The 57,498-nt window shown below is 60.5% G+C and carries 49 protein-coding genes and 1 pseudogene (1 of these 50 only partly in view); 24 read left to right on the plus strand and 26 right to left on the minus strand.

Translation table 11 applies throughout. From position 1 onward, the window contains the following. Positions 1 to 56 precede the first annotated feature (56 nt). Both V8J63_RS11445 and V8J63_RS11450 read left to right on the plus strand, forming a co-directional pair. Positions 57 to 305 (plus strand): helix-turn-helix domain-containing protein, encoded by a 249-nt coding sequence (locus tag V8J63_RS11445; protein ID WP_016772238.1) that lies wholly within the window; start codon positions 57 to 59, stop codon positions 303 to 305. Then, on the plus strand, positions 298 to 1,521 hold the full coding sequence (locus V8J63_RS11450; protein ID WP_016772237.1) for a type II toxin-antitoxin system HipA family toxin: 1,224 nt from the start codon (positions 298 to 300) through the stop codon (positions 1,519 to 1,521). The genes V8J63_RS11445 and V8J63_RS11450 overlap by 8 nt, the downstream gene beginning before the upstream one ends. Before the next feature lie 3 nt (positions 1,522 to 1,524). Here the strand turns inward: V8J63_RS11450 and V8J63_RS11455 are convergent, their stop codons facing one another. Further along, positions 1,525 to 2,529 (minus strand): AraC family transcriptional regulator, encoded by a 1,005-nt coding sequence (locus tag V8J63_RS11455; protein WP_125918259.1) that lies wholly within the window; start codon positions 2,527 to 2,529, stop codon positions 1,525 to 1,527. Positions 2,530 to 2,629: 100 nt separating this feature from the next. Between V8J63_RS11455 and V8J63_RS11460 the strand changes: the two genes are divergently transcribed. Then, positions 2,630 to 3,700, plus strand: coding sequence for a fatty acid desaturase (locus tag V8J63_RS11460; RefSeq protein WP_336464062.1), 1,071 nt, complete (start codon positions 2,630 to 2,632; stop codon positions 3,698 to 3,700). Between the two features lie 177 nt (positions 3,701 to 3,877). Here V8J63_RS11460 and V8J63_RS11465 read toward each other — a convergent pair whose 3' ends face one another. From V8J63_RS11465 to V8J63_RS11475, 3 genes are read right to left on the minus strand one after another with little or no spacing between them, the layout of a single operon-like run. Continuing rightward, positions 3,878 to 5,488 (minus strand): arylsulfatase, encoded by a 1,611-nt coding sequence (locus V8J63_RS11465; protein WP_243241544.1) that lies wholly within the window; start codon positions 5,486 to 5,488, stop codon positions 3,878 to 3,880. Positions 5,489 to 5,502: 14 nt separating this feature from the next. Continuing rightward, the gene (locus V8J63_RS11470) at positions 5,503 to 6,318 is read right to left on the minus strand and encodes an ABC transporter ATP-binding protein (protein ID WP_336464063.1); all 816 of its coding nucleotides are present in this window, start codon (positions 6,316 to 6,318) and stop codon (positions 5,503 to 5,505) included. Continuing rightward, positions 6,315 to 7,913 carry an ABC transporter permease gene (locus V8J63_RS11475; RefSeq protein ID WP_336464064.1) on the minus strand — a complete coding sequence of 533 codons (1,599 nt, stop codon included), beginning with the start codon at positions 7,911 to 7,913 and terminating at the stop codon, positions 6,315 to 6,317. Before V8J63_RS11475 ends, V8J63_RS11470 begins: the two co-directional genes overlap by 4 nt. Positions 7,914 to 8,308: 395 nt before the next feature. Between V8J63_RS11475 and V8J63_RS11480 the strand changes: the two genes are divergently transcribed. Next, entirely contained in the window at positions 8,309 to 9,322 is a 1,014-nt protein-coding gene (locus tag V8J63_RS11480; RefSeq protein WP_336464065.1) for an ABC transporter substrate-binding protein, read from the plus strand. A gap of 143 nt (positions 9,323 to 9,465) precedes the next feature. Here V8J63_RS11480 and V8J63_RS11485 read toward each other — a convergent pair whose 3' ends face one another. Beyond that, on the minus strand, positions 9,466 to 10,386 hold the full coding sequence (locus tag V8J63_RS11485) for a LysR family transcriptional regulator (RefSeq protein ID WP_336464066.1): 921 nt from the start codon (positions 10,384 to 10,386) through the stop codon (positions 9,466 to 9,468). Between the two features lie 182 nt (positions 10,387 to 10,568). Between V8J63_RS11485 and V8J63_RS11490 the strand changes: the two genes are divergently transcribed. Further along, the gene (locus tag V8J63_RS11490; protein ID WP_336464067.1) at positions 10,569 to 11,489 is read left to right on the plus strand and encodes a TauD/TfdA dioxygenase family protein; all 921 of its coding nucleotides are present in this window, start codon (positions 10,569 to 10,571) and stop codon (positions 11,487 to 11,489) included. 153 nt (positions 11,490 to 11,642) lie between these two features. Here the strand turns inward: V8J63_RS11490 and V8J63_RS11495 are convergent, their stop codons facing one another. Beyond that, complete coding sequence (locus V8J63_RS11495; protein WP_442963519.1) at positions 11,643 to 13,898, minus strand: sulfatase-like hydrolase/transferase; 2,256 nt, start codon at positions 13,896 to 13,898, stop codon at positions 11,643 to 11,645. 165 nt (positions 13,899 to 14,063) lie between these two features. Here V8J63_RS11495 and V8J63_RS11505 point away from each other — a divergent pair, with 165 nt between their 5' ends. From V8J63_RS11505 to V8J63_RS11555, 11 genes are all read left to right on the plus strand, one after another. Further along, positions 14,064 to 16,424 carry a TonB-dependent receptor gene (locus V8J63_RS11505; protein WP_122698838.1) on the plus strand — a complete coding sequence of 787 codons (2,361 nt, stop codon included), beginning with the start codon at positions 14,064 to 14,066 and terminating at the stop codon, positions 16,422 to 16,424. 409 nt (positions 16,425 to 16,833) lie between these two features. Further along, entirely contained in the window at positions 16,834 to 17,643 is an 810-nt protein-coding gene (locus tag V8J63_RS11510) for an energy transducer TonB (protein ID WP_016772225.1), read from the plus strand. Positions 17,644 to 17,688: 45 nt separating this feature from the next. Next, a complete protein-coding gene (locus V8J63_RS11515) occupies positions 17,689 to 18,414 on the plus strand; it encodes a MotA/TolQ/ExbB proton channel family protein (protein WP_336464068.1) in 726 nt (241 codons plus the stop codon). A 1-nt stretch (position 18,415) separates the two neighbouring features. After that, positions 18,416 to 18,817 (plus strand): ExbD/TolR family protein, encoded by a 402-nt coding sequence (locus tag V8J63_RS11520; protein WP_024011153.1) that lies wholly within the window; start codon positions 18,416 to 18,418, stop codon positions 18,815 to 18,817. A gap of 365 nt (positions 18,818 to 19,182) precedes the next feature. After that, on the plus strand, positions 19,183 to 19,764 hold the full coding sequence (locus V8J63_RS11525) for an alpha/beta hydrolase (RefSeq protein ID WP_336464069.1): 582 nt from the start codon (positions 19,183 to 19,185) through the stop codon (positions 19,762 to 19,764). Positions 19,765 to 19,815: 51 nt separating this feature from the next. Then, entirely contained in the window at positions 19,816 to 20,748 is a 933-nt protein-coding gene (locus V8J63_RS11530; protein WP_336464070.1) for a sigma 54-interacting transcriptional regulator, read from the plus strand. A 167-nt stretch (positions 20,749 to 20,915) separates the two neighbouring features. Further along, complete coding sequence (locus V8J63_RS11535; RefSeq protein ID WP_016772222.1) at positions 20,916 to 21,713, plus strand: MetQ/NlpA family ABC transporter substrate-binding protein; 798 nt, start codon at positions 20,916 to 20,918, stop codon at positions 21,711 to 21,713. A 664-nt stretch (positions 21,714 to 22,377) separates the two neighbouring features. After that, positions 22,378 to 23,043, plus strand: coding sequence for an amino acid ABC transporter permease (locus tag V8J63_RS11540; RefSeq protein ID WP_016772220.1), 666 nt, complete (start codon positions 22,378 to 22,380; stop codon positions 23,041 to 23,043). Further along, on the plus strand, positions 23,024 to 23,683 hold the full coding sequence (locus V8J63_RS11545) for an amino acid ABC transporter permease (RefSeq protein WP_336464071.1): 660 nt from the start codon (positions 23,024 to 23,026) through the stop codon (positions 23,681 to 23,683). The genes V8J63_RS11540 and V8J63_RS11545 overlap by 20 nt, the downstream gene beginning before the upstream one ends. Further along, on the plus strand, positions 23,680 to 24,462 hold the full coding sequence (locus V8J63_RS11550; protein WP_264364350.1) for an amino acid ABC transporter ATP-binding protein: 783 nt from the start codon (positions 23,680 to 23,682) through the stop codon (positions 24,460 to 24,462). Before V8J63_RS11545 ends, V8J63_RS11550 begins: the two co-directional genes overlap by 4 nt. Continuing rightward, complete coding sequence (locus tag V8J63_RS11555; RefSeq protein ID WP_123444096.1) at positions 24,459 to 25,331, plus strand: transporter substrate-binding domain-containing protein; 873 nt, start codon at positions 24,459 to 24,461, stop codon at positions 25,329 to 25,331. Before V8J63_RS11550 ends, V8J63_RS11555 begins: the two co-directional genes overlap by 4 nt. A 47-nt stretch (positions 25,332 to 25,378) precedes the next feature. Here V8J63_RS11555 and V8J63_RS11560 read toward each other — a convergent pair whose 3' ends face one another. Continuing rightward, positions 25,379 to 26,539 carry an AAA family ATPase gene (locus V8J63_RS11560; RefSeq protein ID WP_336464072.1) on the minus strand — a complete coding sequence of 387 codons (1,161 nt, stop codon included), beginning with the start codon at positions 26,537 to 26,539 and terminating at the stop codon, positions 25,379 to 25,381. A 146-nt stretch (positions 26,540 to 26,685) separates the two neighbouring features. Here V8J63_RS11560 and V8J63_RS11565 point away from each other — a divergent pair, with 146 nt between their 5' ends. From V8J63_RS11565 to V8J63_RS11580, 4 genes are all read left to right on the plus strand, one after another. Beyond that, the gene (locus tag V8J63_RS11565) at positions 26,686 to 27,789 is read left to right on the plus strand and encodes an efflux RND transporter periplasmic adaptor subunit (protein ID WP_024011162.1); all 1,104 of its coding nucleotides are present in this window, start codon (positions 26,686 to 26,688) and stop codon (positions 27,787 to 27,789) included. Further along, positions 27,786 to 28,850 carry an efflux RND transporter periplasmic adaptor subunit gene (locus V8J63_RS11570; RefSeq protein ID WP_336464073.1) on the plus strand — a complete coding sequence of 355 codons (1,065 nt, stop codon included), beginning with the start codon at positions 27,786 to 27,788 and terminating at the stop codon, positions 28,848 to 28,850. Before V8J63_RS11565 ends, V8J63_RS11570 begins: the two co-directional genes overlap by 4 nt. Then, positions 28,847 to 31,909, plus strand: coding sequence for an efflux RND transporter permease subunit (locus V8J63_RS11575; RefSeq protein WP_016772213.1), 3,063 nt, complete (start codon positions 28,847 to 28,849; stop codon positions 31,907 to 31,909). Before V8J63_RS11570 ends, V8J63_RS11575 begins: the two co-directional genes overlap by 4 nt. Positions 31,910 to 31,998: 89 nt before the next feature. Beyond that, positions 31,999 to 34,251, plus strand: coding sequence for a glycoside hydrolase (locus V8J63_RS11580; RefSeq protein ID WP_336464074.1), 2,253 nt, complete (start codon positions 31,999 to 32,001; stop codon positions 34,249 to 34,251). Between the two features lies 1 nt (position 34,252). Here V8J63_RS11580 and V8J63_RS11585 read toward each other — a convergent pair whose 3' ends face one another. The 13 genes from V8J63_RS11585 to V8J63_RS11645 all read right to left on the minus strand — a co-directional run bounded on the left by V8J63_RS11585 (position 34,253) and on the right by V8J63_RS11645 (position 47,216). After that, positions 34,253 to 34,879, minus strand: a complete 627-nt coding sequence (locus V8J63_RS11585) for a class I SAM-dependent methyltransferase (RefSeq protein WP_110602223.1) — start codon at positions 34,877 to 34,879, stop codon at positions 34,253 to 34,255. A 105-nt stretch (positions 34,880 to 34,984) separates the two neighbouring features. Next, positions 34,985 to 35,341: a DUF6124 family protein gene (locus V8J63_RS11590; RefSeq protein ID WP_016772210.1), complete on the minus strand. Its 357-nt coding sequence runs from the start codon at positions 35,339 to 35,341 to the stop codon at positions 34,985 to 34,987. A gap of 313 nt (positions 35,342 to 35,654) precedes the next feature. Beyond that, positions 35,655 to 36,299: a methionine ABC transporter permease gene (locus V8J63_RS11595; RefSeq protein ID WP_039756400.1), complete on the minus strand. Its 645-nt coding sequence runs from the start codon at positions 36,297 to 36,299 to the stop codon at positions 35,655 to 35,657. Beyond that, positions 36,289 to 37,410, minus strand: a complete 1,122-nt coding sequence (locus V8J63_RS11600) for a methionine ABC transporter ATP-binding protein (RefSeq protein ID WP_130887593.1) — start codon at positions 37,408 to 37,410, stop codon at positions 36,289 to 36,291. Before V8J63_RS11600 ends, V8J63_RS11595 begins: the two co-directional genes overlap by 11 nt. 2 nt (positions 37,411 to 37,412) lie before the next feature. Next, positions 37,413 to 38,222, minus strand: coding sequence for a MetQ/NlpA family ABC transporter substrate-binding protein (locus V8J63_RS11605; RefSeq protein ID WP_130902959.1), 810 nt, complete (start codon positions 38,220 to 38,222; stop codon positions 37,413 to 37,415). An 85-nt stretch (positions 38,223 to 38,307) separates the two neighbouring features. Further along, positions 38,308 to 39,699, minus strand: a complete 1,392-nt coding sequence (locus V8J63_RS11610; RefSeq protein ID WP_336464075.1) for an LLM class flavin-dependent oxidoreductase — start codon at positions 39,697 to 39,699, stop codon at positions 38,308 to 38,310. Continuing rightward, positions 39,699 to 40,892, minus strand: a complete 1,194-nt coding sequence (locus tag V8J63_RS11615; RefSeq protein WP_336464076.1) for an SfnB family sulfur acquisition oxidoreductase — start codon at positions 40,890 to 40,892, stop codon at positions 39,699 to 39,701. The genes V8J63_RS11610 and V8J63_RS11615 overlap by 1 nt, the downstream gene beginning before the upstream one ends. Before the next feature lie 27 nt (positions 40,893 to 40,919). Continuing rightward, positions 40,920 to 42,161, minus strand: a complete 1,242-nt coding sequence (locus V8J63_RS11620) for an SfnB family sulfur acquisition oxidoreductase (protein WP_336464077.1) — start codon at positions 42,159 to 42,161, stop codon at positions 40,920 to 40,922. Positions 42,162 to 42,424: 263 nt separating this feature from the next. Continuing rightward, a complete protein-coding gene (locus tag V8J63_RS11625; protein ID WP_336464078.1) occupies positions 42,425 to 43,189 on the minus strand; it encodes a hypothetical protein in 765 nt (254 codons plus the stop codon). Between the two features lie 461 nt (positions 43,190 to 43,650). Beyond that, positions 43,651 to 44,400 (minus strand): L-cystine ABC transporter ATP-binding protein TcyN, encoded by a 750-nt coding sequence (tcyN, locus tag V8J63_RS11630; RefSeq protein WP_076565047.1) that lies wholly within the window; start codon positions 44,398 to 44,400, stop codon positions 43,651 to 43,653. A gap of 4 nt (positions 44,401 to 44,404) precedes the next feature. Next, complete coding sequence (gene tcyL, locus V8J63_RS11635; protein ID WP_016772200.1) at positions 44,405 to 45,070, minus strand: cystine ABC transporter permease; 666 nt, start codon at positions 45,068 to 45,070, stop codon at positions 44,405 to 44,407. Further along, positions 45,070 to 45,870, minus strand: a complete 801-nt coding sequence (gene tcyJ / locus V8J63_RS11640; RefSeq protein WP_122508407.1) for a cystine ABC transporter substrate-binding protein — start codon at positions 45,868 to 45,870, stop codon at positions 45,070 to 45,072. Before tcyJ ends, tcyL begins: the two co-directional genes overlap by 1 nt. Before the next feature lie 347 nt (positions 45,871 to 46,217). Beyond that, positions 46,218 to 47,216, minus strand: a complete 999-nt coding sequence (locus V8J63_RS11645; RefSeq protein ID WP_336464079.1) for a D-cysteine desulfhydrase — start codon at positions 47,214 to 47,216, stop codon at positions 46,218 to 46,220. Positions 47,217 to 47,406: 190 nt separating this feature from the next. On the opposite strand from V8J63_RS11645, the gene epsC reads away from it, so the two are divergent. The 3 genes from epsC (at position 47,407) to V8J63_RS11660 (ending at position 51,279) form a co-directional block, all read left to right on the plus strand. Further along, the gene (gene epsC / locus V8J63_RS11650; RefSeq protein WP_016772197.1) at positions 47,407 to 48,333 is read left to right on the plus strand and encodes a serine O-acetyltransferase EpsC; all 927 of its coding nucleotides are present in this window, start codon (positions 47,407 to 47,409) and stop codon (positions 48,331 to 48,333) included. Positions 48,334 to 48,668: 335 nt separating this feature from the next. After that, positions 48,669 to 50,630, plus strand: coding sequence for a choline transporter BetT (gene betT, locus V8J63_RS11655; RefSeq protein ID WP_177434893.1), 1,962 nt, complete (start codon positions 48,669 to 48,671; stop codon positions 50,628 to 50,630). 247 nt (positions 50,631 to 50,877) lie between these two features. Continuing rightward, positions 50,878 to 51,279 carry a type II toxin-antitoxin system HicB family antitoxin gene (locus tag V8J63_RS11660; RefSeq protein ID WP_130887601.1) on the plus strand — a complete coding sequence of 134 codons (402 nt, stop codon included), beginning with the start codon at positions 50,878 to 50,880 and terminating at the stop codon, positions 51,277 to 51,279. 38 nt (positions 51,280 to 51,317) lie between these two features. On the opposite strand, the pseudogene V8J63_RS11665 reads toward V8J63_RS11660, so the two are convergent. Next, positions 51,318 to 51,440: pseudogene (locus V8J63_RS11665) on the minus strand (LacI family transcriptional regulator); the annotation flags it as partial. A 362-nt stretch (positions 51,441 to 51,802) separates the two neighbouring features. Here V8J63_RS11665 and mgrA point away from each other — a divergent pair. Further along, positions 51,803 to 52,840, plus strand: coding sequence for an L-glyceraldehyde 3-phosphate reductase (gene mgrA / locus V8J63_RS11670; protein WP_130887602.1), 1,038 nt, complete (start codon positions 51,803 to 51,805; stop codon positions 52,838 to 52,840). A gap of 130 nt (positions 52,841 to 52,970) precedes the next feature. Here mgrA and tauD read toward each other — a convergent pair whose 3' ends face one another. The 5 genes from tauD to gshA all read right to left on the minus strand — a co-directional run. Further along, complete coding sequence (gene tauD / locus V8J63_RS11675; protein ID WP_130902954.1) at positions 52,971 to 53,813, minus strand: taurine dioxygenase; 843 nt, start codon at positions 53,811 to 53,813, stop codon at positions 52,971 to 52,973. 144 nt (positions 53,814 to 53,957) lie between these two features. Beyond that, a complete protein-coding gene (gene tauC, locus V8J63_RS11680) occupies positions 53,958 to 54,791 on the minus strand; it encodes a taurine ABC transporter permease TauC (protein WP_130902953.1) in 834 nt (277 codons plus the stop codon). After that, positions 54,788 to 55,582, minus strand: coding sequence for a taurine ABC transporter ATP-binding subunit (gene tauB / locus V8J63_RS11685; protein ID WP_024011178.1), 795 nt, complete (start codon positions 55,580 to 55,582; stop codon positions 54,788 to 54,790). The genes tauC and tauB overlap by 4 nt, the downstream gene beginning before the upstream one ends. Positions 55,583 to 55,598: 16 nt before the next feature. Beyond that, entirely contained in the window at positions 55,599 to 56,576 is a 978-nt protein-coding gene (tauA, locus tag V8J63_RS11690) for a taurine ABC transporter substrate-binding protein (protein WP_130887605.1), read from the minus strand. Between the two features lie 257 nt (positions 56,577 to 56,833). Beyond that, a protein-coding gene (gene gshA, locus V8J63_RS11695; protein ID WP_336464080.1) for a glutamate--cysteine ligase crosses the window boundary here: on the minus strand, positions 56,834 to 57,498 show its 3' end. The gene runs 919 nt beyond the window's last position; only the last 665 of its 1,584 coding nucleotides appear in the window; the start codon falls outside the window, past its right edge; it ends in the stop codon at positions 56,834 to 56,836.

Raw genomic sequence — 57,498 nt, forward strand, 5'->3', positions numbered from 1 at the left:
TGCAATTAAATTCTTTCTGGTGGATTTGCATTGTAAAAAATGCATTTGGGGCGGTGATGGAGAAAATTGGCGAGTTGATCAGAAGCTTGCGTAAGGCTGAAAAGCTGTCCCAACAAGCTTTGGCGCAGCAATACGGCATGAGCCGCGCAACAATCTCGGGGATTGAAAACAACACAATCTCGGAAATCGGTTTGCGCAAAGTCGAAGCCATTCTTAACGGATTCGGCTACGAATTGGCCGCAATCCCCCGCGCCTCTCGACGTCCGACACTCGACACGCTGCGCAAGGTGAACTTCCATGACTGAGGTATTGGACCGCTTGCAAGTCTGCGTCGGCGGCCACGAGGTTGGAAGATTGGGGCGCGGGAACGCAGGTGTCGACAGCGTGTTCAGCTATCGGGACGATGCGATTGATGAAAATGCCGTTTCGCTGACCATGCCGACACGCCTGGAAAGTTATGGTTGTGAACGCGGCATCCATCCGATATTCGAGATGAACCTGCCTGAGGGTGCGTTGCGCGATGAGTTGATGCGGCGGTTCAGCAAAGCCGTGCGCGGCTTCGATGACTTCGCTTTGCTAGGTATCGTCGGCCCGCATCAACTCGGACGTCTTTCGATCACGAGCGCATCGACAATTGATCGTCCGCCTGAAACCTCGCTCGCTGAGTTATTGGTTCATGATGGTGCGCAAGGTTTGTTCGAAGATCTTTTGCAGACTTACGGGCAGTATTCCGGGGTTTCAGGCGTGCAGCCCAAAGTATTGGTGCGTGACAGTGCCGCTGCAATAGACCGACTGACGCACCGAGGCTCGACTCATCTGGTCAAAGCCTTTCGTGCCGAAGAGTATCCCGAGCTGGCAACCAACGAATTTTTCTGCATGCGCGCTGCGCAACTTTGTGGCCTCGACGTGCCGCATTTCGAACTCAGCGAGCATGGCAAATTTCTCGTCATCGAGCGTTTTGACTTGAGCGACACCGGATACCTCGGTTTCGAAGACTTTTGCGTGCTCAACGGCTGGCCGTCGAAGGCCAAATACGACGGCTCTTACGAAGGAGTCGCACGGCAGATCAAGGCGTTTGTTTCGCCCTCATTGCTCAAGCACGCACTGGAAGCTTTCTTCAAGATTGTCGCTTTATCGGCGGCATTGAAAAACGGCGATGCCCACCTGAAAAACTTTGGCGTGCTCTATGAGGATTGTGGCGAGCACTCATTGATCAGGCTGGCTCCGGCATACGACATCATCACCACGTCGGTGTACATCAAGAGCGATAGCATGGCACTGCTGTTGGGCGGTTCGAAGGCGTGGCCCAAGCATAAAATGCTTACCAGGTTTGGTCGTACGGCCTGCAATCTGAGTGAAGCGCGTTGTAACCAGTTACTGCATATGGTCGCGCACGGTGTGCAGGAAGCGATGGGCGAAATGGCGGAGTACAGCGCAAATCATCCTGCCTTCGCGGAGGTGGGCGCTGCAATGATCGAACAATGGTCGGCCGGTCTGGCGCGCAGCCTGCGCAACAGTTGAAACTCAGCGCAACTGATCCCGAAACTGCCCCGGCGTCATTCCTGTCCAGCGCTTGAACGCGCGGCTGAAGCTGCTGGTGTCGGCGAACCCCAGCAGATAGCTGACTTCACTCAACGAGCACTGCGGGTCACGCAGGTGCAGCAGCGCGAGGTTTTCACGGCTTTCGTTGAGCAGGGTGTCGAAGCGACAGCCCTCATCCGCCAGATGCCGCTGCAGGCTGCGCAGGCTCAGGTGCAAGGCCTGGGCGATGCGTTCGGCGCTCGGTTCGCCTTCGGGCAGTTGTTCTTCAATGGCATCGCGCACCTTGCGCTCCCAGGTCAGCGGTTTGAGCTGGGCGAGGGTGCGTTTGAGTACGGCTTCGTTGTGTTCGGCCAGTTCCGGGTTGGCGTCGTCGAGGTGGCTGTCGAAGTCGCCGAGGGCGAATTCCAGGCGGTCTTCGGCGGCGCAAAAATGCACCGGCGCGCGGAAGACTTTGTGCCATTGCTGGGCGTCGCTCGGTTCGGGGCGGCGCAAGTACACCGCCAATGGTGCGTAATCACGGCCGAGGCGATTGCGGCAGGTGCGCACGTAGATCGCCGCGAAGGCGTCGATGGCTTCGACGGCCGGCGCCGGGTTGCCGGGCGGGATTTTCAGGCGGAATTGATAGCGGTCTTCGCTGCGGCTCAGCTCCAGTTCCAGCGCATCGCTGACCACCGGGTGATAGCGCACGATGCGCTCGAACACCTCGCGCAAGCTGCCGCTGGCCACCAGTGCATAACCGAGCGCGTGGAAGGTGGTCGGGCTGACGAAACGCGACACGCGCAAGCCCAGCGCCGGGTCACCGCTGGCCTGCACGGCGAGTGCCCACAGGCGCGTGGTACCGGACAGCGGATAGCGTGCGTTGGGGTCGTCCATCAGCGCTGGGTCGAGCCCGGCCTGTTGGCACAAGGCAAGACTGTCCAGCCCGAGCGCGTCGAGTTGTTTGCGCAAGGCGCGGGTCCAGCTGGCGAGGGAGGTCGGTTCCTTCATGCGGATTGGCGCGTCCGGTCAACAGGTTGGCGTTCTTGGCTAGCGCGGATCGAACCCCGGCAAGGCACGATGCATTCATCTTAGACCCGAGGATGGAAGCATGGACGGTACTTCTGCAAGCCCTGAACGACTGAATGCGGCGCAGCGCTCGGCACATATTCGCCAAGTGGTGCTGACCAAAGGTGCGCAATTGCGTGAGCGCTACCCGATTCTTCAGCATCAGGATGCCCTCGGTGCGGGGATTCTGGCGTTCGCGCTGGCCGGAATGATCGGCTCGGCGGCGCTGTACATCACTGGCCATATGGCCTGGTGGGCGTGCCTGCTACTCAATGCTTTTTTCGCCTCGCTGACCCATGAGCTGGAGCACGACCTGATCCACAGCATGTACTTCCGCAAACAACGCGTGCCGCACAACCTGATGATGGGCCTGGTCTGGCTGGCGCGGCCAAGCACGATCAACCCGTGGATCCGTCGTCATCTGCACCTCAACCATCACAAGGTTTCCGGCACTGAAGCCGATATGGAAGAGCGCGCAATCACCAACGGCGAGCCGTGGGGTTTTGCCCGTCTGCTGATGGTTGGCGACAACCTGATGTCGGCGTTTATCCGTCTGCTCCGCGCCAAGACCTGGGCACACAAGTGGAGCATCGGCAAACGCGTGCTCAAGGTCTACGCACCGCTGGCGCTGCTGCATTGGGGCGCGTGGTATGTGTTTCTCGGCTTTCACGCGGCCAATGGCATTGCGCATTTGCTCGGCTCGCCCATCGAGTGGTCGGCCACCACGCTTTCGGTGATGCAGGTGATCGATATCGCCGCCGTGGTGATCATCGGGCCCAACGTACTGCGCACTTTTTGCCTGCACTTCATCAGCTCGAACATGCATTACTACGGCGACGTCGAACCGGGCAATGTGCTGCAGCAATGTCAGGTGCTGAACCCTTGGTGGCTGTGGCCGTTGCAGGCGTTCTGCTTCAACTTCGGCAGCAGTCACGGGATTCATCATTTTGTGGTCAAGGAGCCGTTTTACATTCGTCAGATGACCGTGCCGGTGGCGCACAAGGTGATGCGCGAGATGGGTGTGCGGTTCAATGATTTCGGCACGTTTGGCCGGGCGAACCGGTTTGTGCGCAGAGATGAGGAAGTGGTGTCCGGGGAAGCGGTGGAGGCCTGACAGATGCCCTCACCCTAACCCTCTCCCAAGGGAGAGGGGACTGATCTAGCTGTTTATGCTGGATACATCGACCTGAAATTTCGAGCCGACCTCAGGTTGGAAAAGCATGAAGATCTGCTCCCTTTCCCCCTCTCCCTCAGGGAGAGGGCTGGGGTGAGGGGGGCTTTTGATCTTGGTTCAATCCGGCTGAAACGGCGAAGCACTGAGGATCACTCCGGTCTCTTCCACATACCGCTGCCAATGCCCGATCAAGTCAGTGAGTTTCTGCGGCTGACTCAACGCCAGATCATGAATCTCCCCTGGATCGCTCGCCAGATCATAAAGCTGCCAGGTCGCTGGCCCGACCGGTCCGGGAATCCACACCGCCTTCCACGACCCTTGGCGAATCGCCCGGCGTCCGAACAATTCCCAACCGGTGACCGTATGCTCGTCATGCACCTGCGCGGTCTCGCCGGACAGGAAGCCCAGCCACGACTTGCCGCGCAGTGGCGCCACGGCTTTGCCTTTCCACTGTTTGCCCGGATGCCGCACGCCAGCCAGATCGAGAATGGTCGGGGTGATGTCCATCACCGTGCCGAAACCATGGCTGATCTGCCCTTTCAGCGGCAGTTGTGGATAGTGCAGCAGCGCCGGCACGCGGATCCCGCCCTCGGTGGTGAAAGCCTTGAACAAGCGTGACGGCGCGGTTGCCACTTGCGCCCAGTTCGGCCCGTACCAGACGTAGGAATTGGCCCGGCCGATGTTGTCGAGGCTGTTGTCGTAATGCTGGTTGAGGTAGGTCATCAGCTCCGGGCCGAACTTGGGGAACGCTTCCAGCAGCGCGCCTTCGGCCCCGTTGTCGGACATGAACAGGATGAAGGTGTTGTCGAGCTGTCCCTGCTGGCGCAGGTAATCGACGACCCGGCCGATGTTCCAGTCCATGCGCTCGACCATCGCCGCGTAGACCTCCATGGCTCGTGCGGAAATCTGCTTTTGTTCATCGCTCAACGCGTCCCACTGCGCGCTGAGCTGAATCAGCGGGTGCGGCTCGACGTCCGCGTCGATCAGGCCCAGCGCCTTGAGTTTTTCCAGGCGTTCGAGGCGCAGCACTTGCGGGCCGGCGTCATAACGGCCACGGTATTTCTCGACGATCTCGGCCGGTGCCTGCAATGGCCAGTGGGGCGCGGAGAAGGGTAGGTAAGCGAAGAACGGCCGGGTCTGATCGCGTTCCTTGAGGTACTGCAGCAGCTTGTCGCCGAAGGCATCGGAGGAATAGAAATCCTTTGGCAACTCGTCAACAAACTGATCGTCCTCGATGTACAGCGCCGGGGTGGATTTCAGCAGGCCCGGCGTTTGCTCATCGTAGGTCGGCTCGAAACCATAGTGGTTGGCAGCGCCCGGCAACAGTGAAAACGAACGCTCGAAACCACGCGCATGGGGCGCCAGTTCAGCCTTCAGCCCCAAGTGCCATTTGCCGCTCATCAAGGTTTGATAGCCGGCCTCGCGCAGCAGCTCGGGCAGGGCGACGACGCGGTCATTCAGGTAGCCTTCGTAACCAGGTTTGCCGATCAGTTCCGGGGTCAACGCTTCGGCCATGGTGCCGATGCCGGCGATGTGGTGATCGGTGCCGGTCAGTAGCATCGAACGCGTCGGCGAGCAGGTTGGTGCGGTGTGAAAATCGGTCAGACGCAGACCGTTGTGGGCCAGCGCATCGAGGTTCGGCGTAGCGATTTCGCCGCCGAACGCGCCGATGTCGGAAAAGCCCAGATCGTCGGCCAGAATCACTAGAAAGTTGGGACGTTGCGGCATCGCGAAACTCCTGTTCAGCAGGCAATGAACGTCAGCGGCAGATCGCGGATCTGCACCGCTGCGCTCGGTTGGTAATGGTCATCACTGGTCAGCTCGTGCAGCAGTTCTTCGCGCAGCTGATGAAAGTCGTAACTGCTGCGCTGGCGCGGGTGCGGCAGGGCGATGTCGACCACTTGCTTGATCCGCCCCGGACGCGGCTCCATCACCACCACGCGGTCGGCCAGAAAAATCGCTTCCTCGACATCGTGGGTCACCAGAATCGTGGTGATCTGTGCCCGCTCGCGGATCGCCAGCAGCTCGTCCTGCATTTGCTGGCGGGTCAGTGCGTCGAGGGCGCCGAAGGGTTCGTCGAGCAACAGGATTCGCGGGCTGGCGACGAGACCGCGAGCAATCGCCACGCGCTGCGCCATGCCGCCGGAGAGTTGATGCGGATAGGCCGCGGTGAAATCGCTGAGGCCGACCAGCTCGATAAAGTCTTTGATGCGTTGTTGCTTCTGCGCTCCGCTCAGCGGTTCATTGACCAGGCCCAGGCCGATGTTGTCGGCGACTGTCAGCCACGGGAACAGACGATGTTCCTGAAAGACGATACCGCGCTCGCCGCCGATGCCGCTAACGGCCTTGCCATCGACACTGATGTGCCCGCGAAACTCGGTGTCGAGGCCGACCAGCAAACGCAGCAATGTGGATTTGCCGCAGCCGCTGGAGCCGACGATGGCGACGAATTCGCCCTCGGCAATGTCCAGGTTGAATTCGCGAATCGCCTCCAGTTCGAAACCGTTGACGGCGAAGGATTTGCCTACCTGGTTGAAGCTGACAATTGGTGCGTTCATGCGTGTCTCCAGCGGGTCGCGCGAATTTCCAGGCGTTGGCCGATCAGGTTGAGCAGGGCGCCGGTGAGGCCGACCAGCAGCATGCCGGCCATGATCAGATCCATGCGCAGCAGCTGCTGCGCGCCGATCATCTGACTGCCGATGCCGCCATTGGACGGCATGAAATATTCAGCGCCGATGGTGCCGAGCCAGGCGTAGATCAGGCTCAATCGCAGCCCGGCGAAGATCCCCGGCGCAGCACCGGGCAGGACCAGTCGACGCAGGCGCTGGCCGAGGCCGAGGCGCAGCACTTGCGCGGCTTCGTTGAGTTGCGGCGAGAGGTTGGCGACGCTGCGCTGGGTGGCGATGAACAGCGGGAAGAAGGCGGCGAGAGCGACGAACACCCACTTGGCCAGTTCGCCGAGACCGAACCACGCGGTGAGCAGTGGCACCCAGGCGAAAATCGCGATCTGCCGCAGTGCGGCGAGTGTCGGGCCGAGCAGGCGTTCGCTGAGACGTGACATGCCGAGCAGCAAGCCCAGGGCGAAACCGAGGCCGCCACCGATCAGCAAGCCGCCCAGGGTGCGGCTCAGGCTCAGCGCCATGCCGTTGACCAGCGTACCGTCGAGCAGTCCGTCCCATGTCGTGCTCAGCACAGCCGCAGGGCTGATCAGAATATTCGCGTCGACCCAGTGCTGATCATTGGCGTGTTGCCAGAGCGCCAACAAGCCCAGCGGCAACAGCCACGGTTGCAGGCGTTGCCAGCCCTGATAGCGCGGGCCGCGTGTGATTTGCGCGGTGGCCGGGTGCGGCCAGTGCACCAGTCTGCGGTCGAGCAGGCCGATGCCGCGATCCATCGCCACGCCGATCAGACCGATGACCACGATGCACACGAACACGATGTCGAGCATGAACAACTGCCGCGCCCAGACCATCAGATAGCCGATGCCTTCGCTGGAGGCCAGCAGCTCGACCGCCAGCAACGAGGTCCAGCCGGCAGCGAGTGCCAGGCGCACGCCGGCCATGAACGCCGGCAGCGCAGCGGGAAGCACCAAGCGCCAAATCAGCAAGCGCGGCGGCAGGCGCAACACGGCGGCGGCTTCGCGCAGTTTCGGTTGTGCATCGCGCACACCAACCAGTGTGTGCAAGGTCACCGGCACCACAATGGCCTTGATCAGCACCACCAGTTTCAGCAGTTCGCCGATGCCGAAAAACACCATGAACAGCGGAATCCACGCCAGCGTCGGCACCTGCGCCAATCCGGCGAATGTCGGAAAAACCAGGCGCTCCAGACGTCGACTGAAGCCCAGTGCGGCGCCAAGCACCGCGCCGGTCGAAACGCCTGCCAACAAGCCCCGGAACAACCGTTGCAGGCTGATCCACAAATGACTCCACAACTCGCCTTGGGCCAGTTCCACAGCGCTGCTCCACACCAGCGATGGCGCCGGCAGGATCTGCTCGCTCATCCACTGATTGCGCGCGGCCAGCCACCACAGGACGAACAGGCTGACGGGCAACAGCCAGGGCAACAGGCGTTGATTCAGGCTCGGCCAGGTGCGACGGCTTTTCCGCGGCGGCGCGGCCAGCGGCAGGCTGAGCAGAGATTGACGGGCCATGGGTGACCTCCGTTGTCGGGTTGCATGGCGAACCGCTTTTCATGTGGCAGCGAGCCTGCTCGCGAATGGCTGTTTCAGGCAGCACTGATGTCGGCTGGCATTGCCTCTTCGCGAGCAGGCTCGCTCCCACACTGGGTTTCGTCATATATGAAACTGATCTAACAAACTTGCGTTAGATGCTATCGGGAGATAAGCGAATCCATTTAAGGCTTGCCTGCTTGCGCGCATCCAATGCATTCGAAGAATATTTTCGATGCTGTTAATGCATATCGCGCTGCAAGCCGCACACGCCCTCACTTAGGTCGTATGGATATAAAAATGTGCATTTATAGTATTTAAGTGAAGGTATGCATCCAGCCTACTTTCGGCTCCTTAGCGATCAAGGAGCCGCACCCATGAACCTTCCCTTCAAACGAATCATCAGCCTGCTGGCCGCCCCGGCGCTTGCAGGCTTTCTTGCGCTTGGCGCCCAAGCCGAAGAACTCAAGGAAATCCGCATCGCCGTGCCCGACCTCAGCGCCGGCACTCAACACAGCGGCGGCGGCATCGTCGATGTGCTGCGCGATCAGCAGATCTTCGAAAAGGCCTTCGCCGAGCAGGGCATCAAGATCCAGTGGAGTTTCTTCAAGGGCGCCGGGCCGGTGATCAATGAGGCGTTTGCCAACGGCCAGGTTGATCTGGCCTATCTCGGCGACCTTGCCGCGATCATCGGCAAATCCAATGGTCTGGACACGCGCCTGCTCAGCGCCACGGCGCGTGGGGTCAAGCAATACCTCGGCGTGGTGCCCGGCTCGGGAATCAAGACCCTGCAGGATCTCAAGGGCAAACGCGTGGCGATCTTTCGCGGGACGGCGACGCAGCTGTCGTTCGATGCGGCGCTGGCCAGTCAGGGCCTGAGCGAGAAGGATCTGAAGGTGATCAATCTGGATTTCAACGCGGCGGTCTCGGCGCTCGCGGCCAAGCAGATTGATGCCTCGTGGGGCAGCTCCGCGCTGAGTGCCTTGCAAGCCAAAGGCCTGGCGGAATTGCCGCTCACCACCAAGGACCTTGGCGGCGCTGGCAGCGTGCAGGCGGTGTTGCTGGGTAATGGCAAGTTTGTCGACGCCCATCCTGAGGTCATTGCGAAACTGCTCAAGGCGCAGCAGCAAGCGGTCGAGTGGCTGACGCAGGACAGCAACAAGGATGCGTATGTGCAGCTGGTATCAGGGCTGGCCAGTTATCCGCCGGTGATTCTGGCTCAGGATCTGAAGGATCAGAATCTCAGCGAGATTTTCCCGTCGACACTGGATCCGGTGTTCTTGAGCGGCCTGCAGGACAAGGTCGACCTGGCGGCGCAGCAGAAGCTGATCCGCAAGCCGTTCAAGGTCAGCGATTGGGTGGCGCCAGAGCTTTCTGCAGCCAGGCTTTAGATCTCCAGCGTCTTTCCAGATCGTTCCCACGCTCCGCGTGGGAATGCAGCCGAGGACGCTCCGCGTCCTTTGTGACGCAGAGCGTCACGGGTTTCATTCCCACGCAGAGCGTGGGAACGATCGGCGTGTGCCACGAAGGTTTTTCAGACGGCGACGCTGACGTCCTGCCGATCCACCGCGACCAACGTCTCGATCATTGCCCTCGCCGCCGGCGACAACCGGAATCCGGTGCGGCTGACGATGCCGCAGCGGGCGTTCATGCTTTCGAGGTTCTGCGGCAGGTTGCGCCAGTGCAACAGCACCAGCGAACCCTTGGCGACATCCTCAATAAACGCCTCCTCCGTGCCGACGCCGATTGCATTGGATTGCAGCACCACTTTGACCAGTGCCGGAAAGTGCTCGGTCTCGATGGTCGGCGAGAAATCGATGCGCCCGCTGAGATTCGCCAGCAGCTTGCGAATGCCCGGCGGGATCAGGGTGGCGGCCAGCGGGTAGTCGAACATGTCGTTGGTCGACAGGCTTTCCTTGGCCAGCAACGGATGCCCCGGCCGGCAGAAAAATACCCCGCGCTTGGGCGTCAGCGGTTGCGTCTGGAAATTCGGATCGGACTCGAAATGACGGATGTCGGCGATGAAGAATTCGATCTCTTCGCGGCTCAGCGCGCGGCTGAGTTTTTCCCAGTTTTCCACCTGAAAACAGGTGCGCACTTTCGGATGCGCATTGATGAACTGCGCCACCGCATCCGGCACCAGTTTCACCGCTGGCGCCGGCCCGCAACCAAAATGCACTTCGCCGGCGTCGAGCTTGGTCATTTGCGTCACTTCAGCGCTGAGCAACGCTGCGCCCTGCACCAGGCTCAAGGCATGTTGCAGCACCACCTGGCCCTCGGGCGTCGGACGCAGATCCTTGTTGCCGCGATCGACCAGCACGCAACCGAACTCCTGCTCCAGTCCCTGAATGCTGCGGCTGAACGCCGGTTGAGTGATGCCCATGGCGTCTGCCGCACGGACAAAACTGCGGTGTTCGTTGAGGGCGATGAAGTAGCGCAACTGGCGAAGATCCATATGCTTTTCCGGCATCCTAAAAATAGCTCGAAGGCATTTGCGACGAGGGTTGCTTGAGGTTTTAAATGCAACCTCTTATTCCGTCAACGAAGCATACGAATATCTGTTAGATATAAATAGAATATACATAGAGCGTTGTTTCGCTGCCGCCAAAACCGCAAACCGTCGATGAGGGTCTTCCCATGAGCAATGCCGCACTCGCCGTAAAACCCGTTTCTCAAGCGCTGGATATTCACCCGGTAGCCGGTCGTATCGGTGCCGAAATCCGCGGCGTGCACCTGTCCGGTGAGCTGGACGCCGCCACTGTCGAGGCCATCCAGCAAGCCTTGGTCGAATACAAAGTGCTGTTCTTCCGCGAGCAGACGCAGCTCGACGAGCAGCGTCAGGAAGCCTTCGCCCATCTGCTTGGCGAACCGGTGGCACACCCGACCGTGCCATCGCGCGAAGGCACCCGTTACCTGCTCGAGCTGGACGGCGCCGAAGGTCAGCGCGCCAACTCCTGGCACACCGACGTGACTTTCGTCGACGCTTACCCGAAAGCCTCGATCCTGCGCTCGGTGGTCGCCCCGGCCTTCGGCGGCGATACGCTGTGGGCCAACACCGCAACGGCATACAGCGGCTTGCCGAGCGAGCTGCGTGAGCTGGCCGACAAACTGACCGCTGTGCACAGCAACGAGTACGACTACGCCGGTGCGAAGCCGGACGTCTCGGCAGAGAAGCTGGAGCGCTATCGCAAAGTCTTCACCTCGACTGTCTACGAAACCGAGCACCCGGTGGTGCGCGTGCACCCGATCAGCGGCGAGAAGAGCTTGCTGCTGGGGCATTTCGTCAAACGCATCAAAGGTTATTCACAGGCAGATTCGGCACACCTGTTCGGTTTGCTGCAGAGCCATGTGATCCGCCAGGAAAACACCGTGCGCTGGCGCTGGCAGGCTGGAGATGTGGCGATCTGGGACAACCGCTCGACGCAGCATTACGCGATTGATGATTACGGCACCCAGGATCGCGTGGTGCGCCGGGTGACGCTCAAGGGCGAGGTGCCAGTGGGGGTGAGTGGGCAGCGAAGTCAGACCATCAAAGGTCCGGATATCGTCGGCGTCTGATTGGCCTCTTCGCGAGCAGGCTCGCTCCCACATTGATCGTTCCCACGCTCTGCGTGGGAATGCCTCAACGGACGCTCTGCGTCCGGTTTTGGGACGCGGAGCGTCCCGGGCTGCGTTCCCACGCGGAGCGTGGGAATGATCATTTGATCACAGCTACCACACACCAATCTGAACAACCTTCTCGGTTTCCGGCTCACCATAACGAAACCGCTGCCCGCGCAAATCGATCTCCGGATGGCTGATCGTCGTCCGTCGCTTCAGCCCGCGCATCCACTCAAACAGATACCCCGCATGCTCCTCGCGCACCGCCGCGTACGCCGGGTCCTCACCCAGATCATTCAGCTCCTGCGGATCATTCAACAGATCAAACAACTGCGGTCTAAACCCGTCGTACGCCAAGTATTTCCAGCGCTCGCTGCGCACCATGGTCATGCGGCAACGGTCGATCGGCTGGCCGAGTCGCTCGCGTGCCGGGGCCTGAAAGGCGTAGTCGTATTCGCTGATTGCATAGCGGCGCCAATCGGGATTTTCCCCGTGCAGCCACGGGATCAATGAACGCCCTTCCAGCCGGTGTTCCGCGCCCGCTAATCCCAACGCTTGAAGAAACGTCGGCAACGCATCAATGGTTTCCGCCAGCCGCTCATCGACAGTGCCGCGAGTGACATCCGCCGCCGCCCGAGGGTCGCGCACGATCAACGGCACGCCCACCGCCTGCTCAAGCAAAAACTCCTTCTCACCGAGCCAATGATCGCCAAGGAAATCGCCGTGATCGCTGGTGAACACGATCAACGTGTCATCCCAACGCCCGTAGCTCTGCAGAAAATCGAACAGCCGCCCCAACTGATCATCCACTTGCTTGATCAGGCCCATGTAGGTGGGGATTACATTCAATCGTACTGAATCGCGGGAGAAGTTGAGGCTTTCCTCATGTTGGCGAAAGGCAATGTATACGGGGTGTTTGCTGGCTGCGGAGGGCGTCGCGCGGACCGCTTCGAGAATCGATTTCGTACTGTACAAGGCGTGGTACGGTGCCGGTACGATGTAGGGCCAATGCGGTTTGATGTACGAGAGGTGTAAACACCAGGATTTCTCGCCTTGCTCGGTGATGAAGTCGATGGCGCGATTTGTAGTGTAGACAGTCTCTGAGTGTTGCTCGGGAATTCGTGCTGGCAAATTCGCATGACGCATTTTCCAGCCGCTGAGGATTTCGCCGTTCTCGCCTTCGGCGGCGTTCGCCCAGTCGTGCCAGGGATTCTTGCCATCGAAGCCCTGCGCGCGCAGGTATTGGGTATAGGGCGCGGATTCGCGCTTGTCGTCGAATGAAGCATCGTCGGGGTAGATGCCGTCGTGGCGCAGATACGGTTCGAAGCCGACCTCATTGAGCAACTCGGCTTGCGCGCTTTGCGGGTTGATCGCCAGACGCTGCAAGGCGTCGACATTGGCCGTCGCATGGGTCTTGCCGACCAGCGCGGTGCGGATGCCGTGAGGTCGCAGGTAATCGCCGATCGTCAATTCATCCAGCGGCAACGGCACCGCGTTCCAGGCCACTTGATGGCTGCTGACATAGCGCCCGGTGTAGGCCGACATCCGCGACGGGCCGCAGATCGTGCCTTGGGTGTAGGCGCGGCTGAAACGCACCCCTTGAGCTGCGAGGCGATCGATATTCGGTGTATGCAGATCGCCGACAATTCCGATCGCCTCCGAGCGCAACACCACACTCAATAGACTCGAGCCGTTTTCGCATTCCACATTCGGGGTGAAATCAGGGCGGCCACTGAGGTCGACGATGACCTTGCGCAGGTTCGGCGGGCGGATGCTGGCCGCCAGTGGATAACTCAGCAATTGCTCGGCAGTGATGCGTTCAAACGCCGTCAGTGGATGCCCGGCGCGGCAGCAGAAATGCCATTTGCGTGCCCGCAAGCGGTAGGTCTGGTAATCCGGATCGGCCTCGAATTGCCGGGTATCGGCGACGAAGAATTCGAACTCTTCGCTGAGCAGGCGTTTGCTCAGGCTCTGCCAGTCATCGACCAGAAACTGTACGCGCGCCTTCGGGTAGCGGCCGATGAATGCGCCGATCGCGCGCGGGATCAATCCGGCGGCTGGCGCCGGCCCGCAACCAAAGCGCAATTCCCCGGCCTCGAGGCCATTGAACTGGCTGATCTCATTGGCCATCTGCTGCGCACCGCTGACCAGTCGCCGCGCATGTTCGAGCAGCACATGGCCCTGTTTGGTCGGCGGCAATTCCTTGCGCCCACGGTCGACCAACTGGCAGCCGACGCTGTGTTCCAGTGCTTGGATGCTGCGGCTGAATGCCGACTGCGACAGGTTCACCGCCTGCGCGCCAGCGACAAAGCTGCGTTGCTCAACCAGAGCGATGAAGTGACGCAATTGGCGCAAGTCGATATGCATTTTTCACATAAAAAATATCCGGGAAATGCATTGGATATGCATTAGGTCGACTCCTTATAAAGGCAATCTCTTATGCAGTAAATATTTGTAAATCCATAAATAAATAACTGAAAAGAATATGCAGCACTGAAGATGTCTGTGTGTTTTTTGACCAGGAGCCGCGCCATGAGTCCGTTGAATCTCGCGTTACCCCCATCTCCCCGACGGCTCAAACGCCTGCCTTTGGCGCTGTTGCTGGCAGGCAGCGCCACCTGGACTCACGGCTATGCCGCCGAAGCCGAAACCCCTCCGCCCGTCCCCGCAGGCACAGCGGCGGCCAGCGGTTCCCAGCTGGAAACCGTGACCGTCACCACGCGCCGCCGCGAAGAAAGTTCGCAAGACGTGCCGACGCCAATGAGCGTGGTCAGTGGGCAGAATCTGGAGACGCAACGGGTTTACCGGATTCAGGACTTGCAGCAACTGGTGCCCAGCGTCAACGTCGCTTACATGCATGCGCGCCAGTCCAGCGTGTCGATCCGTGGCTTGGGTAACAACCCGGCCAGTGATGGCCTGGAAGGCAGCGTTGGCCTGTACATCGACAACGTTTATCTGGGCCGTCCGGGGATGGCGGTGTTCGATCTGATGGACATCGAGCAGCTCGAAGTCTTGCGCGGTCCGCAAGGCACGCTGTTCGGCAAGAACACCACCGCCGGGGTTATCAACATCAGCACCCGCGCGCCCAGTTTCACACCGGAACGCAGTATCGAAACCTCGGTCGGCGAGGACGGTTATTTCCAGACCAAGGGCACGATTTCCGGACCGCTCAACGACCAGCTGGCCGGGCGCTTCTCGGCGTATCGCACGCGCAGTGACGGCGACATCAAGAACGAATACGACGGCCACGACCTCAACGGCGGCTCCCGCGAGGGCTTCCGCGCGCAGCTGTTGTTCAAGCCCAATGAAGATTTCAATCTGCGCTGGATCGGCGATTACAACGAAGAAGATTCCAGCGCCGGCACTCGCGTGTTGTACAACACAGGGCCGACCATCAACGGCGTCAACCTGTATGAATCGCGGGCCAGTGCAGCCGGGGCAACGCTGGTCAACGGCCGGCATCGCAAGGTCAATCTCGATAACGACCAGCACGTCACCGTGCATCAGGGCGGCACGTCGGTGGAAGCCAACTGGACGTTGCCGAGCGACTTCACCCTGACGTCGGTCAGCTCTTATCGTTTCTGGAATTTCACCCCGCGCAACGACGATGGCCTCAACGTGCCGGCCAGTTACAACGCCGGCGTGTCGGTGGAAGACAAACAGTATTCGCAGGAATTTCGCCTGGCCTCGCCCAAGGGTGAGTTCTTCGATTATGTGGTCGGCGCCTACTATTTCGGCTCGGATCTGGACAACAAATCCTTCTCCTATTACGGCCCGCAGGCCGATATCTGGAATGGCACACCGGCGGGCAGCCTGGCCAACGTCACCAGCGTCGGCAACGGCCATATCCAGACCGACAGTTTCGCCCTGTTTGCCCAAGGCACCTGGCACCTGAGCGAACGTCTCGATTTCACCGCCGGGGTGCGTGGCACCTACGAAGAGAAAAACGCCTCGGTCGGCCGCAACGCGCCGGTCGGCGGTGTAGCTGTGGCCGGCGCGGCAGCCAATGCGCGTCGCGGCCGTGCCGGCGTCTACGATTCCGGTGACTTGAATCAGTACAGCTCCAGCCCCTCGGGACTGCTCAACCTGAGCTATCGCATCACCGATGATGTGCTCGGTTACGCCACGCTGTCCCACGGCGAGAAATCCGGCGGGGTCAACCTCGCGGTCGGCTCCGCACCTACCGCTGGCGCCGACTCGTTATTGATCGGCACCGAGCGCGCCAACAACGCCGAACTCGGTTTCAAAAGCACCCTGTGGGATCGCCGCCTGCAACTCAACGCCAACGTATTCTGGACCCAGGTCAACGCCTACCAGACCAATGCCTACGACGCCGCCAACCGCGTGCAATACCTGACCAACGCAGGCTCGGTGCGCTCGCGCGGCATCGAGTTCGAAAGCACCGTGGTGCCGTTGCGTGGCCTGACGCTGAACTTCAACGGTTCGTACAACGACGTCAGCTACCTCTCGTACAAGGATGCACCGTGCCCGCCGGAAGTCAGCCAGGCACCGGGTGCACCGGCCTCCTGCGATCTCAGCGGCCATCAAGTCGTCGGCGCGTCGAAATGGATCGGCAACGCCAACGGCGAATACAAATGGAATCTGGCTAACGGCTTCGAACCCTACGTCACCGGCAGCTACGCGTTCCGCTCCAAAGCGGTGGGCACGGTCGAGGATTCCGATTACGGGCAGATCCCCAGTTACGCGGTGGTCAACCTTTCCACCGGCCTGCGCGGCGATTTCAATCAGGGCCAGTGGGATGTCTCGCTGTGGCTGAAAAACGCCTTCGACAAAACCTACTACACGACCCTGTGGACCGGCGGTAACGGCGGCTATGAAGGCCTGCTCGGCACGCCACGGACCCTGGGTGTTACAGGACGCTACGACTTCTGATCGGGCTATCAAGGCGCTGATCTGGACATGGCCGTTCAACCAGTCCTCAGCGGCGCCGGCAAGCAGACGCAGCTGATCGATAGCGACGACGGCAATGGCGCATGACGTCGGCAATCAGCGAACCAAAAACAGCCTTTCAAGGCGTTAACGGATGCCGTAGCCGAATACTTTTCATGCCGTAAAAGCATGGCGTTTATGGCAGATCGCTGCAGCCCTTGTAGTGCGCGGCTTCGGTAAAAACGGATGATTTGTATATTCCTTGAAGGCCTATGCATAACGTTAAAGATTGCTTTCGGTGATAAGCGTCCACAGCCAATGATTGCCCCATCGACTACGCCGTGGGGGCTTCAAGAATGGCGGGTCGATCACTTTGGCTCGTAGAACGAAAGAGACCGCAGGGAGTTGAACAATGGGCAATGTCCAGACCGCCGCCAGCGCAGGGGAATTGTTGTGGCGGCACACGCCGAGTGGCGAACTGGTCGATCTTGGCCGGCCGCACCGTGTGCCGTTGGGACAGTTGCGTTTGCAGCGTGCGCCCAAGGGCATTTTGAGTCGGCGCGAAACCCTTCTGCTCGGTGTGCTCGCGTTGATCGTGCACGGTGCAGTGATTTATTGGGTCAGCCAGAAACCGACGCCGGTGCTGCCGGTGGTACCGCCGGAAATTCCGCCGATGACCATCGAGTTTTCACGCCCGGCTCCGCCCGCGCCGCCGGTTGTTGCGCCGCCACCACCGGCGCACGTGGTCGAGCCACCACCGCCAGTGGAGGATGAGTTGGCGGTGAAACCGCCGCCGCCCAAGCCGATCGCCAAACCCAAACCGGTGGTGAAACTGCCGCCCAAACCCGCGCCGAAGCCGGTAGAGCAGCCGCCGGCGCCAACGAAACCGGCAGCCCCGGTCGCAGCGCCAGCGCCCCCCGCGCCACCGGCACCTGCGCCCGTTACCCCGGCTTCAGCCAATGCTGCATACCTGAAAAACCCGGCGCCGGAATATCCGTCGCTGGCCCAGCGGCGCGGTTGGGAAGGCACGGTGTTGTTACGGGTGCATGTGTTGGCCAGCGGCAAACCGGGCGAGATTCAGATTGCCAAAAGCAGTGGTCGGCAACAGCTCGACGATGCGGCGCTGAATGCCGTCAAGCGCTGGAGTTTCGTCCCGGCCAAGCAGGGTGATGTCGCCCAGGACGGCTGGGTCAGCGTGCCCATCGATTTCAAGATTCATTAAACCGAAACCAAATTCGCGCGAAATGTTTATACGAGGGAACACATCATGACGTTACTGGCATCTCCACTGGAATCCATCGAAAGCGCGGTGATCTGGCTGCTGGTGGGTTTTTCCGTCGCCACTTGGGGCCTGGCGTTGCTCAAGGCTGTGCAGTTCGGTCGTCTGAAAGCGCAGGATCGGCGCTTTCATAAACGCTTCTGGGCAGCTTCGAGTCTGGATGTCGCGGCAGAGTTGAGCGAAACCCAGCCCGGCGCCGCAGCGCGAGTGGCGCAGGCTGGCTATGCAGCGATCCAGGTGGGCGAGGCGCCGCAGGCGAATGATCTGAGCCAGGCGATCAACCATCAGGATCGCCTCGAGCGTGCCTTGCGCCAGCAGATCGTCCGCGAGCGCCGTTCGCTGGAAACCGGTCTGGCGGTGGTCGCGAGTATTGGCAGCACCTCGCCGTTCATTGGTTTGTTCGGCACGGTGTGGGGAATCATGGAGGCCTTGAAAGGCATCAGCGCCGCCGGTTCGGCGAGCCTGGAAACGGTGGCCGGGCCGATCGGTGCGGCACTGGTCGCGACTGGCGTGGGGATCGCCGTCGCGGTGCCGGCGGTGCTGGTTTACAACTACTTTCTGCGTCGTCTGAAATTGACCGCGGCGGATCTCGATGACTTCGCCCACGACTTCTACAGCCTGGCGCAGAAGAGCGCGTTCCGCGTGCTGATCCACCCGACCGCACACAAGGTGGCAACGTCGGGCAACGCGGCAAAAGTGAAGGAGGCGTCCTGATATGGCCTTCTCCACGCAAGACACGGATGAGGTGCTCAGCGAAATCAACGTGACGCCGCTGGTAGACGTGATGCTGGTGCTGCTGGTGGTGTTTATCGTCACCGCGCCGCTGCTGACCAACGCGATCCCGATCAACCTGCCGAAGACCGAAGCGGTGGCTCCGGTCGAGCAGAAGGATCCGCTGGTGGTGAGCATCGACGGCGCCGGCAAGCTGTTTATCAACAAGGACCAGATTCAGCCCGACTTGCTCGAATTCAACCTCAAGTCGGCCAAAGCCAAGGACCCGGAGGTGCGCGTGCAATTGCAGGCCGATGATGGGGTGAATTACGGCGAAGTGGCGCGAGCCATGGCTTCGATCGAACGGGCGGGGATTACCAAGTTGTCGGTGATTACTGCGCGGTAACAGATTTTCGTTTTTCCGGGGCCGTCTCCTTGGCAGGGTGCGGCCCTTTTTTTGCGTTCGGTTTTTGAAAAAGCCCCTCACCCTAGCCCTCTCCCGGAGGGAGAGGGGACTGACCGGGGTGTCTGGCGGCTATACATCGATATGAGAAATCCAATCGAACTCAAGATTTGAAGAACCTGAAGATCGGCTCCCTTTCCCCCCTCGCCCCCTTGGGGGAGAGGGTTGGGGTGAGGGGGAGGAATCTTATGCCCTACACAAATCACATATTCGATACAGGTCTTAATAAATAGCTTCTTATTCCTTAACCAATATAACTCCGCTCCCTATACTCGACCCGGAACAGACACGACGCAGGAGAGCTCCCCATGCGCAACGAATCAATCCGCTACCTGATTGTGCCGGGCTGGCAAGGATCGCCAGAAGATCATTGGCAAAGCCATTGGCAGAACAGCCTGCCAAACAGCGCGCGGGTCGAGCAGGCCGATTGGCTGACGCCGCGCCGTGAGGACTGGGTCGCCGCGCTGGCCGAAGCGATTGCCGCCGACAGCACGCCGGTCATTCTCATCGCTCACAGCCTCGGCTGCATCACCGTTGCCCACTGGGCGGCGACTGCGCCGTTGCAGTACCTGCGTCAGGTGCGCGGGGCGTTGCTGGTCGCGCCGGCCGATGTCGAGCGTCCTGCCTGCGCGCCAGCGCTGCGCAACTTCGCACCGATTCCGAGGGACCTGTTGCCATTCCCCAGTCAGGTCGTCAGCTCCGACAACGACGCCGCCGTCAGTGCGCCGCGCGCATTGGAACTGGCGCGCAACTGGGGCGCGGAGGCGGGGATTCTCGCCGGGGCCGGGCACATCAACGTCAAGTCCGGGCATCAGCGTTGGGAGCAGGGATTTGCCTATCTCTATCGCCTGCAAAACCGTCTGGAACATCACGCCCGCCGTCGCGCCTGACCTTACTATTCAACGCCCCCGTCGGTTGGCGGTTTTGGGCGGGAGCCTGCCATGAGTCTCGAAACCTTCGGTCAGCCCTTGTTGACCTTTCCCGATGCGGAAAAAAGCCCCCTGAGCATTCGCGCCAAGGCGTTGGTGTTCGTCGACCCACGCTCGCGGCAATTGCGCGAGGAGTTGGAGCAGCTGGCTCCCCGTTCGATTTCAGTGCTGATTCGCGGTGAGACTGGCACCGGTAAAGAGCTGCTCGCCCGGCATATCCACCGCGCCAGTGATCGCAGCGGTCTGTTCGTTTCGGTGAACTGCGGCGCGATCAGCCCGACTTACGCCGACGCCGAGCTGTTCGGCTACGCCGCCGGCAGCTACAGCGGTTCGGCCAGCAGCCGCGCCGGCTGGTTCGGTTCGGCCAACGGCGGCACCTTGTACCTGGATGAGATCGGCGATCTGCCGCTGCCCATCCAGATCAAGTTGCTCGCGGCATTGGAAAACCACGAAGTCACCCGCGTCGGTGCGCATCAGCCGAGCCCGGTGGATGTGCGCCTGGTTGCGGCGACCAGCATCGATCTGGCCCAGGCCGTGGACGCCGGAAAATTCCACGAGCGGCTCTATCACTACCTCAGCGAGGGTCATCTGGAGCTGCCGGCGTTGCGCGCGCGCACCGGCGACATCCTCTCGCTGGCCGAGTATTTCCTTGGCATCTACAGCCAGCGTCTCGACTTGCCCGTGCCGCTGATCAGCGAAGCCGCGCAACATATGCTCGAACAACACAGCTGGCCGGGCAACACTCGCGAACTGGAAAACGTCATCCACTTTGCCCTGCTGGTCAGCACCGGCGACGAGATCCTGCCGGAACATCTGAACCTGCCGGACGCGTCTGCGCCGCAGGTTCAGATCGAACGTCTGGTCAGGCAGACCCATATAGGTGGTAGCAGTGCAGAGCGTAAGGCCTTGAAAGACTGGCTGATTCGCTTGAGCGAGGCGGTGTGAGCGTTTTCTTCAACATGAACAAAATGGAATATGAAGCTGAATAAACGTTATTGTCCGGGAATAAAAAATCCGGGTATTGTCCGCCTCACGCCAGCGATATCACTTCACTGGCACACGTATTAAATGCCGTCGTCGATGACGACCGTGATTTTCGATAAGGACACTGCATGAAAAAGGTTCTGTTGTTTACCGCATTGGCGGCTGCTCTGACGGCTTCTTTCGCCAACGCCGGCGAGAAACTGGTAGTTGCCGCAACGCCGGTGCCCCACGCTGAAATCCTTGAGCTGATCAAACCGACCCTGGCCAAAGAGGGCGTGGATCTGGAAATCAAGGTTTTCACCGACTATGTGCAACCGAACGTACAGGTCGGCGAGAAGCGTCTGGACGCCAACTACTTCCAGACCCTGCCGTACCTGAACAGCTTCAACCAGGGCAAATACAAGGACGACAAATCCAAATATCTGGTGACCGTGCAGGGCGTCCACGTTGAACCGTTCGGTGGCTACTCGAGCAAGTACAAGACCCTGGCTGAACTGCCGGACGGCGCAACCATCGCCATCCCCAACGAAGGCAGCAACAGCGGCCGCGCCCTGATCCTGCTGCAAAAGGCCGGCCTGATCGAACTGAAAGATCCGAAAAACGCTCTGGCAACGCCGAAAGACATCGCCAAGAACCCGCACAACTTCAAGTTCAAGGAACTGGAATCGGCCCTGCTGCCGCGCGTGCTGAAGGAAGTTGATCTGGACATGATCAACACCAACTACGCGCTGGAAGCCAAGCTGAACCCGCAGAAAGACGCGCTGGTGATCGAAGGTGCTGACTCGCCGTACGTGAACTTCCTGGTTGCCCGTGAGGACAACAAGAACAGCGACGCGATCCAGAAACTGGCCAAGGCCCTGACCAGCCCGGAAGTCAAAGCGTTCATCGAGAAGAAGTACAGCGGCGCGGTGTTGCCGGCGTTCTGATCTGACTTGAGTGAATCTGCTTCAGATGCAAAAACGCCGATGGCCTTGATGGTCATCGGCGTTTTTGTGTGTGCGTTAAAAAGCCCCTCACCCTAACCCTCTCCCAGAGGGAGAGGGAACCGATACGGGGATATTCGAGAGATACGCCGACCTGAACGTATCGCTCTGAATCCAGCATCGCTGAAGCCCAGCCAAGCCATAATCGCCAAGATCTTCCAGGTCGATGTACAACGCGAGACACCTCGGTCGGCCCCCTCTCCCTCCGGGAGAGGGCTGGGGTGAGGGGCTTTTGATTTACGCTGTGGTCTTCAACGCCCGTCTCAACGCCACCAGCAATTTCACAATGTCCTGCGGATCCAGCCGCTGCGGCACTTTTACGTCCATGTTGTTCTTCCTTGTGGTGAATGGGCCGGAGAGTCTGGCCAAAAGCTGTGGTTCCTTGGAGGTCTTTCGTGGAAAAAAGATCCGTCCTACAGCGCAAAGAAAAATAGCCGTCTTATTCCTTCCCGGCAAACCCACAGGATAGTTTTTTGGGTGATATCAATATGCTTTAAAGGTATTTAAATTATGGTTTTTATACCTATAAAGTCAGTGCCTGCCGGACGGCCATCCGCCGTCCATGGATTGCATCATCGCCGCTTACCAAGCAGCGTCAGGACGCTTCATGACTTTCGACTACGCCTTTATCCTCAGCACTCTGCCGGCTTTTCTCAAAGCCGTCGGCGTGACTCTGCAGGTCGGTTTGATTGCGATCGCCACTTCGCTGTTGGTGGCGCTGCTCAACGCGACGATTCTGGTGTTTCGCACGCCATACCTGCAAAAACTGGTCGGCCTCTACGTAGAGCTGGCGCGCAACACGCCGTTGCTGATTCAGCTGTTCTTCGTCTACTTCGCGTTGCCGGCGGTGGGGATCCAGGTTTCCGGTTTCACTGCGGCAATCATCACCATGACCTTCCTTGGTGGCGCCTACCTCACCGAAGTGCTGCGCGCCGGCATCGATGCGGTGCCCCAGGCGCAACTGGAATCCGGGCGGTCGATTGGCCTGTCCCACGGGCAGTTGCTGCGCTATGTGATCCTGCCGCAGGCGGGGATCCTCAGCTTGCCGTCGCTGTTCGCCAATTTCATCTTCCTGCTCAAGGAAACCACCGTGGTCTCGGCGGTAGCGGTGCCGGAAATCCTCTACACCACCAAAAGCTACATCGCGCTCTATTACAAAACCTACGAAATGCTCGCCGTGCTGACGCTGATCTGCGTGCTGCTGTTCTTGCCGCTGTCGCTGTTGCTCAGCCGTCTGGAAAGGAGGCTCCAGCATGGCCAGTTCGGGTCTTGAACTGCTCTGGGTGTCGTTGCCGCAACTGGCAAAAGGCGCCGGGCAAACGTTGTCGATCTCGTTTCTGAGCATCGCCATCAGCACGATCGGCGGTGTGCTCTACGGTGTTCTGCGCACTTTGAACGTAACGTGGTTGAACGCGGTTTTGCGTATCTATCTGGAGCTGTTCCGGGCAATTCCGGTGCTGGTCTGGTTGTATCTGCTGTTCTTCGGTCTGCCGATTTTCTTCGGTCTGAGCCTGCCGAGCTTCTGGTGCGCGGTGCTGGTGCTGTCGCTGTGGGGCGCCAGCGAAGTTGGCGAGGTAGCGCGCGGTGCGCTGCATTCGTTGCCGCGCGGACAGCGTGAAGCGGGGCTGTCGATCGGCCTCAATGCGGCCCAACTCTATGGCTACGTGCTGCTGCCGCAAGCGCTCAAGCGCATGACGCCGCCGACCATCAATGTCTATACGCGGATCATCAAGACCAGTTCCCTGGCGGTACTGATCGGCGTCGTCGATGTGATCAAGGTCGGTCAGCAGATCATCGAGCGCACCTACGAATCGGTACTGATTTACGGTGCGCTGTTCCTGTTTTTCTTTTTCATCTGCTACCCGCTCTCGGCCGCTTCGCGCGTGCTGGAGCGGCGCTGGACGCAAGCATGAGCGCACTGATCGAGTTTCACGGGTTCAACAAATTCTATGGCGCGCAGCAGGTGCTCGATGGCATCGACCTGCAAGTGCAGAGCGGCGAAGTACTCGTCATTCTTGGTCCCAGCGGTTGCGGCAAAAGTACTTTGCTGCGGTGCCTCAATGGTCTGGAAGAGGCCCACAGCGGCAGCCTGAAATTCCTCGACCGAGAGCTGTTGGACAAGGCCACTGACTGGCGCGAAATTCGCCAGCAGATCGGCATGGTGTTCCAGAGTTATCACCTGTTCCCGCATATGAGCGTGCTCGACAATCTGCTGCTCGGCCCGCTCAAGGTGCAGAAGCGTCAGCGCCGCGAAGCGCAACAGCAGGCTGAAGCCCTGCTTGAGCGTGTTGGCCTGCTGGACAAGCGCGATGCTTTCCCGCGTCAGCTCTCCGGCGGCCAGCAGCAACGCATCGCCATTGTTCGCTCGCTGTGCATGAATCCACGGGTCATGCTCTTCGACGAAGTCACCGCCGCCCTCGACCCGGAAATGGTCAAGGAAGTGCTGCAAGTCATTCAGGGTCTGGCTCGCGAAGGCATGACCCTGCTGATCGTCACTCACGAAATGGCCTTCGCCCGCGCGGTGGCCGACCGCATCGTGTTCATGGATGCCGGGCGCATCCTCGAACAATCCCCACCCGAGATTTTCTTTACGAACCCGCAAACCGCACGCGCGCAGCAGTTTCTGGAGAAGTTCTCCTTCGTTGCCACATCGCCAGAATCGAATCCGAAAAAGGAACTGGAACTGCTATGAAAACTGCCGCTTTGTTACTGCCCCTGCTCAGCCTCGCCTTGCTTGCCGGTTGCGGTAAGACCGAAGAGCCACCAAAGCCGAAAGTCGCCAGCGAAAGCCCCGCGCCCTCGGGTTATCTGGACAAGATCAAGGCCCGCGACAAATTGATCGTTGGTGTATTTACCGACAAGCCCCCGTTCGGTTTCGTCGATGAGGCCGGGCGCTACGTCGGCTTCGACACCGACATTGGCCGGCGCCTCGCCAAAGATCTGCTCGGCGACGAAAACAAGGTCGAGTTCGTCGCCGTCGAGCCGGCCAGTCGCATTCCGTTTTTGCAGAGCGACAAGGTCGACCTGATCCTCGCCAACATGACCGTCACCCCGGAGCGCAAGGAAGCGGTGGAATTCACCAACCCGAACCTCAAGGTGGCCGTGCAGGCGCTGGTGCCGCAGGGCAGTTCAGTGAAAAAACTGGATGATCTGGCGACGCGCACCACGATTGTCACCACCGGCACCACCGCGGATATCTGGCTGACCAAGAACCACCCGGACTGGAAACTGCTCAAGTTCGAGAAAAACTCCGAGTCGCTGCAAGCCCTGGCCAATGGTCGTGGCGATGCCTATGCGCAGGACAATCTCGTGCTGTTCAGCTGGGCCAAGCAGAACCCGGGGTATCGCGTGCTTGAGGAAAAGCTCGGAGCCGAGGCGCCGATTGCGCCTGCAGTGAAAAAGGGCAATCTCGAGTTGCGTGATTGGGTCAACAGCGAATTGGCCAAATTGGGCGAGGAGAAGTACCTGCTCAAGCTGTATGACCAATATGTGCGCAAAGAGCTGAGTGATGACACCCGGCCTGAGAGTGTGATTGTTGAAGGGGGCAAGTGGCAGGGGTGATTGCCTGTTGATCGCTCCCACGCAGAGCGTGGGAACGATCGAATGGGCTAGTCTGGCCAATGCCACGCCGGCTCATCCAGCACCCGCTGCCCGACAATCCCGGTCTGGCCCAGCGTCTTCTCCAGCACGATGCAATTGCATTCCGGGTCTTCCTGCAACGCCGAGATAAGGCGCCGTGCATGTGACACCACCCACACCTGACACTGCTCCGAAGCGCGAATGATCAGCCTTGCCAGCGCCGGCAGCAGGTCCGGGTGCAGGCTGGTTTCCGGTTCGTTGAGCACCATTAGTGTCGGCGGTCGCGGTGTCAGCAACGCCGCAACCAGCAGCAGATAGCGCAAGGTTCCGTCTGACAATTCCGCCGCCGACAATGGCCGCAACAAGCCTTCCTGATAAAACTCGATAGCGAAGCGTCCACGGGCCAACGGCGCGATTTTCAGTCGCGCGCCGGGAAACGCATCGCTGATCGCCGCTGTTAACGCCTGCGGATCGCCAATCTCGATAATCGTCTGCAAGGCCGCCGCCAGATCGCGGCCGTCGTGGTGCAGCACCGGCGTGCGAGTGCCCAGTTGCGGCTGACGCACCGGCGCGTCGGCATCGCTGCGAAAGTGATCATAAAAGCGCCAGCGGCGGATGAATTCGCGCATCTGGAATACTTCTGGCGAGCTGCGCAGATTGCCGACCTGGTCGAACAGGCTGTCGAAGTTCGGCGTGTGTTGCGCCAGCACATCCCAGGCGCGACCTTCGCGGGCGCGGATCATCGGACCGTTGCGATCGACCAGCAGGCTCGCCGGGCGAAACACCGGGCCGGCCCAGATGCACTCACGCTTGATCTCCGGGTCGAGGGCAAAGCATGAAGTGCTTGGCTCCGGCAGGCCCAGGCCGATGGCGTAGCTGAAATCCTCGCCGGCGAATCCCAGTCGCAACCTTTTCACGCCGTGGCGCACCGTCGGCTCGATCGCTACCTCACCGTTGCGCATGCGTCGACTGATGGTTTCCGGTCCGGCCCAGAACGTCGAGTCCAGCCCGCCTTCACGCGCCAGCGCATTGACCACGCCGCCCTGGGCGGTTTCCGCCAGCAGGCGCAAGGCGCGATAGAGGTTGGACTTGCCGCTGCCGTTGGGCCCGGTAATCAGGTTCAGGCGCCCGAGCGGAATCACCAGTTTGTTGATCGAGCGGTAATTGGCCACCGCCAGGGTGTTGAGCATGAAATCCTTCTCCGGGTCACTGCGATACGCGGGCAGCATACCTTTAATGAGATAAATCTGGTGTTGGCGCCCGCAACCGTGGAACCCTGTTCTAAGCTCTGAAGTCGTATCGTCTCGACAGCAGCATTTAAGGCCAAGGAGTGTGCATGGCGGGTCCCGGATTGAAAGTGCTGATGGCCGTGAGCGCCATGGCGTTGCTCACCGCATGCGGCGACAAGAAACCTGCTCAGGAATACTTGCCACGGGTCTTTGTGCAAGAGGTCGAACCGGCCAACTACGCCGCCGCGGTGACCCTCACCGGTGATGTGCAGGCGCGGGTGCAGACCCAGTTGTCATTCCGCGTCGGCGGCAAGATCATCCAGCGCATGGTCGATGTCGGCGACCGCGTCACGGCCAAGCAGGTGCTGGCCAAACTTGATCCGAAAGATCTGCAGACCAACGTCGATTCCGCTCAGGCCCAGGTCGTCGCCGAACAGGCCCGCGTGAAGCAAGCGGCAGCCGCTTTCGTGCGTCAGCAAAAACTCCTGCCCAAGGGCTACACCAGCCAGAGCGAATACGATTCGGCACAAGCCGCGCTGCGCAGCAGCCAGAGCGCATTGAGCGCGGCGCAGGCGCAGCTGGCCAACGCCAAGGACCAGCTCAGCTACACCGCACTGATCGCCGATGCACCCGGGGTGATCACCGAGCGCCAGGCCGAAGTCGGCCAAGTGGTGCAGGCCACCGCGCCGATTTTCAGCCTCGCCCGCGATGGCGACCGCGACGCGGTGTTCAATGTCTACGAATCGCTGCTGGCCGAGCGGCCGTCCGATCGCTCGATCGTGGTCAGCCTGCTCGACAACCCCGAGATCAAAACCACCGGTACCGTGCGTGAGATCACGCCATCGGTGTCGGCGCAATCGGGCACCGTGCAGGTCAAGGTCAGCCTCGACAAGCTGCCGCCGGGCATGCAGCTCGGTTCGGTGGTCAGTGCCACCGCCAAGGGCACCGGCAAATCGGCGGTGGAACTGCCCTGGTCGGCGCTGACGAAAAACATCAGCGACCCGGCGGTATGGCTGGTCGATGACAAGGGCGAGGCGCAGTTGCATACGGTCACGGTCGGTCGCTACCTGACCGGCAAAGTGATCATCAGCGAAGGTCTCAAGGGCGGCGAGAAAGTCATTGTCGCCGGCGGCCAGTTGCTGCACCCCGGCATGAAAGTCGAGATTGCCGAAAACACCTACAAGGATCTGCAACCGGGAGCGCAGCCATGAAGCGCCTCGGCCTGTTGTGCATGGCGCTGCTGCTGGGCGCTTGTTCGGAAAAGGAAACGCCGCCGGAACCGGTACGTCCGGTGCTGTCGGTCACGGTCAAAGCGCTCAACGAAGAAAGCCTCGGGCGCTTTGCCGGCAGCATTCAGGCGCGTTACGAGAGCAACACCGGTTTCCGCGTCGGTGGACGCATCGCCAGTCGCAACGTCGATGTCGGCGCCGAGGTGCAGAAGGGCACGTTGCTTGCCACTCTCGACCCATCCGACCAGCAGAACCAGTTGCGTTCGGCGCAGGGCGATCTGGCGAGAATCCAGGCGCAACTGATCAACGCCCAGGCCAATGCACGTCGTCAGCAAGCGCTGTTCGATCGCGGCGTCGGTGCGCAGGCGCAACTGGACGTCGCCAACACCGATCTGAAAACCACTCAGGCCTCGCTTGATCAGGCACGCGCGGCGGTCAGCCAGAGCAAGGATCAACTGAGCTACACCGAGCTGCGCTCCGATCACAAAGCTGTGGTCACCGCGTGGAACGCCGAAGCCGGGCAAGTGGTGACCGCTGGGCAACAAGTGGTGACGCTGGCACAACCGGACATCAAGGAAGCGGTGATCGACCTGCCTGATACGCTGGTCGATCAGTTGCCCAGCGACGTGGTGTTCTCGGTGGCTGCGCAACTCGACCCGAGCATCAACACCACGGCGATCATTCGCGAAATCGAACCCCAGGCGCAAAGCGCCACACGCACCCGCCGCGCGCGCCTGACCCTGTCGGATACGCCGGACGGTTTCCGCCTCGGCACCGCGATCAGCGTGACCCTTAGCTCGGCGATCAAACCGCGCATCGAACTGCCGCTGACGGCGTTGCAGGAAATCGACGGCAAAACCCGCATCTGGGTGATCGATACGCAAAACAAAACCGTCAACCCGCGCGACGTCAGCGTGGTCAGCCGTGGCGACAACAGCGTGGTGCTGGCCGGTGGCGTGCAGAATGGCGAGCGCGTGGTCAGCGCCGGCGTCAACAGTCTCAAACCCGGACAATCGGTAAAACTTGACGAGGACAGTCAATGAAAGGCTCTTTCAACCTCTCCGAATGGGCCCTCAAGCACCAGTCTTTCGTGTGGTACCTGATGTTCGTCGGGCTGCTGATGGGGGTGTTCTCGTACTTCAATCTCGGCCGCGAAGAAGACCCGTCCTTCACCATCAAGACCATGGTGATCCAGACCAAATGGCCCGGCGCGACCCAGGAAGAAACCCTCAAGCAGGTCACCGACCGCATCGAGAAAAAACTCGAAGAGCTCGATTCTCTCGACTATGTGAAAAGCTACACCCGCCCCGGCGAATCGACGGTGTACGTGTACCTGCGCGACACCACCAGCGCTGAGGACATCCCGCAAATCTGGTACCAGGTGCGCAAGAAGATCGACGACATTCGCGGCCAGTTTCCCCAGGGCATTCAGGGGCCGGGGTTCAACGATGAGTTCGGTGACGTGTACGGCTCGGTCTACGCCTTCACCGCCGACGGCCTGACCATGCGCCAGTTGCGCGATTACGTGGAACAGGCGCGCGCCGAAATTCGCAGCGTGCCGGGGCTGGGCAAGATCGAAATGGTCGGCCAGCAGGACGAAACGATTTACCTGAACTTCTCCACGCGCAAACTCGCCGCACTGGGTATCGACCAGCGCCAAGTGGTGCAGAGCCTGCAATCGCAGAACGCAGTGACTCCGGCCGGGGTGATCGAGGCGGGGCCGGAGCGGATCTCCGTGCGCACCTCGGGCCAGTTCGAGTCGGAGAAGGATCTGGCCGAGGTCAATCTCAAACTCAACGATCGCTTCTATCGTCTGGCCGACATCGCCGAGATCAGCCGTGGCTACGTCGATCCGGCGACACCGGAATTCCGCTTCGACGGAAAACCGGCGATCGGCCTGGCGATTGCCATGCAGAAGGGCGGCAACGTTCAGGAATTCGGTAAGGCGCTGCACGAGCGCATCGACCAGCTCACCGCTGACTTGCCGGTCGGCGTCGGCGTGCACACCGTTTCCGATCAGGCGGTGGTGGTGGAAGAGGCCGTCGGCGGTTTCACCAGCGCGCTGTTCGAAGCGGTCATCATCGTGCTGGTGGTGAGCTTCATCAGCCTCGGCGTGCGCGCCGGTCTGGTGGTGGCCTGCTCGATTCCGCTGGTGCTGGCGATGGTGTTTGTGTTCATGGAATACAGCGGAATCACCATGCAGCGGATTTCCCTCGGCGCGCTGATCATCGCCCTCGGCCTGCTGGTGGACGATGCGATGATCACCGTGGAGATGATGGTTACGCGCCTGGAAATGGGCGAGAGCAAGGAGCAGGCGGCGACGTTCGCCTACACCTCGACGGCGTTCCCAATGCTCACCGGTACGCTGGTGACTGTCGCCGGTTTTGTGCCCATCGGCCTCAACGCCAGTTCGGCGGGTGAATATACCTTCACGTTGTTCGCGGTGATTGCCGTGGCGATGATCGTCTCGTGGGTGGTCGCGGTGTTCTTCGCACCAGTGATTGGCGTGCATATTCTCAGCGACAAGGTAAAGGCCCATGACGCCGAGCCGGGTCGCGTTGGCCGGGCGTTCAATGGCGGTCTGTTGTGGGCCATGCGTAATCGCTGGTGGGCGATCGGCGTCACCGTGCTGCTGTTCGTACTGGCGGTGTTCTGCATGCGTTTCGTGCAGAACCAGTTCTTCCCCGCTTCCGACCGCCCGGAAATTCTGGTCGACCTGAACCTGCCGCAAAACGCCTCGATCGACGAAACCCGCAAAGCGGTGGACAAGCTCGAAGCGACGCTCAAGGGCGACCCGGACATCGTGCGCTGGAGCACTTACATCGGTCAGGGCGCGATTCGTTTCTACCTGCCGCTGGATCAGCAATTGCAGAACCCGTACTACGCGCAGCTGGTGATCGTCAGCAAGGACTTCGAAGCCCGCGAGGCCCTCAGCCAGCGCTTGCGCGAGCGCCTGCACAAGGACTTCGTCGGCATCGGCAGTTACGTGCAGGCCCTGGAAATGGGCCCGCCGGTGGGGCGTCCGATTCAGTATCGAGTTAGCGGCAAAGATGTCGATCAGGTGCGCAAACACGCCATCGACCTGGCCACTGAACTGGACAAGAACCCGCACATCGGCGAGATCATCTACGACTGGAACGAGCCGGGCAAAGTCCTGCGCATCGACATCGCCCAGGACAAGGCGCGGCAACTCGGGCTGTCCTCAGAAGATGTGGCCAACTTGATGAACAGCATTGTCAGCGGCTCGCCGTTGACCCAGGTCAATGACGACATCTACCTGATCAACGTGGTCGGTCGCGCTGTGGATTCCGAACGCGGCACGCCGGAAACCCTGCAGAACCTGCAGATCGTCACGCCGAGCGGCACCTCGATTCCGCTGCTGGCGTTCGCCACCGTGCGCTATGAACTGGAACAACCGCTAGTCTGGCGTCGCGACCGCTTGCCGACCATCACCATCAAGGCCTCGGTGCGCGACGAGATTCAGCCGACCGATCTGGTGAAATTGCTCAAGCCGTCGATCGACGCTTTTGCCTCGAAGCTGCCGGTCGGCTACAAGGTCGCCACCGGCGGTACGGTCGAGGAAAGCGGCAAGGCCCAGGGACCGATTGCCAAGGTGCTGCCGCTGATGCTGTTCCTCATGGCGACGTTCCTGATGATCCAATTGCACAGCGTGCAGAAGATGTTCCTGGTCGCCAGTGTCGCGCCGCTGGGGTTGATTGGTGTGGTCCTGGCGCTGGTGCCGACCGGCACGCCGATGGGCTTCGTGGCGATCCTCGGGATTCTCGCGCTGATCGGCATCATCATCCGCAACTCGGTGATTCTGGTGACGCAGATCGATGAGTTCGAGCAGAAAGGCTATGCGCCGTGGGACGCCGTGGTCGAAGCCACCGAACACCGGCGCCGGCCGATCCTGCTGACCGCAGCGGCAGCGAGCATGGGCATGATCCCGATCGCCCGCGAAGTGTTCTGGGGGCCGATGGCTTACGCAATGATTGGTGGCATCGTCGTGGCGACGCTGCTGACGCTGTTGTTTCTGCCGGCGCTGTATGTGGCCTGGTACAAGATTCGCGAACCGCAGAAGGATGAAAAGCCGGCGCAGTGAGCTAGCCCCTGCGATCTTTGGGAAAGGTCTGACTTACAGGGTGAGCGGACTGCGCTAACGTCCCTTCTTCATTCGAAGAGGGACGTGCCATGTCGACTGTTTCCGGCTGGTTACGCGGATGGTTGCTGCTCGCTGGCTTGAGCCTGTCGCCGGCAGTACTGGCCGAAGTGCTGCTGGAAAACCAGCTTTGGCGGGTGCAGGTCGATCCTGCGACGCTGGCGGTGCGCGTTGAAGCTGCCGGCGCTGCGCCGGTGCAGGCCTCGGCCGGTGTGCTGCGGCACAAGGTCAGCGACATGGTCAGGCGCGGCAATCGCATCGATTGGCAATGGGACGACGGGCGATGGTTGCTCAGTGTTGACTTGGACCAGCGTGACCTGACGTTTTCGATTACGGCTAACTCGCCCTCGCAAATCGAGTTTATTCATCAGCCCACCAGTGCAATGGGCCAGGCGCTGATCTGGCCGCTTGCCGAGGGGCGCTACGTGCCGCGCGGTGACCGGGTGTGGCAGAAGTTCCTGCTCGCGCAGGGCGCGCTCGATACCACCCAGGACTTGAGCCTGCCGCTTTGGGGGATGGAGTACGAGAAGTTCAGCCTGCACTGGTTGCTGACCAATCCTTACAACAACCAACTGCGCTTCAAGGCCAATGGCGATGCGCTGGGGCTGTCGGCCCGGCATCGATTTACTTCGCTTGAACCCTCAAAACCGCTGACCTTCAGCCTGTTTCTCGGCACTCTCGATCCCTTGGACGGGGCCAAACGCTACAAGCAGTGGCTCATTGAAAGCGATCAATATGAAACCTTGGCGAACAAGCTGATCAAGACCCCGCAAGCCGCCAAGCTGATCGGTGCCGCGCATGTCTATCTATGGGGCAACGACCTGCTCGGCCCTGACGATGTGCGCAACTGGCCGCTGCTGATTGCCCGGTTGCGCGGCTCGGGTGTGCTGGTCAGTGAACTTCGGGCAGCGATGGATCCTGAAGCGCTGCGGTTGCTCGCCAGCGAGACCGTACTCAATCGCTATCAACAGACTGTGATGCTGCGCAGTCTCAATCGCGCGCTGAACGTTCAGGCGCGCAAAACCTGGCAGGCGCGTGCGGTGCCGGACATGCAGGCGCTGGTCAACGGGTACGCTGAGGTGCGCGTGCAGCTGGCCGTTGTTCTGAAGGATACTTTGGCGCCTGATCCTGCGCGCTGGGGGCGCACCTTGTCGCGGCGAACCATTGAACGCTTGCAGAGCGCTGGACTTTCGCGTTTATGGCTTGGGCTCGGCGAGGGCTGGGAAGGTGGACTCTGGCACCCGGAGGCGGTGCGCGCCGCCGTCTCTGCGGGATATCTGATTGCCCCCTATGACTCCTACGAAACCGCGTTGCGCGAGGACGAAAATCCGGACTGGACCACCGCGCACCTCGGCGATCGGGCCAATACCAAGTGTGCGATCGTGGAGGAAAACGGTGCGCTGAAAAGCGGGTTTCAGCAGTCCGGTCACTATACCGATCCGCGATGTGTGCGACCGTTGCTTGAGCGGCGCATCGATGCAATCCAGAAGGTTGCCTGGTTCAACAGCTGGTTTCTCGATGCCTATGCCGCTGGGATGCTCTTTGACAGTTATCGTCCCGGCGCACCGATGACCCAGGCGCAGAATGCCGCGGGCAACGTCGGAGCATCGCGCTGGATCAACGAGGTGTTGCAGCTGCCGAGCGGCTCCGAGGATGGCAATGCCGCCACCGTTCAGGGGGTCTTGTTCGCACATGGCATGCAGACGCCAGTGATCGGCTGGGGCGATCGCGACATGCATCAGCCGGGCACAGCGGACTTTTTCGTCGGCCAATGGTACCCACCGGAGCAGCCTGCGGTGTTCTTCAAACCGACCCGATTGAAGGCTGACTACCGACGCGTTCATTTCGCCCCCGCCAGCCGTTTACCGCTGTATCAGGCGGTGTTCCACGGCTCTGTCATCACCAGTCATCACTGGTTGTTCGATAACCTGAAACTGAGCGACGTGCGGGTGGAAAACGAGCTCACGCAGTTGCTCTACAACGTACCGCCGCTGTACCACCTGAGTGCGGCCAGCCTTGATCAGCGCTTGCCGCTGATCGTGCGTCAGGATCGATTCTTTCGTCCGCTGCACGAACGTCTGGCGACGCAAGCGCTGACCGCTTTTGACTGGTTGAGCGAGGATCGCCTGGTCCAGCAGACGACGTTTGCCGACGGCACGCGACTGCTGGCCAATTTCGACGCCGCTCCACGCAATTGGCAGGGCCGGACGTTACCGGGACACAGCATGACTGCACTGTTGGCGGACGGCAGCGTCAACCGGTATCAGGTACAAGCGGCGCCCTGATTCAGACTTTGCGCCACACGCTCGCCAGCCACGGCTGCTGTTCGCGCGGCAAGCCCGCAGGCCGGTAGTAATGCTCCAGCTCGACAAACCCCGCCGCCGTCAGCAAGCCGCGCCAGGCCTCGAGATCGTGATACGAGCCATAGCGCGGCCCGTTCCAGCCCTCTTGGTTGTCGCCACGCGGATTGGAACTGAACAGCACGCCACCCGGTTTCAAGGTGCCGTGCAGTTGCCGTAGCACTTGCGGCAACACCTGCAACGGCACATGAAACAGCACGGCATTGGCGAAGATGCCGTCGAAGCGCTCGGCCGGCAGATCAAGCTTGAGAAAATCCTGCTGCCAGACTTCGCAACCGCTGTCCTGGCGGGCCATGCGCGCGAATTCCTGTGAGCCATCAAGGCCGATCGCGACGTGGCCCATGCGCGTGAAGGTTTGCAAATCCCGGCCCGGACCGCAGCCGAAATCGAGAATCGAGAAGGGTGCTTCACCGTGAATGTGGCGCAGCAAGGCCTCGATGTTCTGGCTGACATCGTGGTCGCGCGTGCCTTCGCGGAAATCCTCAGCCACCGAGTTGTAGTGACCGAGGGTAGTGGCGGTGATCTGTTCGAGGTCGCTGGGGGTTTGCTTCATGATCGGCGCTGTATTGGCGGTGTGAGGGCGGACTATAAGCTTTTTCACCGGCAAAAAAACGCCGCCTGCGCTGGGGCCAGTGCAGGCGGCGATGGGTGCCAGGTTTCAGTGCTGCTTGGCTCCCAGACAATCGATCGAGCGGTCCATCATCGCTTTGGCCATTTCCAGCAGATGCCAGACCGAGAACACCATGGCCCGATCCGCGCCCCCGAGCTGGTCACCGCATTGATGGACGGTCACCGAAGCGCAGCGCAGCAGATCGGCAACATACAGTTGGGCGTCCTCCAGCGTCACATCTTCGCTGATGCTGTAGACGCGTTTCTGTCCAGCCAACGTGACCTGATTGCCGGCCAGATGTGAGTCGACGGCGCGGCACAGTGCAGAGCGATCCTTGAGCAAATCCTCGGTGAACCGCTTGCTTGAGGTAAGGCTGAGTGGCGGATCGGCAAGTTTCTTTTCCATGGGTAAACTCCTGACTTCAAGTGGGAGCCAACCATTTCGCGACTAAACGAGCAGGACGGCGGCTGCACGCGGATCAGTTGCCGGCCGGACAACTGAATCCAGTCACCGCAAAACAGTGACGACCGGAGATTAGCTACAGGATATTTCGGGTACAAGCGGGCAAATTATTCTAGGAATCGTCCTGCAAACCCGCGTGCTTCGGGCTGGCGAAACGACAAAAGTGGTGTAGGAAGCATCTGATTTTTGCGAAGGGCGTTGCCCAAAATACTGCGATCACATGGGCCTGGTTGATGGCCACCTGCCGCCATCGACCTTAGCGCTTATTCAGCCCCCGCGCCAGCCTGTCGCCACCCAACTGAATCACCGCCACCAGCGCCACCAGCAAGACGATCACCGTCAACATGATCTGGCTATCGAAGCGCTGATAGCCGTAACGATAGGCGATATCCCCCAGCCCGCCCGCACCAATCGCGCCAGCCATGGCCGATGAGTTGATCATCGTCACCAGGGTGATGGTGAAACCGCCGACAATCCCCGGCAGCGCCTCGGGCAGCAGCACATGCCAGACGATGTGCCAGCGCCGGCAACCCATGGCCTGCGCGGCTTCGATCAGACCATGATCGACCTCGCGCAGACTCACTTCGGCGATCCGCGCGAAGAACGGCGTTGCGGCGATTGTCAGCGGCACCACAGCGGCCCACACGCCATAGGTGGTGCCGACGATCAGGCGGGTGAATGGAATCAGCGCGACCATCAGGATCAGGAACGGGATCGAGCGGAACAGATTGACGAAGGCGCCCAGCGCACGGTTCAACAGTGGCGCCTCATAGATCCCGCCCTTGTCGCTGGTGACCAGAATCACCGCCATGGGAATCCCCACCAGCAGCGCGATCAGCGACGACACGCCGACCATCAAAAAGGTGTCGATGAAACCCTGCAGCAAGCGATCAAACCACATAGCCCAATACCTCCACTCGTTGCGCCCATTGCCCGGCGCGTTCGCGCAATTGCTCGGCGCTGAACGCCGAACCGCTGACGGCCAGTAAAAGCTGCCCCAGCGCGTGTCCCTGAATTCGTTCGACGCCGCCCTGAAGCAGCTTCACTCGGCCACCCAATGCCGCAAACAACGCGGCCAGATCCGGCTCATCAGCGGCACTGCCGGTGAACTGCAAACGCAACACCACCGCTGCATTTGAAGCCGTTGATTGCGTCAGCAAACGACTCTGCAGTTCTTCCGGCAAGGCGTGTTGCAGCGGTGCGAGCAAGGTCTGGCTGACTGCGTGTTGCGGATTGCCGAACACTTGCCACACCGGGCCTTGTTCGACCACATGGCCGTGCTCGAGCACGACAACGCGGTCGCATATCTCGCGAATCACCGCCATCTCATGAGTGATCAGCACAATGGTCAGGCCCAGGCGTTTGTTGATCTCGCGCAGCAGGCCGAGGATCGACTGCGTGGTCTCCGGATCCAGCGCCGATGTCGCCTCATCGCAGAGCAGAATGTCCGGGTCATGCACCAGCGCACGGGCGATGCCGACACGCTGTTTCTGCCCGCCTGAGAGTTGCGCCGGGTACGCCTTGTGCTTGCTGTGCAGGCCGACCAGTTCGAGCAGTTCGCGAACCTTGTTGTCGCGCTGCTCCTTCGGCACGCCGGCGACTTTCAGCGGCAACTCGACGTTCTGCCAGACGGTCTTGGCCGACATCAGATTGAAGTGCTGGAAGATCATGCCGATGCGCCGGCGCAGGGCGACGAGGCGGTCTTCATCGAACTCGCCGATATCGACCTGATCGATCAACACCCGTCCTGAAGTCGGCTGTTCGAGACGATTGATCGTGCGAATCAGCGACGACTTGCCGGCGCCGCTACGGCCGATGATGCCGAACACTTCGCCGCGTTGAATCGCCAGGTCGATGCCCTGCAAGGCCGCGACCGGACCTTGTCGGCCGTTGTAGGTTTTGCCCACGCCAATAAAGCGTACGTGGGCGCGATTCAACTCGGGATGCAGCTCGGTTTTTTCAGCATTGTGTGGCTCTGGAAGCTCCAGTCGCCGTTGGATCGCTGCGGTCATGTTCAGCTTTCCCAACCGGCCTGATAGAGCTTGCCGTGGGCCTTGTCCAGTGCCGCGCGAACGGCCGGCGAATGCTGATAGATGTCGACGAACTTGATCAGGCGCGGGTCGGTTTTGCTCTTCGGCTGGATGACGAACTGGATCACGTATTCCTTGTGATCGAGACCGTCGAACAGCAGCGCCGAGCCGGCATCAAAGGTCTTCGCCAGACGGATGTAGGCTGGATAACCCTGGACCAGGTCGGCGTCGTCATAGGCGCGCACCAGCTGCACGGCTTCGACCTGAAGGATCCTGATCTTCTTCGGATTGGCGACGATGTCGTCCTCGGTGGCCTTGTAACCGACGCCCGGTTTCAGGGTGATCAAACCGGCCTTGGCGAGCAATTGCAGACCGCGACCGCTGTTGATCGGGTCGTTGGCGATGGCGACGCTGGCGCCTTCGGGCAGTTCATCGAAGCTTTTGTATTTCTTCGAATACAGGCCGACGTTGTTGATGATCCCAGGAGCGAATGGCACCAGATCGAAACCGGACGCGGCTTTGGCATTTTCCAGGAACGGGATGTGCTGGAAGTAATTCACGTCGATGTCGCCAGCGGCGAGGCTGACGTTGGGCGCGATCCAGTCGGTGAATTCCACCAGCTCGACTTTCAGGCCTTGTTTGGAAGCTTCCTCGACGGCGGCTTCCAGCGGAATGGCGAAAGCGGCGGTGGTGCCGATTTTCAACGGGGCGTCGGCAGCGAATAGCGCCGAGCTGAACAGGCCGAACGCCAGGGCCAGTGCTTTGACTGGGTGGGACAGGGTTTTTTTGGTCATGGTTGTTTTTCCAGTCAGTGCATGAATTTGTTGTGCCGGGGAGGGCCTCTTCGCGAGCAGGCTCGCTCCCACAGAGGCACGCATTTCAAATGTGGGAGCGAGCCTGCTCGCGAAGCTTCTGATGCCGGTACGAAGAGCCGGTATGTTGCTCAGGCAACTGCGCCTCGCCGTGAAACAACTTCTCGCGCAAGGTGCCGCTGTCATACGCAGTCTTGTACGAGCCGCGCCGCTGCAACTCGGGAATCACCAGTTCGATGAAATCGACATAGCTTTCCGGGGTGACGATGCGGGTCAGGTTGAAGCCGTCCAGACCGGTTTCGGCGATCCACGATTCGAGTTCATCCGCCACTTGCTCGGGCGAACCGACCACGGTGATGTAACGGCCGCCGAGGGCGTGCTGGTCGAGCAATTTGCGCCGGGTCCAGTCATTGTTCTGCAGGTTTTTTGTTGCCGATTGAATGGCGTTGCTCTTCACGTACTGGATCGGTTCGTCGATTTCGTACTGGGCAAAGTCGATGCCGGTAGACGCGGAAAAGTGCGCCACGCCGGCTTCGGCGCTGGCATAGCTGAGGTACTCGGCATGCTTGGCCCACGCCGCTTCTTCTGTGGCGCCAACGATCACGTTGAGGCCCATGAACACCTTGATGTCCTGAGGATTGCGCCCGGCTTCGACGGCGCTGGCGCGGACCTTGTCGACCTGCATTTTGGTCGATGGTTTGTTCTGGCCGCTGATGAACACGCACTCGGCATGGCGCCCGGCAAACAGCAAGCCGCGGTCGGAGCTACCGGCCTGAAACAGCACCGGCGTGCGCTGCGGTGATGGCTCGCAGAGGTGATAACCCTCGACCTGATAGAACTCGCCCTGGTGCTCGACCTTGTGCACTTTGTCCGGGTTGGCGTAGATGCGCTGCTCGCGATCGTTGCGCACCGCGCCGTTCTCCCAACTGCCTTCCCAGAGCTTGTACAAGACTTGCAGATATTCTTCGGCCTGGTCGTAGCGGCGGTCATGTTCGACCTGTTCGCGCAGGCCCATGGCTTTGGCGGCGCTGTCCAGGTAACCGGTGACGATGTTCCAGCCGACCCGGCCGCGACTCAGATGATCGAGCGTCGACATGCGTCGGGCGAACAGATACGGCGGCTCGTAAGTGAGATTGGCAGTCAGGCCAAAGCCGAGGTTTCTGGTGACGGCGGCCATTGCTGAAACCAGCAGCAGCGGATCGTTGACCGGCAACTGGATCGACTCTTTCAGCGTGACGTCCACCGAGTTCTGGTAGACGTCGTAGACGCCGACGATGTCAGCAATGAACAAGCCATCGAACAATCCACGCTCAAGCAACTGCGCCAGTTCGGTCCAGTACTCGATCGTGTTGTAGCGGGTCGAGGTGTCGCGCGGGTGCGTCCACAGGCCGTGATTGATGTGGCCGATGCAGTTCATGTTGAACGCGTTGAGCAGAATCTTCTTTCTCGCAGCAGTCATCAGATCGTCCCTCGCAGCGGAGGGTTTTCATCGTTGAGGTAGTAATTGCCCACGACGTGATATTTCCAGCGCACCGGGTCGTGCAGGGTGTGCACGCGCGCGTTGCGCCAGTGCCGGTCGAGGCCGTGTTCACTCAGCGTCGCCTGGCTGCCGGCCAGTTCGAACAGGGTGCTGCCAGCGGCGAGGGAAATTTCCGTGCTGATCGCCCGCGCTTCGGCGACTGCGATCGAGGCGGCGGCGACGGTTTCCGCGTTGGTGTCGGCTTGCGCGGCATCGAGGATTTCGCCGGCACGTTCGAGCAAGGCTTCGGTGGCGTGCAGCCGAATGCTCAAGTGGCCGAAACTCTTCAGCGTCAGCGGATCTTCGGTGGCCGTGTCGTTGCCGGAATCGATCCACGGACGGGTCTTGCTGCGCACGAAATGCAAGGCGTCTTCGTAAGCGGCGCGGGCAATGCCGGTGTCGATGGCGGCGTGGAGAATCTGCGCCAGCGGGCCGACCGTGGTCGGGCGTTCGAAAGCGCTCTGGAACGGCAGCACATCTTCAGCCGCTACATACACATCTTCGAACACCACCGAGCCACTGCCAGTGGTGCGCTGGCCGAAGCCGCTCCAGTCGTCGATTACCGTCAGGCCCTTGCTTTCGCGCGGTACGAAGACCAGTTGCTGCACGCCATTTTCATCGACCACTGAGGTCGGGATGCGCTGCGCGTAAATCGCCCCGGTCGAGTAGAACTTGCGACCGTTGATGCGATAACCAGCGCCGTCGCGTTCGAGGCTGGTGACGCGGTCGTGAGCGGTTCTGGTGCCCAGTTCCGCCAGCGCATTGCCGAAGCGCTGGCCGGCGAGGACCTCGGCGTACAGGCGCTTTTTCTGTTCATCGCTGCCATTCACGCGCAGCACTTCCAGTGCGTAGAAATGGTTCTGCGGAATCTGCCCGAGCGAGCCGTCCGCCTGCGCGATCAGGGCGATGACTTTGGCCAGGGTGACGTTGGAAACACCTGCGCCGCCATATTCTTTCGGCACGCTGATGCCCCACAGGCCGGAGCGGGAAAACACTTCCAGCTCGGCCAATGGCAGGCGGCGTTCGCGGTCGCGCAGGGCGCTGTCGCGTTTGAAATCTTCGGCCAGGTCGCTGGCGACGATCAGGGCTTGCTCATCGCTGGTGATGAGCGCGACGTGATGGGAAAGCGTCATAGGGGGTTCTCCAGATGACTGGTCGTCTCAGATCCAGGAATGGCGAGCCGGCAAAGTGCCGTTCAGGCGATAGGCGCCGACCGCGTGATATTTCCAGCGCACCGGGTCGTGCAGGGTGTGCACGCGGGCGTTGCGCCAGTGGCGGTCGAGATTGAATTCGGCGAGGGTCGCGCGGCTGCCGGCCAGTTCGAAGAGCTTTTCGCTGGCCAGCAGCGAAATCTCGGTGGTCAGCACTTTTGCTTCGGCCACGGCGATCGAAGCGCGTGCGGCGGATTCGGCAGTCAGCGGCGCGGCGTGGACGTCATCGAGCACTTTGCCGGCCTTGCGCAGCAGCGCTTCGGCGGCGTGCAGTTCGATTTTCAGTTTGCCGATATCGGCAATCACGTAGAGGTCATCGCTGGCGCGCTCGACCTTGGCGTCGGTCCATGGCCGTGCGCGGGTTTTGACGAAGTCGATGGCGTCGTCGATGGCGCCACGGGCGATGCCGGCGTCGATAGCCGCTTGAATCAGCTGCGACACTGCGCCCTGGGTGTTCGGCTTGTCGTTGATCTTCCAGTTGTCGATGACCAGGCTCGACTCGACGCGCACGTTGTTCAGCAGGATCGTGCCGCTGGCGGTGGTGCGCTGACCGAAGCCCGACCAGTCATCGACGATGCGCAACCCCGGCGTGCCGCGCCGGACGAAGGCCAGCACCTGTTTACCGTCATCGTTGAGCGCTTTCACCGCGACCCAATGCGCAAACAGCGCGCCGGTGGAGTAGAACTTCTGGCCGTTGATTACGTAATCGTCGCCGTCGGCGCTGATTCGCGCCTTCAGTTCCAGGGTGTTTTTCGTGCCGCGTTCCGGGCCGGCATTGCCGATGCGCCAGCCTTCCAGAACACTCTGGAACAGCTGCTTTTTCTGCGCTTGGGTGGCGGTGCCGAGCAGCAGATGGATGATGCCGAACTGGTTCTGCGGGATTTGTCCGAGCGCCGGGTCGGCGGCAGAAATGATCGCGAATACTTCGGCCAATGTGACGAAGGAAACCTGCGGGCCACCGTATTCACGCGGGATGGCAATACTGCCCAGACCGCTGCGGGTGAACTGTTCGATTTCCGACCACGGCAGCTTGCGCTGCCGGTCGCGTTTGGCCGCCTGCACTCGGGCGGCTTGCGCCAGATCAAAGGCGGCCTTGATGGCTTGAGCGTCGTTGCGCAGTACTTGCGCGGGCAACAACAGTGGGGCGATGTCCAGATCGGACTGCAGATTCGCATCTGCCAGACTGGACATCAGTGCCGCTCCCTGGCTGCACGCAATGCCCTGGCGATCTGCACTGGGGTGATTGTGTTCCGGACCATACCTACCTCACATCTCATGAAAAACGCCGCGAAGTGCGGCGATTGAAAGAATGTCCGGTGGTCCGGTGCATATACCCTAAGCGTGTATAAAAATTAAATAAACTATCTTTTAGGAATATACATAGAAGGGAGGATGTTCGGCTTGGTTAACGAGTTTTGGGTGAGAGGTGTCTGACCTCCCACCTTGGGCAGGTATCACTTGGTACGCGATTCGGCAGCCTTGAATTCGGGTTTCAACGGGACTTTTACGTACGGATTCACGCAACCGATTTTCAACGTGCGCGGCGGTGCCCAGCGCGAGTTGTTACCGACCCGGTCGAGGATGCAGTAGGTCACGTCCAGCCGCAGGTCTTCGCCCGCTTCGACAATGATCGCCGGTGTCACCCAGACCTGAATCGGCAGCCCGACATCGGCCGAAGTGACTGGCGCCAGATCCATGCGCACATCGCCCCAGCGCAATGTGATGGCGTCGTCTTCTGCCATGTTCAGGTAAGGCTCTATAGTCAGCGGCACGCCGCGTTTGATCTGGCTGGGATTCACGCCTTGACGGCGAATCGCTTCGGGGATGGTCACTGGTGCCAGTTGCTGGTTTTCGTCTTCGCACTGCCCAGTGGGCTGGCCACCGGGGCAATCGAGTTTGACCTGCACCCGGGTCGCCGCCGACAGTGCCGGACCCTGGCCGACCTGCATCACGCGGTAGTGAATGCGCGCGGTGCCATTGGTGATGAAACTCTCCGGCACCCGCAGGCTGACCGACTCACCCACATCGTCTGCGCTGAGGACTTTTGACGCGACATAGCATTTGTTCCAGAACAGTTCGATCAGATCGCCAACGTCCATGTCGCGGTAGGGCGGTACATCGATCAGCAGATGGGCCGCTGTCGCCTGGTTGATGCCGGTTTTTTGTGCGCATGCCAGCGTTGGCGCTGCAAGTTCGGGTGTATGCGAAGTGCGGGTCATCGGTTTCTCTCCTTGAAGTCTTGCAGCGAAATCCGTTTCTGGAAAACAAAAAAGACGCGAATCAACTGGCAATAAAAGCGAGAACTATTTGTTCGGTTTTAGTGCGAGTTGTTTGAACTAATTGGCGCCGGTTGCCGACTAGATAAAAGTCTGCGGAGAGGGGTGTCAATAGAGCGGCTTAGTTAATGCGTGAATTACAAGTTAATCAGAAAGCTCCTACGTCACTTAGGCAATATGCCTAGTGGTACGCGCGAAACCAGCTACAGATAAATGGCTATTGCGCAGGGTTTTGCGCGGGTTTGTTCGCAGGCAAACGTATGAAAATATGACGATTCGGAGGTGCGCGTAACCGTTGCGCAATATATATCTGCGCTCGCTAGTAACAAATGTAGAAAAGATTGAAATGCCGGGTAGAGGTAACTTCCATCCGTGGAAGTGGAGGGGTATTGCTGAGAAAGTTCTCAGGCGTGATTCAGAAACTTGCTGAGAAACTGTTTGGTGCGTTCTTCTTTCGGGTTGGCAAACAGTGCCTTGGCTTCACCCTGTTCAACAATTACGCCCTTGTCGAAAAACACCACGCGATTGGCCACGTCACGGGCAAAACCCATTTCGTGGGTGACAATCACCATGGTGCGATTTTCTTCGGCAAGACCGCGAATGGTTGCCAGCACTTCACCGACCAGTTCCGGGTCGAGCGCTGAAGTCGGTTCGTCGAACAGAATCACTTCCGGCTCCATCGCCAGCGCCCGGGCAATCGCCACGCGCTGTTGCTGGCCACCGGAGAGACGGCGCGGATAGGCGTCCTCTTTGCCGGCAAGCCCCACTTTGGTCAACAGCTTTTTACCCAGAGCAACTGCCTGGTCGCGCGGCATCTTCTTGACCACGATCGGGCCTTCGATGACGTTTTCCAGGGCGGTGCGATGGGGGAACAGGTTGAAGTTCTGGAACACGAAGCCGACGTGCTGGCGCAGGTTGCGCACCAGACTCTGCTGCTGGTTCAGCGGGCGGCTGGTATCGATTTCGATATCGCCGACCTTGATCCGGCCGCTGGTGGGTTCTTCGAGGAAATTCAGGCAACGCAGGAACGTCGTTTTCCCCGAGCCACTGGGGCCGATGATCGCGACGACTTCGCCTTCCTTTACCTCAAGGTCGATGCCGTTGAGCACGACCTGACCCTTGAATTGCTTGGTCAGTTTTTCCACGACAATCATCGCGTCAGGACTCCTGGTCGTGCCGATTGACCCGCTCTTCCAACTTGTTCTGCAAGTGCGAAAGCACCGTGGCCAGAATCCAGTAGATCAGCGCGGCGGCAAGATACATGGTGAAGACTTCGAAAGTCCGGGCGGTAATCAGCTGCGCCTGACGGAACAGCTCCGGCACCTGAATTGTCGCGGCCAGCGCCGTGTCCTTGACCAGCGAAATGAAGCTGTTGCCCAGCGGCGGCAATGCCGTGCGCATCGCTTGCGGCAGGATGGCCCGGCGCAGGGTCTGCGCGCGGGTCATGCCGATACTCGCGGCAGCTTCCCACTGACCGCGTTCGATCGAACCGATCGCGGCACGCAGGATTTCACAGGCATAGGCGGCCATGTTCAGCGAGAAACCGATCAGTGCTGCCGGCAGCGGATCAAGCTCCATGCCCAGTTGCGGCAAGCCGTAATAGATCACGAACAGCTGCACCAGCAACGGCGTACCGCGAAAGAACGACACGTAGATGCGGGCCAGCCAACTGACCGATTTGAAGCGTGACAGACGCATCAGCGCGAGGCCGAAGCCCAGCAGCAGACCGAAGAACATCCCGCCGAGGCTGAGGACTACCGTGTAGTACGCGCCCTTCAACAGAAAGGGCGCGGAATCCAGCGCGAGTTGGAAAGCCTCTTCCATTATTTAGTGACGTCTGCGTTGAAGTATTTCTTCGACAGTTTCTCGAGAGTGCCGTCAGCACGCAGTTCGTCGAGCGCCTTGTTCACCGCAGCCAGCAGTTCAGGCTCGCCTTTGCGCAGGGCGATACCGGATTCCTGACGCGAGAAGGCCTCACCGGCTGCGACGGTTTTCGGGGCTTTCTTGGCGTATTCGAGGGCGGCCAGACGGTCGATCAGGATGGCATCGGTACGACCGTTGTTGAGGTCGGCGAACTTGGTCGGATCATCATCGTAGGTGCGCACGTCAGCACCCGGCACGTTGGCGCGAACCCACTGCTCGTAGTTGGTGCCCAGGCCGACACCGACTTTCTTGCCGGACAGGTCAGCGGCAGTCTTGATGTTCAGCGCCGACTCTTTGCTTTTCAGCACGAGGGCCTGGATGCCGGACACGGTGTACGGTTCGGAGAAGTCATACTTCTTCTTGCGCTCGTCGGAGATGGTCACTTGGTTGACCACCAGATCCAGACGCTTGGATTCCAGTGCGGCGAGGATGCCATCCCATTTGGTCGGCTGGATCTTGGCTTTGACGCCGAGCTTTTGCGCCAGCGCTTCGGACAGCTCGACTTCGAAACCGGACAGCTTGCCGTTTTCGTCAACAAAGCTGAACGGTGGGTAAGTGCCTTCCAGGCCGACGTTGAGCACGCCCTTGTCCTTGATCTGTTGCAACTGCTCACCGGCCACTGCCTGACCGATCAGGCCAGCGCTCAGTGCCAGACCCAGCGAACCGACCAGCAGAGTGCGACGTAGTGCGGAAAAATTCATGACAAGCCCCTGTGTTTTCTTATGGAAGACGCTTAAGGAATGAAGGCAAATTGGTGATTTGAACGACAGCGCTATCCTGCCTTAAAGCAGCTTAAGCGTCTCGCCCGAAATTCGCCTGCGGCGAGACTATAAGATGTCTGTTTTAGACTTGAAAATACTAGATTGTGTTTCTTTTAGGGTTTTTTGGAATATGTGCCCGTTCAGTTGTGGCGAGGGGATTTATCCCCGTTCGGCTGCACTACAGTTGCAAAGTCCTGCGACGTGTACTCACTTGCGAAAGCAAGGGGCCGCTCCGCGACCCAACGGGGATAAATCCCCTCGCCACAGGTAACTGCAATCTGCAGTGATCATCTTGTCAGAAAATCCTTGTAGGCAAACAACGCCGGCGCGCCGCCGGTGTGCAGGAAGATGATCGGGCCGTCATCGAAGCGCTGCCGGCCAATCCCGTCGAGCAGACCGGCCATGGCCTTGCCGGTGTAGACCGGGTCAAGCAACAGACCTTCCTGAGCCGCCAACAGTTTCACCGCCGCCAAAGTACCGGCATTTGGTTCGCCATAACGTGGGCCGAAATATTCGTCCCACAGCTCGACCTTGAAGCCGGCCGGCAACTCGACGCCCAGCAGCTCAGCGGTGCGTTCGGCCAAACCCTGCACCTTCGGGCGCTGATCTTCTTCACTGCGCGAAACGGTCACGCCGATCACCGGCAGTTGCGGCAGCGCCTCACTCAGCGCCAGTCCGAGACCACTGTGAGTACCGGCACTGCCCGAGGCCAAAACCACCGCGGCGAATTCAAGTCCGGTGTCCTTGATCTGCTCGGCCAGCTCCAGCCCGGCGCGCACATAACCCAGAGCACCAAGGGCGTTGGAGCCGCCGATCGGCACCAGATACGGCTTCTTGCCGTTGCTGCGCAGGCGGGCGGCGAGGGCAGTCAGTTGTTCGTCGGCGTTGTCGAGGTTGTCGACCAACTCGACCTTGGTGTCGAACAGATCCAGCAGCAAGCGGTTGCCGTTGCCGGTGTAATTTCCGTCATCGGTGCCCAGCGGATTCTCCAGCAGCGCCACACAACCGAGGCCGAGTTTCGCCGCCAGTGCGGCGGTCTGGCGCACGTGGTTCGATTGCAGCGCACCGGCCGTGATCAGCGTGTCAGCACCTTGCGCGAGCGCGTCAGCGGCGAGGTATTCGAGTTTACGCAGCTTGTTGCCGCCCATCGCCAGCGGCGTCAGGTCATCGCGTTTGATGTACACCTCGCGACCGAGCCAGGTGGACAGGCGTTCGAGTTTTTCCAGCGGCGTGGGGTGGCTCAGCAGTTCGAGACGGGGGAAGCGTTGCAGCTGTTGTTTGATCATGGGTCCGTACTGGCGCAGAAGAATGAAAGGACTATAGGCACGCGTTTTTGCCCGGGCAACCGCCAATCGCTTATAGCCAAATGGACTGAGGCCAGCACTATCGGTTCTTAATTCGTCGGCAAAGGCATGCCGTAAAGTAGGCGCCGATGACGCGGCCAGACAGTCCGGCCGCCCGTGAGGAGTCTTTACCGTGAGCGAGCGTTCCAGCCATTGGCAATTGCAGACCATCGTCAGCCAGCTGCGCAGCGCGCGGGATCAGTGGCGCGCACTGAATGGCCGGGCTTCAGGGGAGCAGGGCGGCCGCGAATTGCCATCGCGAGCGGCGATGGCGGAAATCCTCGAGGCGCTGTGTGGCGCGCTGTTCCCGATGCGTCTGGGGCCGGTCGATCTGCGTGAAGAAAGTGAAGATTTCTACGTCGGCCACACGCTTGATGTAGCGCTGAATGCCTTGCTGGCGCAGACGCGCCTGGAGTTGCGTTACGTTGCCCGCCACAGCGCGCAGGACGACAGTGAAGTCGAAACCCGCGCCATCCAGATCGTGCAGGATTTCGCCTTGGCCTTGCCGGGCCTGCGCACGCTGCTCGACACCGATGTGCTCGCGGCCTATCACGGCGACCCGGCGGCACGCAGCGTTGATGAAGTGCTGCTGTGCTATCCGGGCATTCTTGCGGTGATTCACCATCGCCTCGCGCACCATTTATACCGTGCCGGGCTGCCGCTGCTGGCGCGGATCAGCGCGGAGATCGCCCATTCGGCGACGGGCATCGATATCCACCCGGGCGCGCAGATCGGCCGCAGCTTCTTCATCGATCACGGCACCGGTGTGGTGATTGGCGAAACCGCGATCATTGGTGAGCGAGTGCGCATTTATCAGGCGGTGACCCTGGGGGCCAAGCGCTTCCCGGCAGATGAGGACGGCCAGTTGCAGAAGGGCCATCCGCGTCATCCCATCGTTGAGGATGACGTAGTGATATATGCCGGGGCGACGATTCTCGGACGGATCACCATCGGCAAGGGCTCGACCATTGGCGGCAACGTCTGGCTGACACGTAGCGTGCCGGCGGGGGCGAATCTGACGCAGGCGAATCTGCAGCATGATGACGGGACGCAGAAGTAAGTCTTGAATCTGTGTTGTTGTATCGGGCCTCTTCGCGAGTAGGCCGGATCAAGGTAGTGGCCTTAAGCCAATTCATCAGTGAACGAATCTCTCCAAACCCGCGTCATACCCCTCTTTGGGCGCTGTAGGAAACCTACCGCCCAGCCCTGCGATTAGTCCTTACCACCCCATTCATGTTTAACTTGAACGTTCATTCAAGTTAAACCGGTGGTTCGCTGCCCGCTCACAACAGGAGGCTTGCCTTTGCTGAGTCCGATCATTTCAGCCACGCTTCAAACCTTCGAGGTGCACCTTTCATGAGTGCATCGTCTACCCCCGCCAGCGGTCTGGTACGCATGAATCCGCCGGTGTTCTACTTCGCCGCGACGGTCATTCTGCTGTTTGGTCTTGTCGTCATCGCCATCCCCGAACAGGCCGGCGCCTGGTTGCTGGAAGCGCAAAACTGGGCGGCTAATACGGTCGGCTGGTACTACATGCTCGCGATGACCCTGTATCTGGTCTTCGTGGTGGTCACCGCGTTATCCGGCTACGGCAAGATAAAACTCGGTGCCGACCACGACGAGCCCGAATTCAGTTACCTGTCCTGGGCCGGCATGCTGTTCGCCGCCGGGATCAGCATCACGCTGTTCTTCTTCTGCGTCTCCGAACCGCTGACCCATATGCTCCAGCCACCGCAAGGCGACGCGGGCACGGCGGATGCGGCGCGCCAGGCGATGCAGATCCTGTTCCTGCATTGGGGCCTGCATGGCTGGGGCGTATTTGCCTTCGTCGGCATGGCGCTGGCCTATTTCGCTTATCGGCACAATCTGCCGCTGGCCCTGCGTTCGGCGCTGTATCCGCTGATCGGAAAACGCATCAACGGCCCGATCGGCTATGCGGTGGACGGCTTCGGCATCATCGCCACGGTGTTCGGTCTTGGTGCCGACATGGGCTTCGGCGTGTTGCACCTCAACTCGGGCCTGGATTATCTGTTCGGCATCGCCCACACCCAGTGGATTCAGGTCGGCCTGATCACGCTGATGATGGGCGCGGCGATCATCGTTGCGGTCTCCGGTGTCGATAAAGGCGTGCGGGTGATGTCCGACATCAACATGCTGCTGGCCTGCGGGCTGCTGCTGTTCGTGTTGTTTGCCGGGCCGACACAGCACCTGCTCAACACGCTGATCCAGAACGTCGGCGACTACCTCGGCGCCCTGCCGATGAAGAGTTTCGACCTCTACGCCTACGACAAACCGAGTGACTGGCTGGGTGGCTGGACCGTGTTCTACTGGGCCTGGTGGATTGCATGGTCGCCGTTCGTGGGCCTGTTCATCGCGCGGATCTCCCGTGGCCGCACTATCCGTGAATTCGTCTTCGGCGTGCTGTTGATCCCGCTCGGTTTCACCCTGGCGTGGATGTCGATCTTCGGCAACAGCGCCTTGGACCAGGTGCTCAATCACGGCATGAGTGCGCTGGGCATGTCGGCCATCGACAATCCGTCGATGAGCATTTATCTGCTGCTGGAAACCTACCCATGGAGCAAGCCCGTCATCGCCGTGACGGTGTTCATCAGCTTCGTGTTCTTCGTGACGTCTGCGGACTCTGGCACCGTGGTGCTCTCGACCCTGTCGGCGAAGGGCGGCAACCCGGATGAAGACGGGCCGAAATGGCTGCGGGTGTTCTGGGGCGCGATGACCGCGCTGATCACCAGTGCGCTGCTGTTCTCCGGCAGCATCGATGCGCTGAAGTCGGCGGTGGTGCTGACCTCGTTGCCGTTCTCGTTGATTCTGCTGCTGATGATGTGGGGCCTGCACAAGGCGTTCTATCTGGAATCGCAGAAGCAGATCGCGCAGTTGCATTCGCTGGCGCCGGTCTCCGGTTCGCGGCGTGGCACCGGTGGATGGCGTCAGCGTCTGAGCCAGGCCGTGCACTTCCCGTCCCGCGACGAGGTGTACCGCTTCATGGAAAGCACAGTGCGCCCGGCAATCGAGGAAGTGACCGCCGTGTTCGTCGAAAAAGGTCTGCACGTCGTCACTCAGCCGGATCCGGCGCATGACAACGTCAGCCTGGAAATCGGTCATGGCGAGCAGCATCCGTTCATCTATCAGGTGCAGATGCGCGGCTACTTCACGCCATCGTTCGCGCGCGGCGGCATGGGTTCCAAGCAACTCAACAATCGCCGCTACTACCGCGCCGAAGTGCACTTGAGCGAGGGCAGTCAGGACTACGATCTGGTCGGCTACACCAAAGAACAGATCATCAACGACATCCTCGACCAGTACGAACGGCACATGCAGTTCCTGCATCTGGTGCGTTGATCCAACGGCTGAGCGCCGAGAGTTTTTTACGCCTCGGCGTTCAGCACTATGAACAGCACCACCGCCGCCGCCGGCACACCGAATATCGCACTGCCCATCGCAATCTTGGGCCCCGCCGTTGATCCGTCCATCTGTGATGATCACGAAACGGACTATTATTTATCCAAGTGTGTATGGTGTGTATCGCTGCGCGCTTTGTGCCCTAGAGTTGTAATTCTTGACGTCGGAAAGGGCGAAGGAAACCTTTATGAAATTCCCGGTCGTTCTGCACAAGGATGCCGACTCGGACTACGGCGTGGTCATTCCGGACGTACCGGGGTGTTATTCCGCAGGCGCCACGGTAGCCGAAGCTTTTGAAAACACGCAGGAAGCACTGGCGCTGCATTACGAAGGGCTGGTAGCCGATGGCGCGCCGTTGCCACAGGTGCGCGACATCGATGCCCACCTTGATAACCCGGATTACGCGGGCGGGATCTGGGGCGTGGTCGACTTTGACATCACGCCTTACTTCGGCAAATCAGTGCGCTTCAATGCCACATTGCCCGAGCAGTTGCTGGAACGTATTGACCAGACTGTCCGTCGAGACCGGCGCTACCGTTCCCGGTCCGGATTTCTGGCGGCCGCTGCGCTGCGCGAATTGTCGGTATGACGCAGATTCTGCGGGAACGAGCCTGCTCGCTCCCGCAGTCAGGTGCTTTCCCGCTCGATCACTTGGCATCGCAGCAGATTCAGCCGCTGCACTTCGTCGCTCGGCAATACCCCAAGGCTTTCCAGCACCCGCGTTGCCGCCAGCACGCCAATCTCCAGCGAGTCTGAAGCGCAGGAAAAATGTGAAACGTTTCAGCAATTGGTCGAACCGGAGGTCGGCGCCGCGCTGCTTGGGCGTATGCTGGGCGGGTTGTTCAGAATTGGATATGAAGGCCGGACGTTGCGGCAGAACCTGGAGCTGGTTCGACCTGCAAATCGCTTTGCCTGATTGATGGGGCTTTTGTGGCGAGGGGATTCATCCCCGTTCGGCTGCGAAGCAGTCGTAAAACCAGCGCGCCCGGTACAGCTGATTCACCGAGGTTTCAGGTTTTGGGGCGGCTTCGCCACCCATCGGGGATAAATCCCCTCGCCACATAGTTTGGTTTCACCCTCAATCCGCTGTTAATCAAACAAGAGAGGATTCGATGACTTACACCGCTGCCGAAAACCGCTACGACTCCATTCCTTACCGCCGCGTCGGTCGCAGCGGTCTGGTGCTGCCGGCATTGTCGCTGGGCCTGTGGCACAACTTTGGCGACAGCACGCCGATCGAGACCCAGCGTGCCTTGCTGCGCACCGCGTTCGATCTGGGCATCAACCATTTCGATCTGGCCAACAACTACGGCCCGCCATACGGCAGCGCCGAGATCAATTTCGGTCGCCTGCTGCGCGAAGACTTCAAGCAATATCGCGACGAGTTGATCATCTCCAGCAAGGCCGGTTGGGACATGTGGCCCGGCCCGTACGGCCAGGGCGGCGGTTCGCGCAAATACGTGCTGGCCAGCCTCGACCAGAGCCTGCAACGCTTGGGTCTGGATTATGTGGACATCTTCTATTCGCACCGCTTCGACCCGGACACCCCGCTGGAAGAAACCGCCAGCGCCCTCGCCACCGCTGTGCAGCAGGGCAAGGCTTTGTACATCGGCATCTCGTCCTATTCCGGGGTGAAAACCCGCGAGATGGCCGGGCTGCTGAAAGAGTGGAAAGTGCCGCTGCTGATTCATCAGCCGGCGTACAACCTGCTCAATCGCTGGGTGGAAAAGGATCTGCTCGATACCACCGATGAACTCGGCACGGGCGTCATCGCCTTCACGCCGCTGGCGCAGGGTTTGCTCACCGACAAATATCTCAACGGCGTACCGGCCGATGCGCGGGTCAATCGCCCGGGCGGCGGCTCGTTGCAGGCTTCGCACTTGTCCGAAGCAAACATCGCTCACGTGCGAGCGTTGAACGAGATCGCCCAGCGTCGCGGCCAGAGTCTGGCGCAACTGGCATTGGCGTGGACACTGCGTGATCCACGAGTGACCTCGGCACTGATCGGCGCGAGCCGGCCGGAGCAGATCATCGAGAACGTCGGCGCGCTGAAGAATCTGAATTTCAGCGCTGAAGAGCTGGCGGAGATTGACCGGTTTGCCCAGGAGGGCGGGATCAATCTGTGGGAGAAGCCTTCGACGGCCGAATAAGCCGCTTAGAGGATCGTTCCCACGCTCTGCGTGGGAATGCCGCCCGGGACGCTCCGCGTCCCATCTAAAGCCGAACGCGGAGCGTCCGTTGATGCATTCCCACGCGGAGCGAGGGAACGATCATCAGCGATCACTTGAAGAACGGCACATCCCCCAACACCGTCGCCCGCTGCATCACCCGCCGCGCCGGTCGGTAATCGTCCACCGCGTAATGCTGGGTCACGCGGTTGTCCCAGAAGGCAATATCGTCTTTCTGCCAGCGCCAGCGAATGGTGAATTCCGGTCGCGTCGCATGGGCGAACAGAAACTTCAGAATCGCCTCGCTCTCGGTTTCCGTCAGTTCGTTGATCTTCGAAGTGAACCCTTCATTGACGAACAGCGAGCGCCGCCCACTGACCGGATGGGTGCGAATCATCGGGTGCGACAGCGGCGGATTCTTGCGCCGCGCTTCTTCCCACTGCGCCAGCGCTTCAGGCGTGTTGCCGTAGCGCTCCAGCGGAAACGATCGGGTGAAATCGTGGGTGGCGCTCAGACCTTCGAGCAGGCTTTTCATCGGCGCCGACAACGCTTCATATGCCGCGATCCCGCTGGCCCACAACGTGTCGCCACCGAACTCCGGCAGCAACTTGGCGCTGAGCACTGCGCCCATTGCCGGCGTCGGCAGGAAGGTCACGTCGGTATGCCAGATCGCGTTATCGCGCACGTCGGTGACTGCGGTGTCGAGGATCAGTACTTCCGGTTGTTCCGGCACATTCGGGTAGATCGGGTGAATGTGCAGGTCGCCGAAATAATGCGCGAAACGTGCCTGTTGCGCTGGCTCGATCGGTTGGTTGCGGAAGAACAGCACCTGATATTTGAGCAGCGCCTGTTCGATGGCGTCGCGGTGTTCCAGGCTCAGCGGCTGGCTGATGTCGACGCCACTGATCTGCGCGCCGAGGGCCGAGCTTAATGGGGTGATGCTGAGGGTGCTCATGGTCGTTCTCTTCGAATTCGGAGTGTCATGCTTTTGTGGGAGCGAGCCTGCTCGCGAATGCAGAGTGTCAGGCGACAGTGCAGTGACTGATCTAACGCTTTCGCGAGCAGGCTCGCTCCCACAGGGGAATTTTCACAAAGCGATTTAGTGCGCCTGGCCGTGCCATGGCACCAGTCTGCGCTGCAATGCGCGCAGGCCCATTTCCATGGCGAAGGCGATCAGGGCGATGACCAGAATCCCCAGCACCACCACATCGGTGACCAGGAATTGCGCGGCCGACTGCACCATGAAACCCAGGCCACTGGTGGCCGCGATCAATTCAGCGGCGACCAGGGTCGACCAGCCGACACCCAAACCAATGCGCACCCCAGTGAGAATGTCCGGCAGGGCGCTGGGTAAAATCACATGGCGAATCAGTTGTGCACGAGTCGCACCCAGCGACTGCGCGGCGCGCAATTTCGCCGGGTCAACCGTGCGCACGCCGGTCGCGGTGGCGATGGCAATCGGCGCGAAAATCGCCAGATAGATCAGCAGCACTTTCGACAACTCACCGATGCCGCACCAGATCACGATCAGCGGCAGATACGCCAGCGGCGGGATCGGGCGGTAGAACTCGATCAGCGGATCGAGCACACCACGGGCGATGCGGTTGGCGCCGATGGCAATGCCCACCGGCACGGCGGTCAGGATGGCGAAAAAGAGTCCAAGGCCAATGCGGCTGAGGCTGGCGCCGAGGTGCTGCCACAAAGTCGAATCCATGTATCCGGAAGTCGCCAGCAACCAGCCCTTTTGCAGCACGGCGGAGGGCGGCGGCAGGAACAGCGGTTCGATCAGTCCGGTCGCGGTCACCGTCCACCAGATCGCCAGCAGGCCGAACAGGGTCAGCAGGCTGATCCAGCGAGTGCTGAGGCTGCGGCGCACCGGGATGCTCACCGAAGGTGTTTTCACCGCCGCAGCGGAAACGTCGTAACTGCTCATGCGCGCTCCTGCCGGGGTACGGCGCTGCGTTGCGAGAAGACTTTGCTCAGCACGTGCTCGCGGGTTTCGATAAAACGCGGATCGGATTTGATCGCACGGGCCGACTCGCCAGCGGCATAACGCTGACCAAAATCCAATTGCAGGCGCTCAACGATCTGCCCCGGATTCGGCGCCAGCAGAATCAGGTCCGTGGCGAGGAACACCGCTTCTTCAATGTCGTGGGTAATCAGAAAAACCGGCTTGGCCGTGCGTTGCCAGACTTGCAGCAACAGCTCCTGCATCTGCTCGCGAGTGAATGCATCAAGCGCACCGAACGGCTCGTCCATCAGCAACACGCGCGGGTCGGCGGCGAGGGCGCGGGCGAGGCCGACGCGTTGTTTCTGGCCGCCGGAGAGTTGCCAGATACGACGGCTTTCGAAACCGGAAAGATCAACCAGCGCGAGCATTTCCCGGGCGATTTTTTCGCGTTTGTCCCTAGCGACACCGGCCAGTTCAAGGCCGAAGGCGACGTTGGCCAATACGTCCTGCCAGGGCAGCAAGGCGTCGTCCTGAAACACCACGCCACGTTCGGCGCTCGGGCCTTTGACCGGCACGCCGTCGAGGGTGATGCGCCCAGCACTCGGTTCGACGAAACCGGCAATCAGGTTCAACAGCGAAGTCTTGCCACTGCCGGACGGGCCGAGGGCGACCAGCAATTGCTGCGGCCCCAGGGTCAGAGAAATATCCGCCAGCACCGGCTCGGGGCTGCCCGGGTACTGTGCGCTGATGCGCTCCAGCTGTAGCAAGGCCATCGCTGTTATCTCCCGATCAGTTGGTGATGTATTTGGCGCTGACGTAAGGCGCGTAGTCCGGCAGGACGGCTTCGACCTTGCCTTGCTCCTTGAGGAACGCGGCAGTGTCAGTGATGGCTTTGGTGGTCGGCGCGCCGAGATCACTGACCTGATCCGCCGCCAGCGGGTAGACGTTGCCCTGCAGCAGCAATGGGATGTCGCTGGCTTTGGCGCCAGACAGCTTCACCAGTTTGTCGACGTTGCTCTGGTTGGCCAGCCAGGCCTGCGGATCCTTGCGGTAAGCGGCGTAGGCGTCGAGGGTGACCTTGGCGAACGCAGTGACGATTTCCGGGTGCTTTTCGGCGAAGTCTTTGCGCACGATCCAAGCATCGAAGGTTGGCGCGCCGAACTTGGCCAGCTCGCCGGAGGTGATCAGCACTTTGCCGTTTTCCTTGGCCACGCCCAGTGCCGGATCCCACACGTAAGTGGCGTCGATGTCGCCGCGTTTCCACGCCGCGATGATCGCTGGCGGCGCGAGGTTGAGCACGGTGACTTTCGACGGATCGATGTGCCAGTGCTTGAGCGCGGCGAGCAGGCTGTAGTGCCCGGTGGACACGAACGGCACGGCGATTTTCTTGCCGATCAGATCCTGCGGAGTCTTGATGCCGGAACCGTCGCGCGCGACCAGTGCTTCAGCGGCGCCGATCTGCGTGGCAATCAGGAAGGTTTCTACCGGTACCTTGCGGGTGATCGCGGCGGTCAACGGACTCGAACCGAGGTAGCCGATCTGCACATCGCCGGACGCGATGGCGGCGATGATGTCGGCGCCGTTATCGAACTTGCGCCAGCTGATATCGGCCTTGGTAGCTTTCTCGTAGGCGCCGTCGGCCTGAGCGACCTTGGCCGGGTCGACGGTAGTCTGGTAGGCGACAGTGAGGTCGGCCGCCTGGGCCAGGAAGCTTGCAGCGGCCAGTGAGGCGGCGGCGAGCAGGCGAAGCGGGAAATTCAGTTTCAATTGAGAGCTCCAGATCAGGCGACCGAATGTCGGCATGAGTGGAGACTAAATGATCTAAGAATCGCGAAATAAATAACTTTTTCGAATGAGCTTATGAGCGGAAAAATCTAAGGCAGCAGAGGATGTGAGCCTTTGACTGATCGTTCCCACGCTCTGCGTGGTAACGCCTCAAGGGACGCTCTGCGTCCGAAGTGACGCGGAGCGTCACAGGCTGCATTCCCACGCAGAGCGTGGGAACGATCAAGGCCGGGGCGGCTTTAATTGCTGATGGCGAGAATACTCGCCTGATACGCGCCGACAAACACATCGAAATCGCCGACTTCGTTCTGCTCAAGCTCGGTCTGCTGTGCCAGCGACGCGCGCGCCAGCTCTTCAAACTTCGCTTGCTCGTCTGCCGCCAACGGCTCGCTACGGAAGAACTCGGCGTGGGTCTGGCTCTGGCGCAGGGAGAACTGCGCAAAGCTTTCCTTGTGCTCAGCCATGGCCGCCAGCACCTGCGCCGATGGCGTCAGCGACGGGTCGTTGACCTTGGCCAGTTGCGCATCCAGCGCCTTGCTGTGGGCATCGCCGCCGACGCTCTGATCGAGCATCGCCGCCAGCGGAGCAATCTGTTCCAGCAGTTCAGCGGCCCATTGCTTCATCTCGACCGACTCACCATCACGCTGCAATTGCAGGCCCGGACGGCGACCTTCCTTGACCACGCTGAGGAAGTTCGAGGTGGCGTTGCCGCACGAAGTGTTGGTCAGCAGCGGGCTGTCGGTCAGCGCGCAGTACAGCAGGAAGGCGTCGATGAAGCGCGATTCGGTGAGGTCGATGCCCATTGGCAGGAACGGGTTGATGTCCAGGCAGCGCACTTCGACGTACTGGATGCCGCGCGCCATCAGCGCCTGGATCGGCCGCTCGCCGGTGTAGGTCACGCGTT

It is taken from the genome of Pseudomonas sp. CCNWLW23, from assembly GCF_037095675.1.
Lineage (GTDB): Bacteria > Pseudomonadota > Gammaproteobacteria > Pseudomonadales > Pseudomonadaceae > Aquipseudomonas > Aquipseudomonas atacamensis.

Coding starts and splice junctions, on each gene's coding strand:
- V8J63_RS11585 (WP_110602223.1), bottom strand. CDS start 34,879: ATGAAGCAAACCCCCAGCGACCTCGAACAGATCACCGCCACTACCCTC.
- V8J63_RS11545 (WP_336464071.1), top strand. CDS start 23,024: ATGGCCAGTTCGGGTCTTGAACTGCTCTGGGTGTCGTTGCCGCAACTG.
- tcyN (WP_076565047.1), bottom strand. CDS start 44,400: ATGATTGTCGTGGAAAAACTGACCAAGCAATTCAAGGGTCAGGTCGTG.
- tauB (WP_024011178.1), bottom strand. CDS start 55,582: ATGGCCTTGCTACAGCTGGAGCGCATCAGCGCACAGTACCCGGGCAGC.
- V8J63_RS11610 (WP_336464075.1), bottom strand. CDS start 39,699: ATGACTGCTGCGAGAAAGAAGATTCTGCTCAACGCGTTCAACATGAAC.
- V8J63_RS11525 (WP_336464069.1), top strand. CDS start 19,183: ATGCGCAACGAATCAATCCGCTACCTGATTGTGCCGGGCTGGCAAGGA.
- V8J63_RS11465 (WP_243241544.1), bottom strand. CDS start 5,488: ATGCCGCAACGTCCCAACTTTCTAGTGATTCTGGCCGACGATCTGGGC.
- V8J63_RS11590 (WP_016772210.1), bottom strand. CDS start 35,341: ATGGAAAAGAAACTTGCCGATCCGCCACTCAGCCTTACCTCAAGCAAG.
- betT (WP_177434893.1), top strand. CDS start 48,669: ATGAATCCGCCGGTGTTCTACTTCGCCGCGACGGTCATTCTGCTGTTT.
- V8J63_RS11660 (WP_130887601.1), top strand. CDS start 50,878: ATGAAATTCCCGGTCGTTCTGCACAAGGATGCCGACTCGGACTACGGC.
- V8J63_RS11470 (WP_336464063.1), bottom strand. CDS start 6,318: ATGAACGCACCAATTGTCAGCTTCAACCAGGTAGGCAAATCCTTCGCC.
- V8J63_RS11495 (WP_442963519.1), bottom strand. CDS start 13,898: ATGCATATCGACTTGCGCCAATTGCGTCACTTCATCGCTCTGGTTGAG.
- V8J63_RS11580 (WP_336464074.1), top strand. CDS start 31,999: ATGTCGACTGTTTCCGGCTGGTTACGCGGATGGTTGCTGCTCGCTGGC.
- V8J63_RS11645 (WP_336464079.1), bottom strand. CDS start 47,216: ATGATCAAACAACAGCTGCAACGCTTCCCCCGTCTCGAACTGCTGAGC.
- V8J63_RS11480 (WP_336464065.1), top strand. CDS start 8,309: ATGAACCTTCCCTTCAAACGAATCATCAGCCTGCTGGCCGCCCCGGCG.
- V8J63_RS11490 (WP_336464067.1), top strand. CDS start 10,569: ATGAGCAATGCCGCACTCGCCGTAAAACCCGTTTCTCAAGCGCTGGAT.
- V8J63_RS11505 (WP_122698838.1), top strand. CDS start 14,064: ATGAGTCCGTTGAATCTCGCGTTACCCCCATCTCCCCGACGGCTCAAA.
- V8J63_RS11605 (WP_130902959.1), bottom strand. CDS start 38,222: ATGACCAAAAAAACCCTGTCCCACCCAGTCAAAGCACTGGCCCTGGCG.
- V8J63_RS11535 (WP_016772222.1), top strand. CDS start 20,916: ATGAAAAAGGTTCTGTTGTTTACCGCATTGGCGGCTGCTCTGACGGCT.
- V8J63_RS11460 (WP_336464062.1), top strand. CDS start 2,630: ATGGACGGTACTTCTGCAAGCCCTGAACGACTGAATGCGGCGCAGCGC.
- V8J63_RS11455 (WP_125918259.1), bottom strand. CDS start 2,529: ATGAAGGAACCGACCTCCCTCGCCAGCTGGACCCGCGCCTTGCGCAAA.
- V8J63_RS11530 (WP_336464070.1), top strand. CDS start 19,816: ATGAGTCTCGAAACCTTCGGTCAGCCCTTGTTGACCTTTCCCGATGCG.
- V8J63_RS11520 (WP_024011153.1), top strand. CDS start 18,416: ATGGCCTTCTCCACGCAAGACACGGATGAGGTGCTCAGCGAAATCAAC.
- V8J63_RS11560 (WP_336464072.1), bottom strand. CDS start 26,539: ATGCTCAACACCCTGGCGGTGGCCAATTACCGCTCGATCAACAAACTG.
- V8J63_RS11615 (WP_336464076.1), bottom strand. CDS start 40,892: ATGACGCTTTCCCATCACGTCGCGCTCATCACCAGCGATGAGCAAGCC.
- V8J63_RS11575 (WP_016772213.1), top strand. CDS start 28,847: ATGAAAGGCTCTTTCAACCTCTCCGAATGGGCCCTCAAGCACCAGTCT.
- V8J63_RS11445 (WP_016772238.1), top strand. CDS start 57: ATGGAGAAAATTGGCGAGTTGATCAGAAGCTTGCGTAAGGCTGAAAAG.
- V8J63_RS11555 (WP_123444096.1), top strand. CDS start 24,459: ATGAAAACTGCCGCTTTGTTACTGCCCCTGCTCAGCCTCGCCTTGCTT.
- V8J63_RS11475 (WP_336464064.1), bottom strand. CDS start 7,913: ATGGCCCGTCAATCTCTGCTCAGCCTGCCGCTGGCCGCGCCGCCGCGG.
- tauC (WP_130902953.1), bottom strand. CDS start 54,791: ATGAGCAGTTACGACGTTTCCGCTGCGGCGGTGAAAACACCTTCGGTG.
- V8J63_RS11600 (WP_130887593.1), bottom strand. CDS start 37,410: ATGACCGCAGCGATCCAACGGCGACTGGAGCTTCCAGAGCCACACAAT.
- tauD (WP_130902954.1), bottom strand. CDS start 53,813: ATGAGCACCCTCAGCATCACCCCATTAAGCTCGGCCCTCGGCGCGCAG.
- tcyL (WP_016772200.1), bottom strand. CDS start 45,070: ATGGAAGAGGCTTTCCAACTCGCGCTGGATTCCGCGCCCTTTCTGTTG.
- V8J63_RS11570 (WP_336464073.1), top strand. CDS start 27,786: ATGAAGCGCCTCGGCCTGTTGTGCATGGCGCTGCTGCTGGGCGCTTGT.
- V8J63_RS11540 (WP_016772220.1), top strand. CDS start 22,378: ATGACTTTCGACTACGCCTTTATCCTCAGCACTCTGCCGGCTTTTCTC.
- V8J63_RS11450 (WP_016772237.1), top strand. CDS start 298: ATGACTGAGGTATTGGACCGCTTGCAAGTCTGCGTCGGCGGCCACGAG.
- V8J63_RS11485 (WP_336464066.1), bottom strand. CDS start 10,386: ATGGATCTTCGCCAGTTGCGCTACTTCATCGCCCTCAACGAACACCGC.
- V8J63_RS11620 (WP_336464077.1), bottom strand. CDS start 42,161: ATGTCCAGTCTGGCAGATGCGAATCTGCAGTCCGATCTGGACATCGCC.
- V8J63_RS11565 (WP_024011162.1), top strand. CDS start 26,686: ATGGCGGGTCCCGGATTGAAAGTGCTGATGGCCGTGAGCGCCATGGCG.
- V8J63_RS11625 (WP_336464078.1), bottom strand. CDS start 43,189: ATGACCCGCACTTCGCATACACCCGAACTTGCAGCGCCAACGCTGGCA.
- V8J63_RS11515 (WP_336464068.1), top strand. CDS start 17,689: ATGACGTTACTGGCATCTCCACTGGAATCCATCGAAAGCGCGGTGATC.
- V8J63_RS11595 (WP_039756400.1), bottom strand. CDS start 36,299: ATGTGGTTTGATCGCTTGCTGCAGGGTTTCATCGACACCTTTTTGATG.
- mgrA (WP_130887602.1), top strand. CDS start 51,803: ATGACTTACACCGCTGCCGAAAACCGCTACGACTCCATTCCTTACCGC.
- tcyJ (WP_122508407.1), bottom strand. CDS start 45,870: ATGAATTTTTCCGCACTACGTCGCACTCTGCTGGTCGGTTCGCTGGGT.
- V8J63_RS11510 (WP_016772225.1), top strand. CDS start 16,834: ATGGGCAATGTCCAGACCGCCGCCAGCGCAGGGGAATTGTTGTGGCGG.
- V8J63_RS11550 (WP_264364350.1), top strand. CDS start 23,680: ATGAGCGCACTGATCGAGTTTCACGGGTTCAACAAATTCTATGGCGCG.